We start from the raw sequence: 56,050 nt of genomic DNA, 5'->3' as shown, positions 1-56,050 counted from the left end.
CTGCGCGAGCGCAACGACGATCTGGCGAAACTGGAAACCCTCGACACCGGTAAAGCGTATTCCGAAACCTCAACCGTCGATATCGTCACCGGCGCGGATGTACTGGAGTACTACGCGGGGCTGATCCCGGCGCTGGAAGGCAGCCAGATCCCGCTGCGCGACACCTCGTTCGTCTACACCCGCCGCGAGCCGCTGGGCGTGGTGGCGGGCATCGGCGCGTGGAACTACCCGATCCAGATCGCCCTGTGGAAATCGGCCCCGGCGCTGGCGGCGGGCAACGCGATGATCTTCAAGCCAAGCGAAGTGACGCCGCTCACCGCCCTGAAGCTTGCGGAGATCTACACCGAAGCGGGCCTGCCGGACGGCGTGTTTAACGTCCTGCCGGGCGTGGGCGCGGAAACCGGCCAGTACCTGACCGAGCATCCGGGCATCGCGAAAGTCTCCTTCACCGGCGGCGTCGCCAGCGGCAAAAAGGTGATGGCCAACTCGGCGGCCTCGTCTCTGAAAGAGGTGACGATGGAGCTGGGCGGCAAATCCCCGCTGATTATTTTTGACGATGCGGATCTGGATCTCGCGGCAGACATCGCCATGATGGCGAACTTTTTCAGCTCCGGCCAGGTGTGCACCAACGGCACCCGCGTGTTCGTGCCCGCGAAGTTTAAAGCAACGTTTGAGCAGAAAATCGTTGAGCGGGTGGGCCGCATCCGCGCGGGCGATCTGTTCGATGAACGTACCAACTTCGGCCCGATGGTCAGCTTCCCGCACCGCGACAGCGTGATGCGCTACATCGCCAAAGGCAAAGAGGAAGGCGCCCGCGTGCTGTGCGGCGGCGACGTGCTGAAGGGCGACGGCTTTGACAACGGCGCGTGGGTCGCCCCGACCGTGTTCACCGACTGCACCGACGAGATGACCATCGTGCGCGAAGAGATCTTCGGCCCGGTGATGTCCATCCTTACCTACGCAAGTGATGAAGAAGCCATTCGCCGCGCCAATGACACCGACTACGGCCTGGCGGCAGGCATCGTCACTGCCGACCTGAACCGCGCCCACAGCGCCATTCATCAGCTCGAAGCGGGCATCTGCTGGATCAACACATGGGGTGAATCCGCCGCGGAGATGCCGGTCGGCGGCTACAAGCACTCCGGCATTGGCCGCGAGAACGGCGTGATGACGCTGCAGAGCTACACCCAGGTGAAGTCCATCCAGGTTGAGATGGGTAAATTCCAGTCCATATTTTAACCGGGAGGTTTATTTGCAATTTGACTACATCATTATCGGGGCCGGCTCTGCCGGCAACGTCCTGGCAACGCGACTGACTGAAGATCCGAACACCACCGTCCTGCTGCTTGAGGCGGGCGGGCCGGATTACCGCTTTGACTTCCGCACCCAGATGCCCGCCGCGCTGGCGTTCCCGCTGCAGGGCAAGCGCTACAACTGGGCGTACGAAACCGAGCCAGAGCCGTACATGAACAACCGCCGTATGGAGTGCGGACGCGGTAAAGGGCTGGGCGGCTCGTCGCTGATCAACGGCATGTGCTACATCCGCGGTAACGCGATGGATCTCGACCACTGGGCCAAAGAGCCGGGCCTGGAGCACTGGAGCTACCTCAACTGCCTGCCCTACTACCGCAAGGCAGAGACGCGCGACGTGGGCCCGAATGACTACCACGGCGGCGACGGTCCGGTGAGCGTTACCACCTCGAAGCCGGGCGTGAACCCGCTGTTTGAGGCGATGGTGGAGGCTGGCGTGCAGGCGGGCTATCCGCGCACCGAGGATCTCAACGGCTACCAGCAGGAAGGCTTCGGCCCGATGGACCGCACGGTCACGCCGCAGGGCCGACGCGCCAGCACCGCACGCGGCTATCTGGACCAGGCAAAACAGCGCCCGAACCTGACCATCCGCACCCACGCCACGACCGATCGCATTCTGTTCGACGGCAAGCGCGCCGTGGGCGTCGAGTGGCTGGAGGGTGAAAGCACTATTCCGTCCAACGCGACGGCGATCAAAGAGGTGCTGCTGTGCGCAGGGGCCATTGCTTCCCCGCAGATCCTCCAGCGCTCCGGCGTGGGCAGCGCGGACCTGCTGAAGCAGTTTGATATTCCGCTGGTGCACGACCTGCCCGGCGTGGGCGAAAATCTCCAGGATCACCTGGAGATGTACCTTCAGTACGAGTGCAAAGAGCCGGTCTCCCTCTACCCTGCCCTGCAGTGGTGGAACCAGCCGAAGATTGGCGCCGAATGGCTGTTTGGCGGCACCGGCGTAGGGGCGAGCAACCACTTCGAAGCGGGCGGGTTTATCCGCAGCCGCGAGGAGTTCGAATGGCCGAACATTCAGTACCACTTCCTGCCGGTAGCGATTAACTACAACGGCTCGAACGCGGTAAAAGAGCACGGCTTCCAGTGCCACGTCGGATCGATGCGCTCGCCGAGCCGCGGGCACGTGCGGATTAAATCCCGCGATCCGCACCAGCATCCTGCGATCCTGTTCAACTATATGTCCCACGAGCAGGACTGGCAGGAGTTCCGCGACGCGATCCGCATCACCCGCGAGATCATGCACCAGCCCGCGCTGGACAAGTACCGCGGCCGCGAAATCAGCCCGGGCGTCGAGTGCCAGACCGACGAGCAGCTGGACGAGTTCGTGCGTAACCACGCGGAAACCGCGTTCCACCCGTGCGGCACCTGCAAGATGGGCTACGACGAGATGGCGGTGGTCGACGGCGAAGGCCGCGTTCACGGGCTGGAAGGGCTACGCGTGGTGGATGCGTCGATTATGCCGCAGATTATTACCGGCAACCTGAACGCCACCACGATTATGATCGGCGAGAAAATTGCGGATGCCATTCGCGGGCGCGAGCCGCTGGCGAAGAGCACGGCGGCGTATTACGTGGCGAACGGCGCGCCGGTTCGTCAGGTATTACAGAACGTTTAATATTCTGCCCTCTCCGTAAAACGAGAGGGTTTTCAATACATCCCTTCATTACGATAATATTTTTCGATACCTATAAGAAATAAATATTACCCTGCAATTAATTTGTTTATTTAAAAGTCTGTTGACACTGCTCCCGCAATTCAACTAAGTTTAATCGAATGTCTTTCCATTCGAAATATACAATATATTTAAACCTGAAATTAAAGAAAACGTCATTATTCTTTAATTCTCCCCTGCCTTTATTTTTGCATCACTCAACCGCGAGATAAGATCATGAATAATAGTGCAAACCAAGTTGTTGTTATCACCGGCGCCAGCAGCGGTATCGGTCAGGCTATTGCCCTGTATTTAGCGAATAAGCCCTTTTCGCTGGTACTGGTGGCGCGTCGCCTGGACAGAGTTAACGCCCTGGTGGATCGCATCATCCAGCAGGGCGGCCGGGCGATTGCCGTGAAGGCGGACGTGACCCGTCAGGAGGAGGTTCAGCACGCGATTGACGCTGCCGTTGCCGCATACCAACGCGTCGATGTGCTGATCAACAACGCGGGCTTTATGGCTATCGCCCCCATCAGCGAGCGCAAGACCGACGAGTGGGATCGGATGATCGATACCAATCTTAAAGGCGTTTTATACGGCATTGCGGCGGCGTTACCGGTGTTCCAGCACCAGGGTGGCGGGCATTTTATTAACGTTGCGTCTGTGGCCGGTATTAAGGTGCTTGCGCCCGGCGGCGTGGTCTACAGCGCCACGAAATTCGCCGTCCGCGCGCTGAGCGAAGGCTTGCGTCAGGAGGTGGGTAAAACGGTCCGCACTACGCTTATTTCCCCCGGTGCGGTCGAGAGCGAACTGCAGTTCGGCAGTTCTGACGAAGAGAGTAAAAAATTCCTGCATGAATTTTATAAGCAGGCTATTCCGGCAGATGCCATTGCGCGGGCCGTATTATTTGCTATCGAGCAGCCTGATGATGTTGATGTAAATGAAATTGTCGTCCGGCCAACGCAGGAAGAATTTTAGCATGACTTAAATAACGCTGAATGAGGTGTCATTATGATTAAGTCATTAACGTCCTTATCAGATTTAAATATGCGAACAGGTGCCGATATTCTCCTTGAGGTTCTTGAGAGTGAAGGCGTGGAATATATATTTGGCAACCCCGGCACGACGGAACTCCCGCTGATTGACGCCCTGCTCCGGCATGAAAATATTCATTATATTCTGGCGCTCCAGGAGAGCAGCGTGGTCGCCATTGCTGACGGCTACGCGAAAGCCTCCGGCAAGACCGGTTTTATCAATTTGCACACCGCCAGCGGTCTCGGGCACGGAATGGGAAATTTAATCAACTCGCGGATCATGAAAACGCCGCTGGTTGTCACCGTCGGGCAGCAGGACACGCGGCACTACGTGCGCGACCCGCTCCTGTATGATGACATAGTCTCCATTGGAGCGCCGGTGGTGAAATGGGCGCAGGAGGTCACCAGCGCCGACCAGCTCCCGGTTCTTGTGCGTCGCGCGTTCCATGCTGCCAGCTATCCCCCCGCCGGTCCCGTATTGCTCTCTCTGCCAATGAACGTGATGGAAGAGCTGAGCGACGCCGGGATACAAACGGCCTCCAAAGTGAACTATCACACCGTCGCGGGCTCGCTGGACGAGCTGGCGGCGGACCTGAGCCAGGTTACGCCCGGCAGGATCATGATTGTGGCGGGGGATGAAGTTCACTCCAGCGGCTCGACGCCGGAGATTGTCCAGCTTGCAGAAGCGCTAGGTGCACACGTTTACGGCTCATCGTGGCCGTTGAATTTGCCCTTTCCCACGCAGCATGCCCTCTGGCGCGGCAATATGCCTACCACCGCCAGTGAAATTGCCAGCATCGTTAACGCCTACGACGCGGTGTTTATCATCGGGGGTAGAAGCCTGATCACCATATTATACAGCGAAGGAGACGCGATTCCGGGCTCATGCGCGGTCTACCAGCTCTCCGCCGACATGAACGAGCTGGGCCGCACCTACGCTACACGCCTGTCGGTTATGGGGGATATCAAACTCTCCCTGAAGGCGCTATTACCTCTGCTTGAGCAGCGCCTGGTGGCAGGCAAATTGACGCATCAGCGGCTGCTCAAAACGGCACGCGCTGAACGTGAAAAAGAGTGGCAACTGCAGGAAGAACGTCTGGCTGCCGAGCGGCTGCGCCCGGCTATTTCGCCGATGGTGGCGGCCTATGAAGTCATCAAAGCCGTTCCGCCGGGCGTCACCATTGTTGATGAAGCGATTGCCACAGCCAGACATGTCCGGCGTTTTATCTCCGACCCGCAGCACCAGCGCTACTATTTCATGCGCGGCGGCGGTCTGGGCTGGGGTATGCCTGCGGCGGTGGGCCACTCGCTGGGGCTGGGCCGCGAGCCGGTAGTGTGCCTGATGGGCGACGGCGCCTCGCTGTATTCACCGCAGGCGCTCTGGACGGCGGCACACGAAAACCTGCCGGTCACTTTTATCGTCATGAACAACCGGGAGTACAACGTTCTTAAAAACTTTATGAAGGGCCAGCCGGGCTACAGCTCGACGCAGCTGGGGCGCTTTATCGGGATGGATTTGGTTAACCCGCACATCGATTTTCAGTCGCTGGGCACCGCCATGGGCATTCGCTGTTGTCGGATAACCGATGCCGCAGACATCGCCGAAGCGGTAACCCGCGGACTGCAGTCAGGAAAAACCAACCTGATTGAAATCGCGATTTCCGCGGATTAACTGCATCTTTGCGCTGTACCCTACATAAAAAGCTTATAAACGAAACGCCTCCAGCCGCTTAATCTGCCGCCCCTGGGCGTCAAAATTCTCCGCCGCCAGCCAGGCGCGCAGCTCCGCATCCCTTTGCGGCCATTCGCCGTCAATAATCGAAAGCATATCGCTGTCGCGGTTGCGGCCCTTGCGCACCAGCTTCTGGCGCAGGCGTCCTTCCCAGACAAACCCCAGCCGCTCCGCCGCGCGGCGTGAGGCGGTGTTCATCGAATCACATTTCCACTCCAGCCGACGGTACTTGTGCTCGAAGGCATTTTTCAGCAGCAGCCAGACCACTTCGGTTCCGATGCGGGTGCCTTTCATCCTGCGCGACCAGGTGACGTGGCCGATTTCCACCGAGCCCTGAAACCGCTCAATCGCCATGTAGCTCACCAGCCCTACCGCTTTTTCAGTGCGTAAATCGATTACCGCAAACGGGACCAGATCGTCATCCATCACCTTGCCGAGCACCCAGTGCGCGGTGGCTTCCACGCTTTCTGGCTGGGTGCTTGCAAGCCACGTCCAGTCGCTGTCATCACCCAGCGCGTAAGCTTCGTATAAATCAGCCGAATGGCGATCGGCGTCCAGCGGCTCCAGGCGGCAATAATGACCGGTGAGCGGGGTGCGGGTTAAGACGCGGGCGCATTTCCAGTCCGGGACGATATCGTTAACGGTTTGACCATGTTGATTGATTTCGGGCACGGCGGTGACTCCCTGAAAGGTAAGGAGTTTGTTATAGCAGGTTAAAAAGCGGTCGGAAAGGGAGAACGTGCAGGCCGGGTAACGCGTCGTCGCTACCCGGCATAAGATCACTTCAGCAGCTTCACCGTAGCGTCGATGTCGATCTCATCTTCGGTAAAGATCATCGTTGTGTTCTGGAAGGTGGTGATCGCCAGCTTCTTCACCGTGCGCATTTCGCCCGGCTTCTTGTCGGATTTCGGCTTGATGCTGTTCATCAGCAGCCCCACCGACAGCACCGCATTCTCTTTGTCGATTTTAGTCTCAACCGGCTCTTCTTCGCTGAACACCACGAAGGATTTGATCGAGGTGAGCTTCACGCGCTCGCCCGCAATGTAGAGGTACTTGCTCTCAGGAATCACCTTCACCGCGTAGGCGGAGAGGCCTTTGTTGTTGGTGGTCGGCTCGAAGGTTACCGCGGCATCTTTCTTAATCAGATCGGGGTTGGCGACCTTAATCACATGAAAATAGCGGTTGTCGCCGTTTTCATCTTTGATAAATCCGAAGCCTTTATCTTTAAACCACGTTGTGATTGTACCGTTCATCGCTGTTACCGCCTGTCAGATCTCAAGACTAAAGTTTTGCAGCGCGCAGTGTAATGCACAATGGCTGAGGAGACAAAAAAAAGCCCCTGCACGGAGGCAGGGGAAAACTCATGTCAGAGCTTATTAGTATTACGTTTTTAGTTGAACACCATCCCACCATCAATCAACAGCGACTGGCCGGTCATGTAGTCGGAATCCGGCCCGGCCAGGTATGAGACGCAGGCGGCGACGTCTTCCGGCTCGGACAGACGGCCAAGCGTAATGCGTTTGGCAAAGGTTTCAGTCCCGTAGCCTAGCGGTTTACCCGCCGCCTCGGAGACCTGACGGTCGATTTCCGCCCACATCGGCGTTTTAACGATGCCCGGGCAGTAAGCGTTAACGGTGATGCCCAGCGGCGCAAGGTCTCGCGCTGCGGTCTGAGTCAGGCCGCGCACCGCGAACTTGCTTGAGCTGTACACCGCCAGTTCAGGGTTGCCGGTGTGGCCCGCCTGGGAGCAGGCGTTGATGATTTTGCCGCCGTGCCCCTCTTTGCGAAACGCGTCGATGGCAGCCTGAATGCCCCAGATCACCCCTTTCACGTTGATGTTGTAGACCTTGTCGACAATCTCCGGCGTGATGGATTCGATGGGGGTGGATGGCGCAATCCCGGCATTGTTGACGATGACGTGGAAGCCGCCCAGTGCGGTGCGGGCTTTCTCCACCGCCGCAAATACCTGCTCGCGGTCAGAGACATCGACCTTCACGGCGACGGCCTTGCCGCCGTTGCGGGTGATTTCATCGGCGACGGCTTTTGCCGTCTCAACGTTATAGTCGGCGATGGCGACGGCAAAGCCATCCTTCACCAGGCGAAGCGCGATCGCTTTACCAATCCCCTGGCCTGAGCCTGTTACGAGAGCAACTTTTTGCATTTCTCTGTCCTTATATTGAGTCACAAAATCTGGCTGAGATGGAGCTGGCCCATCAGCAGCGGGTTATCGCTGTAGTCGACGGGAATGGCCACCACGGCAGGGCCGTCCACATCCATTGCCGCACGCAGCGTGGGTTCCAGCGCCTCAGCGCTCTCCACGGCAAAGCCCTTCGCGCCGAAGGCGTCGGCATACGCTTTGAAATCGACAGGGCCGAACTCTACGCCGGAAAGGCGCTGGTATTTTTTTTCTTCCTGAATGGCCACCATGTTGTAGCCGTTATCCACCCAGATGATGTGCAGCACGTTGGCGTTGAGGCGCACTGCGGTTTCCAGCTCCATGCTCGACTGTAAAAAACCGCCGTCACCGGAGACCGACACAACCTTGCGGCCCGGGTTCACCAGCCATGCGCCAATGGCCCACGGCAGGGCGACGCCCATGGTCTGCTGACCGTTGGAGATCATCACCTGACGCGCCCGGAAGCTGTAGAGGTAGCGGGCGATCCAGATGTGGAAGCTGCCCATATCCACGGTAAGCGTCACGTCGTTATTCACGATGTCCTGCATGGCACGCACGATGCGCAGCGGGTGCAGGGCAAACTGGTTGAGCGAGGCGCCGCGGCGATCGAGCAGATCCCGCTGATGCTGGCGATCGACCAGAATTTCTGACGCACGCTGGCTCAGCTCCAGCTTATGGTCGATCCGGTTTGCGAGCAGGTTCAGCGTTTCGGCGATATCCCCCACCAGCTCCAGATCCGGCACGTAGTTACGCTCTTCATAGGCGGGCAGGACATCGATGTGCACCAGCGTCGCGTCGCCGCTGTTCCACATGGACGGCTCGTACTCCACCGGGCTGTAGCCTACGCAGATAATCAGATCCGCCAGATGGAGCAGCCGGTCGCCCGCCTGGTTATTGAACAGACCGACGCGTCCGGCAAAGCGGGTGAAGTGCTCCTGGTTTACCGCCCCGGCGGCCTGATAGGTGCTGGTGACAGGAATGCGGCTTTTCTCCAGCAGCTTGCGCAGTGCGGCGCTGTTGGCGGGCTGGCTGGCCATCAGGCCGAGTAAGATGACCGGGTTTTTGGCGTTTTCGATAAGCTTCGCCACGTCGTTAATGGCTGATTCCGGTGCCGGGCCCATCAGCGCCGGACCGCTGGCGGGTAAAATCGCGCCCGTCGCGGGCTGGTCGACAATATCCTGCGGCAGGCTGACGAACGCGCCCCCCGGCCTGCCGTGCTCGGCGGCGCGAAACGCGTTCGATACCACTTCGGCAATGGCGTCCGGTGAACTGACCTCCACGGCGTATTTGGTGACCGGGCTGAACATGGCGACGGTGTCCATGCTCTGGTGCACCAGCTTGGCTTTATCCGCCCGCTTCACCGCCCCGCCCAGCGCCACCACCGGGTCGCCCTCGCTGTTGGCGGTGGCGATGCCGGTGATCAGGTTAGAGCAGCCCGGCCCGGAGGTGACCAGTGCCACCCCGGCCTTGCCGGTCAGCCGCCCGACCGCCGCCGCCATAAACGCCGCGTTGGCCTCATGACGCACCGGGATGATCTCAATGGAGGAGTCCAGCAGGGAATCAAATACCTTGTCGATTTTCGCACCCGGGATCCCGAACACCTGCTTCACGCCCTGCGCTTCCAGCTGGCCGACAACCATATCGGCGCCGTGCGCCCACTGACGTGACTGTTTCTCACTGTTCACGGTAGTTCTCCTGTTAGTTTTCGACGGAACGGATCGCTGCATCAAGATTGCTGGGGTGAAGGTTGGCCTGTAAGAACGCGCTGTCGGCGGGCAGATCAATCATCAGCTTGTGTATTTCGCCGAAGGTGAGCACGCCGCTCTCCAGCTGGTAGTCCAGCAGATGGCCCCCGCCCTGACGGTCGTCGGTAATGAAGTGTTCGTGATACCCCGCCACGTTAATGCCCTGCATATGCTGCGGGGTGCGGAACCCGACCAGCACCCCTTCACGCTGGTTAAAGCGGAACACCGGCTGGTCATCCAGCACGTCGGTCATCGCCCGGTACGGCGGCTTCTGGCGCGGTACGGTGCGGGTGTGGGCGTGGCGGAAATTGCCGTCAATGCGCAGCGCGCAGAACAGGTTGTCGGAGGGGATCTGCTGGTCAATCACGTCGTGGATCTGCTGACGGCTGACCGGCGCATCGAAGGTTTTGCGGTACTGCGGCTGGAACCAGGTCATTACCGCAAACGGCGTTTTCTGCTCCGGCTTCGCGGCCCGGGCGCTGCCGTCGGCGCGCAGCTGGTAGACCTGGCTGCTGAAGGCAATCATTTCACCGTCCAGCTCGTTAAAGGTGCCGAGACCAAAATCACCGTGTGCCAGCAGGTCGGCGATCGTCGTCTCCCCTTCGTACACGCCGCTTAGCAGGGCGCTCATTAGCGATGTCTGGTAGATCACGCTGTCAGGATGCTGGGCTGAGAACCCGCGCAGGGTCTCGCACAGGCTAGCCTCACAGTCGCAGGCAGATGAATGCGTCATCGTGCTCGTCCTCTTCAACTTTATTTAGAAAGGTTAAATAAATGTTGACCCGATTCAGCAGAGAGTTCCAATATAGAAACCATGCTGGTTTGAGACGTTTTAGATATGGAACTTCGTTATCTGCGGTATTTTGTCGCGGTTGCACGCGAGCGACACTTCACCCGGGCGGCCGAAGCGCTGGGTATTTCACAGCCTCCTCTGAGTCAGCAGATCAAACGGCTTGAAGAGGAAGTCGGCACGCCGCTGTTCAGACGCCTGACGCGGGGCGTGGAGCTGACCGAGGCGGGAGAAGCGTTCTATGAGGATGCCTGCAAGATCCTGGCGCTGAGCGATGCCGCGCTGGAAAAGGCCCGCGGCATCGCGCGCGGGCTGAACGGCAATCTGTCGATTGGGATCACCAGTTCAGATGCCTTTCACCCAAAAATTTTCGCGCTGATTCGCCAGTTTCAGGTGCAGAACATGGCGGTGCAGGTTCACCAGGTGGAGGCCAATATGTCGTCGCTGACGACGATGCTGGCGGAGGGTGAACTGGATATTGCCTTCGTACGCCTGCCGTGCGAGAGCAGTAAGATGTTTGAAATTAAAATCCTCGACCGGGAGCCGATGGTGGTGGCGCTGCATCGCGACCATCCGCTGGCGGCTTGCGGTTCGCTGGCGTTAGAGCAGCTTCGGGGTACGCCGGTGGTGCTGTTCCCGCAGGAGGTCGCGCCGGGCCTGTATGACCGGGTGCACGGCTGCTGCGAGCGGGCCGGAATTGACGTGCAGCACGCGCTGCAATCGTCACAGCTTTCGTCGTCCCTGAGCATGGTCTCCGCCGGCGGCGGGTTTGCGCTGGTGCCGAAATCCATGGCGGCCATTTCACCGCCGAATGTGACCTATCATGCGCTAAGCTCACCGGCGCTTTATACCGATATCGCGCTGTGCTGGCGGCGTTTTGAACGCTCGCGGACGGTGAGGCGGTTTTTGACGATGATGAGCGAGGAATCATAGCGGCTTATAGGGGTTTTGAGGGTTTGTTGGCCGGGTAAGGCGCAGCCGCCACCCGGCAAGTCATCCTTCGTCCTCAAATCCAGACATCGTTCTCTGCGGTGCGATCCCCGCCTTCGTGTCCCGTATTCAGAACCCCGCAAGGTTCTATCATCATCATTTTTACCGTCGTTTCAGCAGACGTCTTATGTTCAACGCCTTTTGGCACAACGTACAATTCCCCCGGATTAACGAGCACATGCCCGTCACGAAAATCAATACGTAATACACCCTCAACCACGATAAATGCTTCGTCGGTTTCAGGATGCGCGTGCCATATAAAATCTCCCTCTATTTTCACAATCTTAAACTGGTAGTCATTCATCTGAGCGATGACCTTCGGCTGCCAGTGCGCGTCGAAGAGGGAAAATTTATTTTCCAGATTAATGGGTTGATACATGGTGACACTCCCTATGGTTGAGAAGTGTCCAGGATAGAGTAAGGCCGTTGCGCCGGTCTTGAATGATTGTGCAGCTCAGGTGCGGCTGTTTTGGATGATTTTCTGCCAGCGTCCCGGTGAGATCCCCAGCGTTTTGATAAACTGGCGAGTCATATGACTTTGGTCAGAAAACCCGGCCTCAACGGCCGCTTCAGCAAGAGACAGGCCTTTTTCAATCAAACGTCGGCAATATTCAAGACGCCGCATCGTCACATAGCGATACGGGCTTGTTCCGTAAAGTGCACGAAAATCCCGACTCAGGCTCCAGCGATCCCTGCCGCTGACCTCGGATAGCGTGTCGAGCGTAATGTCCTGGCTGAATTCTGTTTGAATATACTCGCGTGCACGCTCTGCGCGACGATAATCGAATGCGCATCGACGAAAGCGTTGTCCTCCCACCATGGCCAGCGTGTTGGCCAGATCGTAAAGCGCATCCTCTTCTTCCAGCGTATCGACAGGTTCTTCTGGTGCTTTTAGCAAGGATTCGGTCGCCGCAAAAAGCCGGGGATCGGATGAGATCCCGCCGGGAATAAACGGCAGCGGTTTTCCGCCCAGGATTTTCTGAACTAACGCCGGATCGATATACAGCATCCGATACTGAAATCCTTCAGTCGTCCCCGCTTCTCCGTCATGCACTTCGTCCGGGTGCAGAACCATCGTCCCGCCCGGAAGGCTGTGTTGTTGACTGCCCCGATAGTGAAAGCTCTGCACCCCGGACAAGGTCCGGCCTATCGCGTAGGTGTCATGCCGATGTGGCTCATAGCCATGTCCGCTGAAATACGCCTCTATGCGCTCTATTTTCCCTGGCGTTTGCGCAAATTTGACCCAGTCTTTGCTCTCGCTGGCGCTCGGCATATGTGCAACCTGATAAAAGTAGAAGGGGAAGTAACACCATAGACGCATGGAGTGGCATTTGGAAAGATATTGATGACAGGGTTTTCTGGAAGACTCCTCGCAAACCTGCAAGTAACCTTATGTAATTCATTGGTATACCTTTTCATCTCGTCTTCGCGGTCGTAAATTACCTGCGTTGCGGCACATCCGTAACCGGGCGTAGGAACCCGTTAGCATAACATGACATTTTTTGGACAAAGAGGATGCTAAATGGCGACTACCCCTGGATTTTCATACGCGCTTTCTGAGGAAAGCGCTGTTCATCATCTTGTTAACACTTCAATTCCCGATTCTGCGGATCTCTTCGAACTGGCTGACGCCTGCACCGCCTATGTGAGTGTACTACTGGAAACTGACGACGCGGTGACGTTTGCCACCCTCTGCGAGCGATTGCTGGCGGCGCTGAAGCGAATGCGGGAATGCTGCGATGCCGAACTTCCGCCGTATTTGGTTGAACAGCTGATTGCGGGGGAACATATTGCCTCCTGCGTACCAGACTGCTGGCAGGAGACGACGTTGCAGGTGGACTATGCCGTGGCGTTGACGCTGGCGGTGATGGGCGGGACGTTGCCTGCAAGCGTGGCGAAAGAACTCACCGGGCTGCTGCATGATATGGTCTGGCTGCTGGCGGAGTTTGTGAAGGAACCGTATATTTCGGCGCACTGAGGCGGGTGATGGGAGGCCGGGGTTCTGCCAGGTAGGAAGCTGAATTTCGGCCTTACGCAAAAAAATAATGTGGTTTTTGAATGTCTGTTAAGAGCGCACAGCGGATGTCTATTGGGCTAACAGAACATGAATGTGACGAAAAAATGAAAGGAAAATACTCAAAGCTCCCTGAGAAGCCTCGCTGGATTCCCCACATACACTCCTTTTACCTGTACCGGTTTTGTAACCACGCTACCTGCACCAATCACAGCACCACTGCAAATTTCCGTTGTTAAAATTGTTACTCCACTCCCCACTGTTACCCCATCACCCAACACGATATGTATCCAGCTGTCTGCAGAAGCATCAGGACTGCCGTTCTTAAAAAGGTCGTTAGCAAAGGTTACACCATGGCCTATAAAACAATCTTTGCCTAAGATAACGTTTTCACAGATGAAAGTGTGGGACTGCACTCTGGTTCTATCACCAATAACGCATCCCTTTTGTATCTCAACAAATGGCCCCACAAAAACATCATCGCCTAACTCACATTCATAAATGTTTGCCGGCATGACCACCTTCACATTTTCACCTTTTTTTACATCACGAATGCCACTTTCAATAATCTTCATACTTGCTGTTTCCTTACTTGATATAACACGGCATAGAATAGCTCAATAAGCATGGACCAATTTTATCTATAAAAAGTGACAACACTAATCTGCTCACGTTTACTGCACCTATGAGGATTATATTGTTCGCTTCTGGCTCAAAGCGGCCCCACCATTACCACATTTCCTTAGAACATTGGTTGCAACGCTTATTCTACGTCAGCAAACAATTCCTGAATACGCTACGAAAATCAAATAAATACCCAAAACGATTCATATAAGCCACTTTAATTTCTTGCCCTCGCCTCCTAATGTGTTCGCACTTAATAAACGAGTTAGATAGTCACAAGCATGTAGAAACTGTTCTTCCCTCGCAGTTTCCACATTGTCAACTCACCAACCACCATCTATAATGTTTTCATCCTGGAAACAAGGGGCAAGGATGCACGTAGTCTCAAGAGCGCTTTTCGACACAGCGGCCAGACAATTTCCCAACCAATCACTCACCCTGGACGATCTTTACCGGGTACTAAAGAAGGAACACTACCCTTAAGAGTGATGTTTTTTGCTGATTTTGAGCGAGGAAAAATTTTCATCAAACACATCAGCACTCACGTAGAGTATGACAACCTCACGGACCTCTACCGGAGAACGAAAGAATGAATTATGCAGCAGCCATCAAAGCGGCAAAGGATCTGACAAACGCGCTCCCTTTCATGGGCTCAACCCCGTCGCGCCAGGATTACGAGGATGCGCTAGCGCTGGTGGAGTATCTGATAGAACACGAACCCGATAACCCGCTGGTAGAGATGCTCACCGCCAGGATCGATAAATACGAAAACGAGTCTCCGGAGTTTGCAGAATTTAACGCGCGTGTTGCCAGCATTCCGTCAGGCGTTGCGTTATTGCGAACGCTGATGGATCAGTACCAACTCACTCAGAGCGACTTCGAGAACGAAATTGGTAAGAAGTCTCTGGTGAGTCGGATCCTCAACGGACAGCGTACGTTAACGCTGGATCATATGCGTAGACTGGCGAAGCGTTTTGATTTACCAGTGAGTGCATTTGTGGGGAAATGATCAAAAGAAGGTTTTGTACACGGCTGGATCCGTAAAAGGACGCAGAAGGCTGTTAAATCGACTATTGAAGACCGGGGATCTTAAAATGCTGGCTTATATCACTATAGGTACAAACGACTTTCAGCGCTCCGTGAACTTTTATGACGCTGTTTTTAACGTTCTGGGCTTCTCGCGTCTGCCTGCCTGGACTGAAAGCTGGGCAATGTGGGGGGATGAAAATAATCCAGGTGAGGGGTTCAGCTTCTGTATTTGTCCTCCTTTTAACGGGCATCGCGCAACGGCGGGAAACGGGACTATGTTCGCATTCAGTGCAGATAACGCGGACCTTGTCAGACGGTTCCATGCTGCGGGCCTTCTTGCAGGAGGGACGAATGAAGGCGAGCCAGGCACACGAAGCGCGTACGGCCCCGACTTTTATGTTGCCTATCTGCGCGATCCTGACGGACATAAGCTGGCATGCGTTTGTCAGCATTATTCTCCTGAAGCTGATAAGTTCGTAGACAAAGCATAGTCGCTTCACTCCTTATCTATCGCCACGCTCGCCGACAGCCCCGCCACCAACTCAACCCCCTCCGGCAACCTGTCGATATGAATACGCACCGGCACGCGCTGCGCCAGCCGGACCCAGCTAAAGGTGGGCTCGACGTCGGGCAGCCCCAGCCCGCCCGTCTCATCGTTGCTGTCCCCGATCCCATGTCCGATGCTCTCCACGTGACCCGTGATGACCGGCTCGTACCCCATCAGCACCACCTGCGCGGCATCCCCGACGCGGATATGGCGCAGCTTGGTCTCTTCAAAGTACCCCACCACCCAGAAGCTGTGGGCATCGACGATGGCGACCTTCGTCTCCCCCGCTGTCGCATAATCGCCAGGGCGAAGCCGCAGGTGCGTGACGTACCCCGAAACTGGCGCACGGACGGTGGCGTGCGCCAGATTAAGCTCTGCCAGATCCAGCGCGGCCAGCGCGCCGTGATAATTGGCCGCCGCGACGTTCGCCGCGCTGCCGGTTTGCTGTAAATCCTCGCTCGAAATAGCGTTTTTAATCAGCGTGCGGCGATGGGCCGCGTCCTGGCGCATCAGCATTTCATGGCGTTTCGACTCGACGTCAGCCTGCGCGCTGACCACCGCCAGCTTAAGCCAGCGCGGATCGATGGTGTAGAGCACATCGCCCCGGTTCACCCACTGATTGTCCCGCACGGCCACGCTGATGACCGGCCCGGAGACGTCCGGCGCAATCTGCACCACATCCGCCCGCACGCGGCCGTCGCGGGTCCACGGCGTTTGTGCATAGTGTTTCCACATCTGAAACGCCAGAAGCGTGGCCGCCGCGACGACGCTTAACGTCAGCGCATAGCGAGCCAGTAAAGAAAGCAGTGATTTCATGACAATAACCCCAACGCAGTCAGGCCCTGCATCAGCAGGAAAAAGGTGACAATCCAGGTGGAAACATCCATCAGCGGGCGAAACGGCAAGCGCCGGTAGAGCCTGCTGAGAGAGAAAAGCGCGACGAGGCCCAGCGTGCAGACCAGCGCCGCGAGGGCGACCATCAGCAGCCCCGGAATAAAAACCCCGCCGATATTGAGATCGTTAACCATGGTCCGGCTCCCGTAATGCACAGTGCAGATCCACCAGCCTGAAGACCAACTGGCGCGTATGTTCATCTGCCGCAGGCAGATGGCGTTCGATAAGGGTAACGATGCGTTCGCGTAAGGCGTGGCGGTCTGCGGCGTTTATCCGATGAAAAAGCGCGTCAACCTCCCTGCCGGGCGGTGCGTCACTGCGGCGTAAATGCATGACTGAAAGCCCCAGGCGCAGCGCGTGCAGCAGTCGACCGAGCGCCTGCTCTGGCGCACGCTCGCTGCGCTGCAGGCGCGGCAGCAACAGGGCGGTTCGGTCCATCATCAGGTTGATCCAGTGCGTTTCATCAACCCGCAGCGTGCCCTTCAGGCTGCGGCAAATGTCGCGCTGGCACAGGTTCAGCAGACGCGTGATGGCGCCATCCGCCTGCACGGTTTGCAGCAGGCTCATGCTGACGACGGCATAACCGGTGGCGGCAAAGAGCGCGATGGCGGTGTTAGCCGCAACGGCGAAATCTCCGCTGTAGTGCGCCCCCAGCTCGCACAGAATGGGCAGCGTCAGGGTAATACCCATCGCCATAAACGTGGTGGGCGGACGCGCCTGAAGCGACCCGGCCAGCAGATATGCCGGGGCAAGCACCGCCACCAGCACCGGGAAATCGCTCACCAGCGGCAGCAGCGCAAAGCTGTAGAACAGGCTAATGACCACGCCCCAGAACGAGCCAACGATGTATTTCACGATGTGGGGCGCCGGAGTGTCGAAGCTGCCAAACAGCGTGCAGCAGACCCCCAGGATAGACACCGCCGTGCCGCCATCCGGCCAGGCTGAGAAGATCCAGACCAGGCAGCCGCTCAGGATGATGGCGAAAGCCCCCAGCGCCGTGCGGGCTGCGGTCAGAGGATCCCGGTGAAAAACGTAGCCTTTCGCCGCGCGGGTTTGCCTCTCCCCAACGACGGGTTTGGCGTGGTGGATGGCCCCGGAAAGACGTTCGCACTGCTGCAGAAGAGCGATGGCCTCCGAGAGGTAGCGAATAAAACTGACCTGCAACGCGTCGTCAAAGGTCTGCGCCTGCGCGGCATACCGTTCGACGAGAAGCGCACAGCGGAGCCGCAGCGCCTCTGCCGTGCTGCTGGCGCCTTCAACGGCAAGCCAGGCCTGAACGTCCTCCAGCAACGCCTGCACGTCGGCGGGTAGGGTTCCGATCGCTGGCAGGCGATCGTGTAGTTCACAGTTGACGATAACCAGCCGAGCCAGCCGATCGTGGATCGCCTTTCTGGCCTGCCGCACCGGAGCTGAAAGGGCAAAATCATACGGAATATGGTGGCTTATGCCCTGCAGGAACTGCAGCGCCAGGGCCAGATGCAGAGGGGCGGAAGCCGCATCGGGTTTACCTGATAAGGTATCAGCCACCCGCCCGCGCGCGGCCTGTAGCGTCTGGGATAATTTCGCGTTGAACAGCCCCGAGACGCGCGCGGGCAGCACGTAGCGGTGAATCAGCGCCGCGCAGAAAATCCCGATAGCGATCTCCTGCACGCGGACAATGGCGACGTTAAAAATGCCGCCGGGATCGGACACCGCGGGAAAACCAATCAGGCTCGCGGTATAGCCGGCCAGCACAAAGGCGTACGCCCGGGGCGTGCGCTCCAGCAGGGAGAGCCACAGGCAGAATACGATCCAGCCCGTCAGCACCACGCTACACAGGACTGGCGTATTCGCGAAGGTGGGCACAATCAGCACGGTCGCGCTGGCCCCCGTCACGGTACCGGCCAGCCGGTAGAGGCTTCGGCTCAGCGATGCCCCAACTGACGTCTGTGACACGATGTAAACCGTAATAATGGCCCACGAGGGACGTTCGAGGCCTATCGAGAGCGCTATGTAATAAGCCAGCATCGCCGCGGCAAAGCTCTTCGCGGCGTAGATCAGCGCGCCCGCGTCGTTTCGCAACGTGTCAGGCAGGCGCACAGGATGAGAGAAGATGTTTTTCATGCCGGGATTATTACCGGCTTACAGACGCCCTTAAATACTCTATTCTGTCAAAAAATACCTAAATATTGCCAGAATCGTGAAGCCTCAACTCGCTCATACGCTGTATGACCCTGACGCCACCGCCTCCCCTGCCGTGGCGCGTCATCTGGACTTCGTGGATTACGCCGCGGAAGTGCCGGTACATACCCACCGCAAGGGCCAGCTGATTATTGCCCGATACGGTGCGGTCAGCTGTTACGCGGAGAATGACATCTGGATCGTGCCGCCGGACTGCGCCGTCTGGATCCCCGGCGGGATCCCGCACAGTGCCAGGGCGACCTGGAACGCGCATCTCAACTATTTGTTTATTGAGCCCGGCGCGGCGGTACTGCCGGAGAGATGCTGCACCCTGGCGATCTCGCCGTTGATTAAGGAGCTGGTCGATCGTCTGACGCGCGAAGGCGTGGATTATCCTCCCGACAGCCACGTCGCCAGGCTGACCAGAGTCACGCTTGACGAGCTCGCCAGCATGCCACAGCAGAAGCTGAGCCTGCCGGTCTCAACCGACCCGAAAATTCGCGCCATGGCCGACGCGCTGGTCAGCCGCCCGGAGGACAGAAGCACTCTGAAGGAGTGGGCAAAACGGCTTGCCCTCAGCGAGCGCTCGTTTGCCCGCCTGATTCAGCGCGAGACCGGGCTGAGCTTCGGGCGATGGCGCCAGCAGCTGCATTTGATTATTGCCCTGCGGGAGCTGGCCAGCGGCGTGCCCGTCCAGAACGTGGCGGCAACGCTCGGGTACGAATCCGTGAATGCGTTTATCACCATGTTCCGTAAAGCGATGGGCAGCACGCCCGCCCATTACTTTGCCGAACGGAAAAACAGCGTCCGTTAGGGCGGGGTACGATCTGAGACAGGATTCCTCCGCGCTTATTGCGGCCATTTAAACACCAGGAAAATATTTTCTGCTTTGCTGTTTTAATCGTTTCCAGGCCTGTTGCTACGGGCTGGCGGGTATTCTGACGAGCTAACAAGAGCTATTCATCACCTCATAAATCGTCAAATTAATGTACCCCTGAGAACAGATCAACTATTTATTAAATTTGCAATCATTATTCACTTAATCAAATTTTAAGTTAAACCACGATATTAATCATTAACACTTTATCCAGATCCAAACAGTAAGATCCCATTATTTCTTAATTTTCATCAACGAAAACGAAGATCGTTTTATATCCATACCATATAAAAATTGACGGACCATTTTGTAAGCACTAGCGTTACCCTGGTTACATAACCAATTAAACTAAAAGGTTTTTTCAGGTTTTCCTTAAATGGAGTTTTAAACAAATGGCTATTCCCGCTTATTTATGGCTCAAAGATGACGGCGGTGCCGACATCAAAGGCTCTGTCGATATACATGGTCGTGATGGAAGTATCGAGATAATCACGCTGAACCACGGCATAATGCAGCCCACGGACAAACATACCGGTAAGGCGACAAGTCTTCGCGTCCATTCCCCCTACTCTTTTGATAAAGAGATCGACGCCTCCAGCCCCTATTTGTACAAGGCTGTCAGCACAGGTCAGAAGCTAAAATCTGCAGAGGTGAAGTTTTACCATATCAACGATGCCGGTCAGGAAGTGGAATATTTCTCCACTCTTATGGAGGGAGTGACGATTGTCAGCGTCTGTCCAATGATGCTAGATATCAAAGATCCTGACTACGAGAAGCATAACCATCTTGAGCTGGTAGAACTGCTGTATGAAAAAATTACCTGGCGCTATGTCGACGGTAACACCATACATTCAGATAGCTGGAACGGCCGCAAGACGGCATAAGGAGAACGTTATGGGATGGAAGTATGAGCAGTCGACCGGCAAGATGTATAAAGACGGTAAATTAATTGAGATCGGGTATTCCGGTGCTCTTACGAATAAAAACAACCCGGACCGTCAGCATGTGAAAGGACTGGGGCCACTGCCTCGCGGGACGTATAAAATCGCGGGTCATTCGAATTCTAAAGGACCGATAACCATCATTCTTGAGCAAACCTCAGGCGAAAGTTTTGGTCGCTCAGAATTCCGCATTCATGGTGACCACAAGTATGGCCCCGCGGGGTTTGCATCCGAGGGGTGCATCATTCTCTCACCGTCAACGAGACGTAAGATTCTTCGCGACGGCGGCATGCTTGAGGTAGTGCGATGAAATACCCGATCGTACTGCTGATATGTGCTCTTACAGCCCCGGCAATAGCTGACGTTAGTGACTGGTCTTCAGCAGTGAAGGGAATTGCCTCAGGTGATGTACACCGGATTGAGCAAGCCCCAAAGCTTGCTGCCGTTGCTGACGAGAACCAGGCAAAGCAGTTAGAAGATGCCTTAGCCGCAGCGCTCACCACAAACACCAACGCCACGCTGAAAGCGCTCCGCATCCTTGATGCCGGAAAGTGGCCGCACATGGTAGGCAGCGATATCGTCTGCACGCCGCCTTTAGAGAAATCATCCGCCGAAATCGACGCGTTTTATCAGCGTACCCGCCAGGCGCTGCTGGAAACGTTTGAAGGTGCTCAGTGCCTCTGGATCCTGGAGGCAACCATGGAAGAGTTGAAAGCAGAGAAAGCCCGTCAGGCTAAGTAGAGACGCTACCCGGCGCACAACGGCCGGGTCTTTCCTTCACTCCAGACCCTGGCTCACCCCGGCCCCTCGCTCCCCGCCGCCAGCAGCGGCACCACCACGTCACTGATGGGCACCGCAATCCCGTGCTTACGGCCGTAGCGCTGGATCACGCCGTTGCGGATATCCCACTCCATCGGGCGATCCGCCTGACGGTCCGCAAGGATCGACGTGCCCAAATCCACTGGCGCACGCTGGAAGTTCGCCAGAATCTCCTGCGCCACCGCATCATCCAGCTTCGCCCCCTCGACGCGGGCGACGGCAAGCCCCTCGCGCAGATAGGCCAGCGCAAGCTCGCTGATATCCTCGCGCCTGAACATCCCTGCGCGGCGGTTGGCCAGCACCATCAGCCCGGCGACCGCGTTTTGTAGCAGCTTGCGCCAGGCGACGGTAGCGAAATCTGCCGAGAGTTCAACCGCGCAGCGCGTATCGCGAAGCGCCTCCACCACCCGCTGCGCCTGAGGCACGTCCGGCAGCGTCAGACGCGGCTTCGCCCGCAGCCAGACGGAGGCATCCGGCTCGCGCTGCGCCGGGAACCAGACTACCGACGGCAGCACCGCTGCGCCGTTAACCCACGGCTCAAGCTGGGCTTTTTGCTCCACGCCGTTTTGCAGCGCGCAGACCACGGTGTTTTCATCACACAGAGCCCGCAGCCATCCTGCGCTGTCGGCATTTTGCGTCGTTTTTACCGCCACGAAAACGAGATCGACGGGGCGCGTAATGTCGGCCGGATCGGTTAATACCGGGCCGGGCACCACGGTTTCACCCTCGTCGTGGCGCAGACGTAATTCCGGATGTGCGGTGCGTCCGCACAGCATCGGCGTACGGCCCGCGTCGTGCAGCACCGCGGCAATGGTGGTCCCAATTGCGCCAGGCCCAATCAGCGCAATCACTGGATTGTCAGACATGGTTAACTCCCCTTTTCGCTAAGCCTGCTAACAGTTATACCACCCTGAAAAGTGAGCGCCACGTCGTTGTCTATACTCAACACACAACAGACAACGGAGTGCGCCATGCCTTTACCTGATTTCAAATCCTCTGAACCGTTCACCCTCGGCATCGAACTCGAACTGCAGGTGGTTAACCCGCCGGGCTACGATCTGAGCCAGGACTCCTCCGCGCTTATCGCCGCCGTCAAAGACGACATCAAAGGCGGCGAAGTCAAACACGACATCACCGAAAGCATGCTCGAAATCGCCACCGGCGTGTGCCAGAACATCGACCAGGCGGCGGCGCAGTTCTCGGTGATGCAGCAGAGCATTCTGCGCGCCGCGGCGGAGCAGCATATTCAGATTTGCGGCGGCGGGACGCATCCGTTCCAGAAATGGCAGCGTCAGGAGGTGTGCGACGACGAGCGCTATAACGTCACGCTGGAGCGCTTTGGCTATCTGATTTTGCAGGCAACGGTGTTCGGCCAGCACGTGCACGTCGGCTGCCGGACCGGGGACGACGCGATTTACCTGCTGCACGGCCTGTCGCGCTTCGTGCCGCACTTTATCGCCCTGGCGGCCGCCTCGCCGTATATGCAGGGCACGGACACGAAGTTCTCCTCGTCGCGGCTCAACATCTTCTCCGGCTTCCCGGATAACGGCCAGATGCCGTGGGTCAACAGCTGGCAGGAGTTCGAGGGGCTGTTCCGCCGCCTGAGTTCGACCAGCATGATCGACAGCATTAAGGATCTGCACTGGGACATCCGCCCCAGCCCGCATTTTGGCACCGTGGAGGTGCGGGTGATGGATACGCCGCTGACGCTCGGCCACGCCATTAACATCGCCGGGCTTATTCAGGCGACGTCGCACTGGCTGTTAACCGCGCGACCCTATAAGCATCAGGAGAAGGATTTTCTGCTCTACCGCTTTAACCGTTTTCAGGCCTGTCGCTACGGGCTGGAGGGGATCCTGACGGACGTGCACACCGGTGAGCACAAAACCGTAGCGGAAGACATTGCGTGGCTGCTGGAGCAGGTTGCGCCGTCGGCCGAAAAGCTCGGCGCGACCAGCGCAATCAATGAAATTGCCCTGCTGTTAAAGCAGGGCAAGAGCGAGGCGCAGCGCATGCGGGACTTTATCGCCGACGGTGGCTCGCTTATTTCTCTGGTGCAGAAACACTGCGAGCTGTGGGCGACGAGTCCGTAAGGCCGTGGCCCCACTCGCGCAGGCGCTGGAACAGCACGAACAGCGCGGGGATGAACACAATCCCCACCACGGTCGCCACCAGCATGCCGCTGAACACCGTGGTGCCGATAATGCGGCGGCTCTGGGCACCCGCTCCGGTCGCCAGCATCATGGGCAGGACGCCGATAATGAACGACACGGCGGTCATCATCACCGCGCGGAAGCGGCGCGAGGCCCCTTCTCTTGCGGCATCGACAATCGCCATGCCGTCCATGCGCCGCTCGCGGGCAAACTCCACGATAAGAATGGCGTTTTTAGCCGCTAGCGCGATCAGCAAGACCAGGCCAATCTGCACGTACACGTCATTGGCGTAGCCCGCCAACCACAGCCAGACCAGCGCCCCGCCGATGGCGAACAGCACCGAGAGCATCACGCTCGCCGGGAGCGTCCAGCTCTCGTACTGGGCGACGAGGAACAGCCACGCCATCACCACCGCCGCCAGCACGATCCACACCGCCTGGTTGCCGGTCTGCTGCTCCTGATAAGACATGCCGCTCCAGGCGTAGTCGTATCCCGCTGGCAAATTCTCCGCCAGAAGCTCGCCCATCACCGCCATCGCGGTGCTGCTGCTTACCCCTTCAGCCGCCGAGCCGCTCACCGACACCGACGGGAACTGGTTGTACTGCTGCAGGAACGGCGCGCCAACGCTCGGCGTAACGGTGACCAGGTTGCTCAGGCGCACCCGCTCGCCACTGTTGCTGCGCACGAACAGCTCGCTGATTTGCTCTGCGCGCTCGCGCCACTGCATCTCGTTCTGCATGACGACGTGGTAAACGCGGTTATTCACGCTGAAATCCCCGGCGCGGGTGCCGCCAAAGGCGGTCTGCAGGCTGCTGAAGATGCGCGACACCGGCACGTCGAGGCGCGCGGCGCGCTCGCGGTCAACGGTCAGCGTCAGCTGCGGCACATTGCTGCTCCAGGTGGTGAACACGCGGCTCAGCTGCGGGTGCTGGTTAGCTTTCGCCAGCACCTCACGCGTCACGCGCTCCAGCTCCGCCGGGCTCTGCCCCGCCTGCGCCTGTATGCGCAGGTCAAAGCCGGAGGCGTTGCCCAGCCCCGGTAGCGTCGGCGGCGCGAAGGTCATAATGGTCGCTTCCGGCAGGGCCAGCAACTGGCGCTGCAGGCTTCCCATCACCTCGTCCAGCGGCGGGCGCTCGCTCCAGTCTTTGAGCATGATGGAGATAAACCCGCCGTTAGAGGCGCTGGTGCCGTTGAGGATGTTAAACCCGGACACCTGAATCACGTCCTCCACCGCCGGGTTTTTGGCGATGAGTTCGCGCGCCGTGGTCATCACCGCCTCGGTACGCTCCAGCGAGGCCGCTTCCGGCAGCTGGACGCTGGCGAAGAAGTAGCCCTGATCCTCCTGCGGCAGGAAGCCTTTTGGCATCGACATAAAACTGAACACCACTACCGCCGCCGCGCCTGCGGTGGCCAGCAGCGCCAGCCACGGGCGCAGGTTTAAGACGTGCACGATGCGGGTATAGAAACCGCGCGTGGCGTCCAGCCCACGGTTAAAGGCGTGATAAACCGCAGCAGGCTTCTCCGGGCGCGGGCGCAGCAGCAGCGCGCACAGGGCGGGCGTCAGGGTCAGCGCCACCAGGCTTGAGAGCGTGACGGCGGTGGAGAGTGTCACCGCGAACTGGCGGTACAGCTCGCCGACAATCCCCGGCAGGAGCGCCACCGGCACAAACACCGCCAGCAGCACCAGCGTCGTCGCGATGACCGGCCCGGCAATCTGGCGCAGGGCCAGCGCGGTCGCCGCCGTGCGGCTCTGCCCTTCCGCCATCAGCGTTTCGACGCTCTCCACCACCACGATGGCGTCATCCACCACCATGGTCAGCGCCAGAATGATGGCGAACAGGCTGAGGGTGTTGGCGGAGTAGCCGAGCGCGTAGAGCAGCGCGAAGGTGCCCACCAGCGACACCGGAATGGCGAGCGCGACAATCAGCGTCGCGCGCCAGCTTTGCAGGAACAGGGAAACGACCACCACAACTGCCAGCATGGTGAGCGCCAGCGAGACGCCGATCTCCTTAATGGTGGCGGCAACAAAGGAGGTGGTGTCGAACTTCACCTCGTAGACCAGGTCGTCCGGGAAGCGCGTTGAGAGGCGCTCCAGCTCCGCGCGCACCGCGTCGGCCACGCGCAGGGCGTTGGCGGACGGCGTCGGGTAGATGCCGAGGTAGGCGGAGTCGTGCCCGTTCAGCTGCGCGCCCGAACTGTAGCTGCGCGAGCCGAGCTCAATGGCGGCGACGTCCTTCAGGCGCACCAGCTGGCCCATCTCGCCCGCGCGGATGATGATGTCGGCAAAGTCTTCGGCCTGGCTTAAGCGCCCCAGCCCGTTGATGGTCAGGGTCTGCAGCTGGCCGTTAAATACCGGCGGCGTGCCAACCTGGCCTGCCGCCCCCTGCACGTTCTGCTCGCGCAGCGCCTGCGCCACGTCGTCGGTGGTGACGTTCAGGGCGTTCATGCGGTCCGGACGCAGCCAGATGCGCATGCTGTAGTCGCGCGCGCCAAACATCTGCACCTGCCCGACGCCCGGCAGGCGAGCCAGCGCCTCGCGCACCTGGGTGCTGGCGTAGTTGCTGACGAAAAGCGGCGTATGGGTGTTATTCGGTGAGTAAAGGCTTACCCCCATCATCAGGTTGGTGGCGCGCTTGCGCACCTGCACGCCGTTTTGCTGCGCCTCGGTCGGCAGCTGCGCCACGGCCTGCGCCACGCGGTTCTGCACGTCGATGGCGGCGAGGTCCGGATCGGTGCCCGCCGCAAAGGTAATGTTCAGACTGTAGGTGCCTTCGTCCGAACTGGTGGACTCCATGTAGAGCATGTGGTCCACGCCGTTCAGCTGGGTCTCCAGCGGCGTGGCAATGGCCTCCGCCACGTCGGCCGAGCTGGCGCCCGGCCAGCTGGCAGAAACGTTCACGACCGGCGGCGCGATCTGCGGGTACTGCTCCACCGGAATAATCTTCAGCGCGATGGCTCCCAGCAGGGTGATGACCAGCGCAATCACCATCGCGAAGCGCGGGCGTTTGATGAAAAACGTCAGCATGATGGCTCCTTAGTTGAGTATCTGGACGGTAGCGCCGGGCTGCACGCGCTGCGCGCCGTCAGTAATCGCTCGCTCACCGGGCTTCACGCCGGAGGTAATCTGAAACTGCTGGCCAATCTGTCCGGCAATTTTCAGCGGGCGCATTTCGGCCTTGCCGTCGGCGTTAACCACCCATGCGAAGAACCCGTCACCGTTCTGCTGCACCGCGGCAGCGGGCAGGGTCAGTACCGGCTGTTCGCTTGCCGGGCGCAAATACACGTTTACATTGCCGCCGGGCAGGAGCTGATGGCGCGGGTTGGCGAACTCGGCGCGCAGCATCACGCTGGCGGTGCGCGGGTCGATGCGGTTGTCCACGGAGGTGAGCTCGCCGCTGACGCGCTGGCCGTTGCTGTCAATTAACGCCTGCCAGGCCTGCTTCATGGCGCTGATGTCAGCATGCTGTCCGGCTTTGGTAGCAAATGCCCCCTCCTCCAGCGCAAAGGCGATGCGGATCGGGTCAAGCTGCACCACCTCCACCAGCACGCCGCTGGCAGGATTCACCAGGCTGCCGACGTGGAACTGGCTGTGCCCCACGCGGCCGTCAATCGGCGAGGTAATGCGTGTGTAGTTCAGGGTGACTCTGCGGGTGTCGAGCCGGGCTTTGGCCTGCTCCAGCGCGGCGCTGGCGACGTCCCGCTGCATGCGGGCGTTATCCACGTCGTGACGGCTGATGGCGTTGCTGCTGCCCAGGCTTTCAAATCGGGAAAGCTGCTGCTGCGCCTGACGCAGCGTGGCTTCGGCGCTTCTCACCTCGGCCTGCGCCAGGCGCAGGGCGGCGCGCGGCTCGGCGTCGTCCAGCTCGAACAGCACGTCGCCTTTTTTCACGTACTGCCCGTCGCGGAAGTGGATTTTGGTAATCACGCCTTCCGTGCGGGCGCGCAGCTCAACGGTGTGGATAGCTTCGATGCGGCCCGGGATCTGGCGCTCGGCGGCGTGGGCGGTCTTTTCCACGGCGGCGACGCGCACGGGGATGGCGGCGAATGCGGGTTGCAGGGTACTGACAAGGAGTGCTAACAGGACCGGGAATTTCATAGGAGTACCTCAGCGTTGTCTCCCCTCACCCTAACCCTCTCCCCAAAGGGGAGAGGGAACTTGAACACCCTCTCCCCTTTGGGGAGAGGGCAGGGTGAGGGGGTTCTTTGTTATGCAGCCTTACGGAACCTGCGGGTCAGTCGCTTCTCGATTTCGACGACGAAGAACATCACGCCCGCCACCGCCAGGGTCACGAACCAGTAGCGCAACGGCAGCGCTTCGGTGCCGAACAGCATCTGCATAAACGGCAGGTAGATAATCGCCGCCTGGAGCAGGAACAGTACGCCCGTCACCAGCCAGATCCCTTTGTTCGCCAGCAGGCCGCGGTTCAGGGAGAACCCTTCGGTGTTGCGGCAGTTAATCATGTACACCCACTGGGCGCAGACCAGCATCTGCAGCAGCACGGTGCGGATGAACTCCGCGCTGTGGCCGCGCGGGGCCAGCCAGGCTTCCAGCGCAAAGGCGGCGATGGCAATCATGGTGCCGACGAAGGCCACGCGCCACACGGCGTAGGCGTCCATCACGTGCTGCCCGGTCTGACGCGGCGGACGACGCATGATGTTGCGCTCGGCGGCCTCAAAGGCCAGGCCGAAGGAGAGCGTGGCGGAGGTAGCCATGTTCATCCACAAAATCAGCACCGGCGTCAGCGGAATGATGTTTCCCGCCAGCAGCGCAATCACAATCAGCAGCCCCTGCGCGAGGTTGGTCGGCATGATGAACAGAATGGTCTTCTTCAGGTTGTCGTAAACGCGACGCCCCTCTTTTACCGCGCTGGCGATGGTGGCGAAGTTATCGTCCGTCAGGACCATGTCCGCCGCCTCTTTGGTCACTTCCGTGCCCTTGATGCCCATCGCGATGCCCACGTCAGCCTGACGCAGCGCCGGAGCATCGTTCACGCCGTCACCGGTCATACCGACGATTTCGCCTTTATCCTGCAGCGCTTTCACCAGACGCAGCTTATGCTCCGGGCTGGTGCGGGCGAAGATGTCATACTTCACCGCCGCTTCCGCCAGCGCGGCGTCGTCCATCTTCTCCAGCTCGTAGCCGGTGACCGCCTGCTCGCTGTTGGTGATCCCCAGCATCTGGCCGATGCTCATCGCCGTCTGCGGGTGATCCCCGGTGATCATCTTCACGCGGATCCCCGCCTGCTGGCAGGCGTTAATCGCATCAATGGCTTCCGGACGCGGCGGATCCATCATCCCGGCGATGCCGAGGAAGATCAGACCGTGGCTCAGATCGTCGTGCGTCAGTTCCTGCTCGCCGTTCGCCGGCTTGAACGCCGCGGCGACCATGCGCAGCCCCTGACGGGCATAGCGCTCCATCTCGCTTTCCCAGTACGCGCGGTTGAAGGCTTCCGCACCGTTGCGGGTCTGCTGCTCGGCGCACAGGGCGAAAATGACGTCCGGCGCGCCGGTGATCAAAATCTGCTCCTCACCGCCAATCTGGTAGTGGGTGCTCATGTACTTGTACTGCGAGTCGAACGGGATCTTGTTAACCAGCGTGGTTACGACCGGCTCAAGGCTGGCCTTCGCCGCCAGCACCTTCAGCGCGCCCTCGGTCGGCCCACCGGTGATGCCCCACAGGCCGCGCTCGTCCTGTATCAGCTGGCTGTCGTTGCAGAGGTCGATGGTGCGCAGGTACTGCTCCAGCACGGTGCCCGGCTGGATCTGCACCGGCTCGTCGCTGCCTTCCAGGTAGATGTTGCCCACCGGCTCGTAGCTGTTGCCGTCCACGCGGTAGCAGGCGTCGGCGGTGATAATGGCTTTGACCGTCATCTCGTTCATGGTCAGGGTGCCGGTTTTATCCGAGCAGACCACGGTCATTGCGCCGAGCGTTTCAACCGTCGGCAGCTTGCGGATAATCGCCCGCTTGCGGGCCATCGCCTGCACGCCCAGCGAGAGGATGATGGAGATTATCGCCGGCAGACCTTCCGGCACGGAGGCCACCGCCAGGCTGATCAGGGAGAGCAGCAGCTCGCCCATCGGGATCTCGCGGAACACCAGGCTGAAGACGAACAGCGCAGCCATCATTGCGAGGATAATGGCGAAGATCGCTTTACCCAGCTTGTCCATCTGCACCAGCAGCGGCGTGCGGTGTTTTTCGATACCCGCCATCATCTGGTTGATGTGGCCGAGCTCCGTCTCCTTACCGGTCGCGGTGACCACGCCGATGCCGCCGCCCGCGCTGACGGTCGTTCCAGAGAAGACCATATTGGTGCGGTCGCCCAGCGGCAGTTCACCGCTCAGCGGATTAATATGTTTATCCACCACGGTGGATTCGCCGGTCAGAATCGCCTCTTCCACGCGTAAATTATGCGCTTCGATTAAACGCATATCTGCCGGAATACGATCCCCCGCACGTAATACAATAATGTCGCCCGGGACTATTTCAGTCGTTGGGATGGTTTCATGGTTGCCGTTGCGAATAACGCGCGCCTCGCTGGAGAGCATATTACGAATGCTCTTCAGGGATTTTTCCGCGTTGCTTTCCTGAATATGGCCAATCAAGGCGTTGATAACCGCCACGCCCAAAATAACCAGCGTATCGACCCAGTGGCCCATTACCGCCGTTAATACCGCAGCGGCCAGCAGAACGTAAATCAGCACATCGTTAAAGTGCGCGAGAAAACGCAGCCAGCCCGGCTTGCCCTTTTTCTCCGGAAGCGCGTTCGGGCCCTGTTTTTGCAGACGCGCCTGCGCCTCTGCGCGGTCCAGACCGCTCGCCTGGCTCTGCGCGTAGGCAAGCACCTGCTCTGCGGTCTGCTGGTATGCCAGCCCGCCGGAAGGCGGCATGTTTGGGGAGAATTTTTTTTCAGTCATCGTATTTTTCCTTCAATATCCGGTGAACAGAAGCCTGAATTCCTTTCTGGCTTAAATAAATTGATTTTAAAGTCTTGCGGGTAAAATTGATCTACCGCAATATATTTACCACTGGGTTATTCAGAATTGATTAAAATTATTTCGACGAGCTGATTTTTACAAAATATTTCTAAACCATTCCTAAACGAGGGGGTACCATGTTTGGTATTTATCGCGGACGGCGCCTGGCGTTATACATTGTCGCAGCCATTGTTATTGCGACGTTAATTGGATACAGCACCTATACGTTTGTAAAATTATTTTCGTGATGCAGACATTTATTTACATAGCGCGAAATTAATTTAATCATCATGGTTAAATTAATTTCCTTTCGCGCATTATTTGTTGGTGTCGAGAATTATTTAATTAAAAAAGGCCTGGCGGGTTGATATTGCTTTACGTTAAAGGATGCCGGACAATGACATTTTTAACTGACGATTAACATTACGATGAAACACCCGTTGGAATCGCTGCTGACTGCAGGGGGCATTTTATTGCTGGCCCTGCTCTCTTGCTTACTGCTGCCCGCACCGTCGCTGGGTCTGGTGCTGGCGCAGAAGCTGGTTCAGACCTTTCATATGGTCGATCTGAACCAGCTCTACACCATACTGTTCTGCGTGTGGTTTTTACTGCTCGGGGCCATTGAATTCTTCATCCTGCGTTTCGTCTGGCGCCGCTGGTTTTCACTGGCGTCGTAGGCCAATAAAAAAGCCGGGTGGCAGCAATGCCTTTCCCGGCCTACGTTTCGTCAATTTCAATGCGCCCGACTATGGTTCTCTTTGCGATATGCCCCAGGCGGTTGATGGAAGGTGCGGGTAAAGATGCGCGTAAACGTCTGCTGCGATTCAAAACCGTAGCGCAGGCAGATTTCGTACACGCGCTCGTCAGATTCACGCAGATCCCGCGCCGCCAGCAGCAGCTTGCGTTCGCGGATGTAGCGCCCCAGGCTTTCGCCTTTGTACTGCATAAACAGCCGCTGTAAATGCCACTTGGAGTAACCCGCGTGGCGGGCGATCTCTTCGATGCGTAGCGGCTGGTGTAGGTTGTCATCGATCCATTCGACTATGGTATCAATGACCTGAGCGGAAATCGTCATGCTGCTCTCCCCCTCTGTTTCTTGGTTCAACATTATTCCCACCACTCACGAAACTGTTGCGTGCTATCGCTCACCCGAACCGGCTCACCCAGTTCCGGCGTCAGCAACCGATAATTTTTATCCTTACTGGCCCGCGCCAGCTGGATCAGCGGATCGTTCCAGGTGTGTTTCGCCAGCACGAAGCGCCCGTTATGCCCCGGCACCACCGCTTTCGCGTTGAGGTCCGCCGAAGCCTGCGCCGTTTCATCCGGCAGCATGTGGATGTACTTCCAGTCCTGGTCGTACTGGCCGTTTTCCATGATGGCCAGATCCACCTCACCAAACTGCTCGCCAATGGCCTTAAAGTGCGGGCCGTAACCGGAGTCGCCGCTGTAGTAGACCTTCTGCTCTGGCGTGACGAACATAAAACTGCCCCACAGGGTCTGGTCACGCTTGATGCCGCGCCCGGAGAAGTGGCGCGCGGGCAGCACGTGAACCGTCAGCGCATCGCTGATGTGCACCGACTGGTTCCAGTCGCGCTCGTCGATAATCTCAGGCTTCATTCCCCAGTAGCGCAGGTGGGATCCCACGCCGAGCGGCGTCACGACGCGCTTCACCTTCGGCAATAGCGACCGGATGGTGGCGTAGTCCAGATGGTCGTAGTGATCGTGCGAGATAATCAGCAGGTCGATTTCCGGCATGCTCTCCGCACGCCACGGGTACTCTCCCGCAAACGCCTTATTAAGGAACGAGAACGGCGCGGCATAGTTGCCGAGGACCGGGTCGATCAGGATGCGTTTTCCCGCCAGCTGCATATACCACGAGGAGTGGCCGAGCCACACCAGCGTATCCTGCTCCAGAGGCAAGCTCGCCAGATCGGTTTTCACCAGTGGCAACGGCTGCGCCGGACGGGCGTTTTCGGTTTTACGGGTCAGGAACTGCCACCACGCCACCAGCATGTTTTGCTGCCCGGTAAAGCCAGGCGTCGGAAGCGCGTTATGGAACTTCCCGTCGCGATAGTGCGGAGAAGCCTCCACTTCCGTAAGCTGCGCACCCTGCGGCGGCTGGCCAAATCCGGCATTCAGAACAAACGGTAAACTCGCAGCTGAAGCAATAATCATGACGAACACCACGCAGATGAAGAGAGGCTTTTTCATATCCTGACCCGAAAACGCGCGCCATCCGATGGTTTACGCGGGGGAAACTTGATTATGAGTGAGTAAGCACTCATTATAGATATGATGATAAAGTCGTCAAGACGTTTTCGATCTTTGACATTCCGCGTTGCAGCGTGTCAAAGCACGTGTTTCAATCAGGGTTTTTAGCATTGAGAGGGGGAAAATTTAGTGGCACGTCCGAAGAGTGAAGATAAAAAACAGGCCTTACTGGAAGCCGCAACGGTGGCATTTGCACAGTCAGGTATTGCCGCCTCAACGGCGTTAATTGCCCGTAACGCGGGCGTCGCTGAAGGCACGCTGTTTCGCTACTTTGCTACTAAAGACGACCTGCTGAATGCCCTTTACCTGCACCTCAAGCAGGATCTCTGCCAGACCATGCTGGCGAACCTCGATCGCACCCTCACCCTTCCTAAAGAGCATACCCGCAATATCTGGAACAGCTACGTGGACTGGGGTATTCGTAACCCCGTTTCTCATGCGGCAATCCGCCAGATTGGCGTCAGTGAAAAGCTGAGCGCCGAAACGGAACAGGCGGTGAAGGAGATGTTCCCGGAACTTCACGAGCTGTGCCGCCGCTCGGTGCGCCCGGTGTTTATGTCCGATGAATTTAAAACGTTTGGCGATGCGCTTTTCTTATCGCTGGCGGAAACCACCATGGAGTTTGCCACCCGCGATCCGTCCCGTGCCGTCGATTTTAAAGCGCTGGGTTTTGAAGCCATGTGGCGCGGGCTGGCTCAGGAGGATAGCGATGGACAGTAACTCTCTGCAGGCGCACGCGAAACGCGTCGCGCTGGAGATGCCTTTCACCGAACACTGCTGGCCGTTTGGCCCCGAGTACGACGTGTTTAAGGTTGGCGGGAAAATTTTTATGCTGATGGCCACCGCGCACGGCAGGCCCCACGTTAGCCTGAAATCCGACCCGGAAAAATCCCTGTTAAACCAGCAGATTTATCGCGGCGTTGAGCCGGGCTACCACCTCAATAAAAAACACTGGATTTCGCTCTACGGCACGGAGGACATCACGCCAGAACTGGTCGCCGACCTGATCGCGGACTCGTGGAATCTGGTTGTCGATAAGCTGCCGAAAAAAGACCAGAAGTGGATACGGCCAGCCTGACTGTTCGTCTGTGCCGAACAGTATAACCGCTCGAATCGCACTTATCTTTTGCGGCCTCGCGCGGTAATCTGCTCTCCTTTCGCGCCCGCGCACGGGCGAATTTCATTACCAGGAGTAGTTATGGATATCATTTCTGTCGCCCTGAAACGCCACTCTACCAAGGCGTTCGACCCAACCAAAAAACTGACCGCTGAAGAAGCGGAAAAAATCAAAACCCTGCTGCAGTACAGCCCATCCAGCACCAACTCCCAGCCGTGGCACTTCATTGTGGCCAGCACCGAGGAAGGTAAAGCGCGCGTGGCGAAATCCGCCGCGGGCACCTATGTGTTCAACGAACGCAAAATGCTGGATGCTTCTCACGTGGTGGTATTTTGCGCGAAAACCGCGATGGACGACGCCTGGCTGGAGCGCGTTGTCGATCAGGAAGAGGCGGATGGTCGTTTCAACACGCCGGAAGCGAAAGCGGCCAATAACAAAGGACGCCACTATTTTGCCGATATGCACCGCGTGGATCTGAAAGATGACGACCAGTGGATGGCGAAACAGGTTTACCTGAACGTCGGTAACTTCCTGCTGGGCGTGGGTGCGCTGGGTCTGGACGCCGTGCCAATCGAAGGCTTCGACGCCGCTATTCTCGACGAAGAGTTTGGCCTGAAAGAGAAAGGCTTCACCAGCCTGGTGGTGGTGCCGGTTGGGCACCACAGCGTGGAAGATTTCAACGCCACGCTGCCGAAGTCTCGCCTGCCGCTGAGCACGATTGTGACCGAGTGCTGATCAAAACGGGCCGCTCTGTGCGGCCCGTTACGCTTTACTGATGACTAACCTGCGATGTGGATGAACATCACGATCGTATCCCCAGGCAAACGCAATCCAGCGCTCTTCCAGCTCGGCGTAAGAACTCACCGGTGTTAAGTGCCACTCCTCACCTACCGTACCGTCCGCCACGCTTATCTGATAATTCATGCTGAACGCCCAGTCAATCATGCGTAACCAAAACCGCTGTCCGTCTCCGGTTTGTTCGCTGTCAGAAACCACAATGTCGTATTCGCTAAGCACCCATTGAAAGAAGGATTGTGGTAACCCACTTATTACTCGCTGATGCACGGCGCGTGGCGTACGCCAGACCATAACCTGTGTCGCAGCCCCGTGAGGAAATGTAATTTCTTTATGAAACGTCAACTTCACGGCATACGCCGTATAGGGTTTACCATCGTCAGTGGTCACGAGACGGTATTCATCGCCGTAGCGCGATTTTAACAGGCGATATCCCGCTGGCAGCATAAATCCAGGCAGATGAAAATCCACCGTGCCTCGTGCAAGAAACGCTTCAGTATGTTCAACGTTTCGGGAGATAAGGCCTAATTTTTGGCTGAAGTCTGCGGAATCAATCATCAGTGGCGACATGGTGGTTTCTCATGGCGTGAGTATAGACGACTTAACACCTCATCGAAATGATGTCGATTCAGTCGATTGGTTTAAGATAACCCCACCTTACACCTGTCTCATCCACTTAGCAGAACCAGCCATTATTCCCTGAAAGCGCCTCGCAAAAAACTTATTTCCCCTGCTCCGCCAGCCATTCCATCGCCCGCTCCCCCGCCTCATCCACCGGTAAATAGACCAGCAGCCGCGAGCCGTTTCGCGGTGCGGAGTACCAGTACATCTGCTGCAGCGTAAAATCACCCAGTTCTGGATGGGTAAACAGCTTGAGCTGGTTCTCCACGCCGCGCACGTCGTTGCGCTGGTGCCACAGGGTTTTGAACTCCTCCGACACCGCGAAGAAGCGCGCCAGCTTGGCTTCCCACAGCGGGTCGCCCCGGTGCTCGGCCATCGCCGCGCGGAAATAGGAAACGAAAATCGGCAGCACGTCGTCGCGTCTGCCGAGACGCGCGCGCCACGCCGGATGGGTGAGGAACAGGTAAATACAGTTGCGGTCTTCCGGCGGGATGTCATTGAAATCAACGCCCATCAGGTGCCCGAAGCTGTCGTTCCACGCCACGATGTCGAAGTTGGGCTTCTGGATGCTGGCGGGTTTTGGCATCAGGGTATCGAGCAGGCGGCGGGTGCCTTCGCTGATGCCCTCGCAGCAGACCGCCTGCGGCGCTTCACCCGGCGGTAACCCCGCTAACACAAACAGATGTCGGGTTTCGGTTGGGGTGCACTGCAGGGCTTTCGCCACGGCGGCCATCACCGTGCTGGACGGTTTGACGTCCCTGCCCTGCTCAAGCCAGGTGTACCAGGTCACGCCCACATCCGCGAGCATCGCCACCTCTTCCCGGCGCAGGCCCGGCGTGCGGCGCCGACCGCTGCGCGGCAGGCCGAGACGCTGCGGATCGAGGCTTTCCCGCCGGGCGCGTAAAAATGCCCCCAGCTGTTTTCGGGTGTCATCCTGATGTGAGGCGACGGGTTCAGACATCAAGGCCATAAATCCCCCTGCATGGTAGTGCCAGTACCAGTATAAGCAAGAACTGGTACCCGTTTATCAGATGGTTGATGCTACGACCATCTGATGAATGACGCAATGGAGTTACCATGAATACGTCAGTTGTTTCACCGGGCCGCGCAGGCCTGATACTGCTGTTGACCGGCCAGATGCTGCCCATGATTGATACCTCAATCACCAATGTGGCGCTGGACGCTATCACCCATTCACTGCAGGCTACCGCCACCGAGCTGGAGCTGATTGTCGCGCTCTACGGCGTGGCCTTTGCCGTCTGCCTCGCGCTCGGCAGCAAGCTGGGAGATAACCTTGGCCGCCGTCGCCTGTTTATGTGGGGCGTGGCAGTTTTTGGCCTGGCCTCGCTGCTGTGCGGGATGGCGGGAAACATTGAACAGCTGCTGGCCGCGCGCATCGTTCAGGGCGCGGGGGCAGCGCTGATTATGCCGCAGATCCTCGCGACGCTGCACGTCACGCTAAAAGGCAGCGCCCACGCGAAAGCCATAAGCCTGTTTGGCGGCATCGGCGGGATTGCGTTTATCGTGGGCCAGATGGGCGGCGGCTGGCTGGTGTCGGCGGATATCGCCGGGCTGGGCTGGCGTAACGCCTTCTTTATCAACGTGCCGATTTGTCTGCTGGTGCTGGCGTTAAGCCGCCGCTACGTGCCGGAAACCCGCCGTGAGACGCCGTCACGCATCGACTGGCCGGGCACCGTGCTGCTGGCGATCATTCTTTGCTGTCTGCTGTTCCCGATGGCGCTCGGCCCACAACAGCACTGGCCGTGGTCGCTGAAGGTTATGCTTCTTGTCATTATTCCGCTGGCCTGGCTGATGGCGCAGAATGCGCGCAAAAAGGAGCGTGAGAATGCCCATCCACTGATCCCGCCGCGTCTGCTTCAGCTTCGCAGCGTTCGCTTTGGCATCGTGATTGCGCTGCTCTTTTTCAGCGTCTGGTCCGGGTTTATGTTCTGCATGGCGCTGACCATGCAGACCGGGCTGGGGATGGCGCCGTGGCAGTCCGGGAACAGTTTTATCGCCCTTGGCGTGACCTATTTTATCTCCGCATGGTTCGCGCCGAGGCTGATTGCCCGCTACAGCACCAGCACGATTCTGCTGACGGGTCTGGCAATTCAGATAATCGGCCTGCTGGCGCTGATCGTCACGTTCCGCTACTGGGGATTGCAAAATACTGCGCTGACGCTGGCGCCTGCCACCGGGCTGGTAGGCTACGGCCAGGCGCTGATTGTAAACAGCTTTTACCGCATCGGGATGCGCGATATTCAGCCCGATGACGCGGGGGCCGCGAGCGCCATTCTCAGCACGTTGCAGCAGGCCGCGCTGGGGCTGGGCCCGGCCATTTTCGGCGCGATTTTGCTACACGGCCTGCAGAATTATCACGGAAATTACGCGCAGGCGATTAACCTTTTCCTGGCAGTAGAAACCGGCCTGATGGTTATCCTGGCGCTGGCGACAATCCGTATGCGTCACAGGCTGTGCCTGCCGGTGGCGAAGGTCTGCCAGGCCGCCAAATAAGCCCGCAAATTTGCATAATAGATCCGCAGCCGCCATTATGGGGCTGCAACAATACAGGAGATGTTATGCAGGAATTAATTGCTCAGGTTGAAGAGTTAGGCATTGAAATTAATCACACCACCTCTTTAGTGATTATCTTTGGTATTATTTTTCTTACCGCCATCATCGTTCATTTTATTCTTCACAAAGTGGTGCTGCGCGCATTTGAGAAACGCGCGCAGGCCAGCAGCCATTTATGGTTGCAGATCATTACCCAGAATAAACTATTTCACCGTCTGGCCTTTACCCTTCAGGGGATAATCGTCAACGTTCAGGCGGTGCTGTGGCTGCAAAAAGGCAGCGAAGCGGCGGAAATGCTCACCACCTGCGCGAAGCTGTGGGTGATGGTGTATGCCCTGCTCTCCTTCTTCTCGCTGCTGGACGTGATTTTTAACCTGTCGCAGAAAATGGCCACCGCGTCGCAGCTGCCGCTAAAAGGGATTTTCCAGGGCATCAAGCTGGTGAGCGCCATTCTGGTGGGGATATTGATTATCTCCCTGCTGATCGGCCAGTCCCCGGCGATTCTTATCAGCGGTCTGGGCGCCATGGCCGCCGTTCTGATGCTGGTGTTTAAAGACCCGATACTCGGACTGGTGGCGGGGATTCAGCTTTCCGCCAACGACATGCTCAAGCTCGGCGACTGGCTGGAGATGCCGAAGTACGGCGCCAACGGCACGGTGACGGATATCGGCCTGACCACCGTTAAGGTGCGCAACTTTGATAACACCATCACCACCATCCCGACGTGGGCGCTGGTCTCTGACGCCTTTATTAACTGGAGCGGCATGTCTGCCTCCGGCGGGCGACGCATTAAGCGCAGCCTGAATATTGATACCACCAGCATTCATTTCCTCGACGAGCAGGAGCAGCAGAAGCTGATTCAGGCGAAGCTGCTGAAGCCCTATCTGGCCGCGCGTCATGAGGAAATTAGCCTGTGGAATCAGAAGAACGGTGAAGGGGAATCAGTATTAAATCTGCGCAAGATGACCAATATCGGCACCTTCCGCGCCTACCTGAATGAATATCTGCGCAACCACCCGCGCATCCGCAAAGATATGACGCTGATGGTGCGCCAGCTCGCGCCGGACGCCAACGGCCTGCCGATTGAAATATATGCCTTCACCAACACAGTGGTCTGGGCGGAATATGAGGAAATTCAGGCCGACATCTTCGATCATATTTTTGCGGTGGTGGATGAATTTGGTCTGCGCATTCACCAGTCGCCAACCGGGAACGATATTCGCTCCCTGGCTGGCGTCATCGCGCAATAATCAGGCACTGGCGCGGGAAATAAAGCGCCAGTCCATCATCACTCTCTCAGTGGGCGCATCCGGGTTGTCGATCTTATTTAAGAGCAGATCGACCGCCTTGCGCCCGATATCCCGCGACGGCTGTTCGATGGTGGTGAGCGAAATCATCTCCGCGAGCTCGGTGCCGTCAAAGCCCACGACCGCGATATCCTCCGGCACCCGCAGCCCGGCCTGCTGAATAGCACGCAGCGCGCCCGCCGCCAGCGTGTCGGAAACGGCAAATACCGCATCCGGCGGGTTTTCTTTTAGCAAATTTTGCATCGCGGCCATGCCCGCGCCGGAGCTGAGATCGCTGGCATACTCTACCGCCTGATAGTCCAGATCCCGCAGGTGGATCACGCTTTTGTAGCCCCGCTCGCGCAGGCGGGCATATTTGTAGCTGAGATCGTGGTTGATCATCGCGATACGCTTGCGGCCGCCGTCGGCCAGCTGGCTGACGGCATGCTGTGAAGCGTCCACATCATTGATGCCGACGCAGGAGACCGCGCCCGCATCGGCGTATTCGGCGCACTGCACCCACGGTGCAGAACCAATCAGCGCGGCCAGTTCCGGCAGCTTCGAGAAGGCGTCCATGGTGATAATGCCGTCGACGATTTTGCCGGAGAGCAGGCTTAAGCCCGAGCGGGAGCGCTCGATGTCCGAGCCAGAGTTGCACAGCAGAATGCGGTAGCCGTTTTTCTCGGCCTCGGCCTCGATGCCCTTCACCACTTCGGCGCAGAACGGGTTGGCAATGTTGGACACCATCACCAGGATCATATAGCTGCGGGCGGTGCGCAGCTGACGGGCGAGCAGGTTTGGCTGGTAGTTACTCTCCTGAATCGCCCGCAGAACGCGCTCGCGGTTTTTCGCCTTCACGGTGTCGCTGTTATTCAGCACGCGGGAGACCGTCGCCACGGAGACCCCGGCCAGCTGAGCGATTTTCTGAATTGACATAGCGACGACACATCCTGCGGTTAGCGTTTTGTGCAGGCTACCATAAATTTATTGCCCGGCGAACCGGGCAACGCGTTATTGTTCCACGCGCACCCAGCGCTGCTGTTGATGGCTTTTCACAATAGCATCAATGATATACATCACATTTGCGCCATCGTGAAACGTCGCAAACTGCGGCGTATCCGGCATCGCGCCCGCCTGCACGGCGCGGTAGAACTGCGCCATCATATTTTTGAAGGCGTCCGGCCAGCCTTCGATATGTCCGCCGGGGAAGTGGGCGCTGTCGGCCACGTCAGGGTTCATCAGCCCCGGATCGTCGGTGAGCGTCTGGTTGGCCTGCGCGCGATGGCCGATCCACAGCTGCTGCGGCACCTCCTGATCCCACGCCAGCGACCGCTCGCTGCCGTTGACCTCAAACGTCAGGCGGTTTTTACGCCCGGCGCTCACCTGCGAGACGCTAAAGCTGCCCTTGCTGCCGTCGTCGAAGCGGAACAGCACCGAGCCGAAATCTTCGGTGGTGACCGGTTTGTCTTCATACTCCGCCCGCTCGTCGTGGGAGAAAGTTTGATTCCAGCCTTTGCTGGCCCTGCGCGTCGGCCAGACGATGGAGAGATCCGCCATCACCTCGGTAATGCGCCGCCCGGTGACGAACTGCACCGTGTCGCACCAGTGGGAGCCGATGTCCGCCACCGCGCGTGATGCGCCGCCCAGCGCGGCATCTACCCGCCAGTTATAGTCGGTTTCCAGCAGCATCCAGTCCTGCAGATAGCTGCCGTGCGAGGCAAACAGCCGCCCGACGCTGCCCGCACGCATCATGCTCTCCGCCTGGCGCACCATCGCAAACTGGCGATAGACAAAGCTCACGCCGTGCACCGCGCCCGTCTGATCCGCCAGCGCCACCAGCTCGCGCGCCTCGTCCGGGGTCATGCACAGCGGCTTTTCGGAAAACACGTGCTTGCCCGCGCGCAGGATCTGGCGGTTAATCTCCGCGTGCAGGTGGTTAGGCGTGCAGTTGTGCACCACGTGCAGATCGGGGTGTGCGAGCAGTTCCTCAACGCTGCCGTACGCGTGCGGCACGTTAAGCTGACGCGCTTTTTCCTGCGCTTTGGCAAGCGTGCCGTCGCAGAGGGCCACAACCTGCACGTATCCGAGACGCCGCAGCGCCTCGATATGCGCCGGGCCGATAAACCCGCTGCCGATAATTCCGACGTTAATCATGCTTGCCTCCAGCGGCGAAATCATCAAACGCGCGCCCGGAAACCGGAATGATGTGGCGGCGGATAAACTCGCTGCCTTCGCGCGCGCCGGTCTCGCCGTCCTTCAGACAGCACTCCCACTCCAGCACCGCCCAGCCGTCATAGTCGTACTGGGTCAGCTTGCTGAAAATGCCCTTAAAGTCGATCTGCCCGTCGCCGAGCGACCGGAAGCGTCCGGCGCGGTTGATCCACGGCTGGTAGCCGCCGTACGCGCCGCTGCGCCCGTTCGGGCGAAACTCCGCATCCTTCACGTGGAACGCCCTGATGCGCGCGTGGTAGATGTCGATGAAGGTCAGGTAGTCCATCTGCTGCAACAGCATGTGGCTCGGATCAAAGAGAATGTTGCAGCGTGGGTGGTTATCCACCAGCGCCAGAAAACGCTCGAAGGTCACGCCGTCGTGCAGATCTTCCCCCGGATGCAACTCAAAGCAGACGTCCACCCCCTGCTCGTCGAAGGTATCCAGAATCGGCCGCCAGCGGTTTGCCAGCTCCCCGAACGCTTCCTGAAAACGCTGTTCGTTATGCGGCGGCCACGGGTAGAAAAACGGCCAGGCCAGTGAGCCGGAGAAGGTGGCGTGCGCTTTTAGGCCTAATCTGGCCGAGGCGACCGCCGCCTGTTTCAGCTTCTCCGTGGCCCACGCCCGGCGCGCCGCATCGTTACCGCGCACGGACGTGGGCGCGAAGTGATCAAACGCGTCGCTGTAAATCGGGTTTACCGCGACAAGCTGCCCTTCCAGATGGGTCGACAGTTCGCTGATAACCAGCCCGTGCGCGGCCAGCTTAGCGGTGACGTCATCGCAGTAGGCCTGGCTCTCAGCCGCTTTCTCGACGTCAAAAATATGCGGATGGTTGCAGGGGATCTGCACCGCTTTATAACCTTTACCTGCCGCCCATTCAGCCAGCCCGTCGAGCGAATTAAACGGCGCTTCTGCGCCAATAAACTGAGACAGAAAAATGCCGGGTCCTTTTATCGTCCTCATACCACCTCCTGAACATTACGCCTTGTCATCGTCATACTTAAACGTGAGAAGGAAAATCAGCGCGATCGCCGCGGCAGCCACCGCCGGGATCCACCAGAATGTCACCCACGCCTGCGGCACGGTCTGCCCGGCCACCAGGCGGTTATAGAGCGCGCCGGAAATCTGCGAGCCGAGCAGCATGCCGATGCCGTAGGTGAACATGACGATCATGCTCTGGGCCTGGCCTTTCACCTTCTCGCCCGCCACGCGGTCGGTGTAGATAAAGCCGACGACAAAGAAGAAATCGTAGCAGACGCCGTGAAGCAGAATGCCGAGGTACAGCAGGATGCGTCCTTCTTCGCTGACGCCCAGCGCGAACATGGCGTAACGCACGAACCACGCCAGCATGCCGATCAGCAGCATCACCTTCACGCCCAGGCGGCGGAACAACAGCGGAATGACCAGCATGAAGACGATCTCGGACATCTGCCCGAACGACATGGCGGTGCTGACGTCGGCAATTCCGGCATCCGCCAGATACGAGGCGGTGTAGGCGTAGTAGGTGCCCAGCGGAACGGAGATCAGCATCGCGCAGACGGAGAAGACGAAGAAGTGGCGGGTTTTGAGCAGCGCAAAGGCATCCGCGCAGAAGAGATCGCGCACCTTGACCGGCAGGCCTTTCGCCGGGGCTGGCGTGTGCGGCAGCGTCAGGCTGTAAAGCGCCAGCAGCACGGAGCTGGCCGCCGCCACCTGGAAGATGGTGACGCTTGCCGCCACGCCGGTAACGCCGATGAAAATACCCGCCACGATCCAGCCGATGGTGCCGAACACGCGCACCACCGGGAAGGTTTTATCCACGTTCGCCAGGCTGTGAAACGCGATGTTGTTGGTCAGCGCCAGCGTCGGCATGTAGCAGAGCGTGTAGCCAAACAGCAGGCCAATCAGCAGCGCGCCGTTTTCGGCAATCAGCGCGCCCGGAACAAACCACAGGATCGCCGCCCCGGCGAGATGCATCACCGCCATTACCTTTTGCGAGGCAAAGAAGCGATCCACCAGCATGCCAAGCACGAACGGCGAGAGAATAGAGGCGATTGGCCCGGCGGAGAACGCATCGCCAATCAGCAAAGACATGTTGTGCTGAGTCATCACCAGGCCGAGCGTGACCGACCAGCTACCCCAGATAAAAAACTGCAAAAACATCATCAGCGACAGCCGCGGAACCAGCAGCCGGTGCTGTGCTATCGCCTTCCCACTACTTTCAGTTGTTGACACCATGATGAGCCCCACCCTCAAAAGTAATCGATTACAAAACAGTTCAAGTAAAAAGTAATCGATTACAATTTAAAGATCCTGTGGATCGAAACAGATTTGGGAGGGGGGTCACGATAAAGCTCGTTGTATGACAAAACGAGACGTTCTGATTGTAGCTATAGCCAATAGGCTATAAAATAATACAGCGAGGAAGCTACAGGAGAAACGATGTGGAATGTCGAGACAACGGAAAGATTTGATGAATGGTTCTTTGAACAAACAACAGCATTAAAAGAAGATGTGCTGGCAACAATGCATATTCTTGCTGAATTTGGCCCGACGCTTGGGCGGCCATACGTAGACACCGTGAAGGCTTCAGCCTATGCGAACATGAAAGAGTTACGGATTCAACATGCGAGAAATCCCATCAGAGCTTTTTTGCTTTTGATCCCGACCGTAAGGCAATTGTGCTCTGTGCTGGAGACAAAACCGGTTGCAATCAAAAACGGTTTTATGACGAAATGATTACGCTGGCTGACGTTGAGTACAGCAGACATCTGGCGGATAAGGAGGCCATATGGCAACGCTAAAAGAACTCATGGCACAACAGAGCGCGGAAAGTCAGGAGCGTATTGCGGCTAAAGTTGAAGTGATGCGCAGAATTGTTGCCCTGAACCAACTGCGGGAAGAGCTCAATGTTTCGCAGACAGAGCTGGCCGAGGCAATGGGGGTAAAACAACCCACTGTGGCAAAAATCGAACAGCCGGGAAACGATCCCCGGCTTTCAACGCTCAAACGTTATGTCAGTGCGCTAGGCGGTGAAATGAGCATCGATGTGACGTTACCGAATGGGAAACGGATCGCGTTTCAGATTTGATACTGCAGGTGGCTGCTTCGCCTGACCGGGCGTGAAGGCAGGTGCGGTCTGGTGCCCTCACCCCGGCCCTCTCCCACAGGGAGAGGGAGAAAACCGCGCTACTTTTTGCGCGAGAGCTTAAATGCGATAAACAGGAACACCACCCACACCGGCAGCAGCATTGCCGAAAGACGCATCTCATCCATGGTGCACATCAGCGCCAGGATCAGCCCCAGGAAGGCGATACAGATGTAGTTCCCTGCCGGGTAGAGCAACGCCTTAAACTGCGTCTCGCGTCCCTTGCGGCGCATCGCGGCGCGAAAGCGCAGGTGCGCCAGGCAGATCATGATCCAGTTCAGCAGCAGCGTCGCGACCACCAGCGCCATCAGCAGGCCAAAGGCCTGTTTCGGCAGCAGGTAGTTGATCAGCACGACCAGAGAGGTAATCGCGCCGGAAAGGAATAGCGAATTGACCGGCACACCGCGACGGCTGACGCGGGTGAGAAACTTCGGCGCGTTGCCCTGCACGGAGAGGCCAAACAGCATGCGACTGTTGGAGTAAACCCCGCTGTTATAGACCGACAGCGACGCCACCAGAATGACGAAGTTCAGCGCTGAAGCCACCATATTGCTGTTGAGATCGTGGAAAATCATCACGAACGGGCTGCTGTCGGACTTCACTTCCACCCACGGGTAGAGCGCCAGCAGCACCACCAGCGAGCCGATGTAGAACAGCAGAATACGGTACACCACCTGGTTGACCGCTTTCGGAATGCTTTTGTGCGGATCGCGCGCTTCGGCCGCGGTGATGCCAATCAACTCCAGCCCGCCGAAGGAGAACATAATCACCGCCAGGGAGAGAATCAGCCCTTTCCAGCCGGTCGCGAGGAAGCCCCCGTGCTGCCACAGGTTGTCGATAGTGGCCCGCTCGCCGCCGTGGCCGGAGAACAGCAGCCACAGGCCGAAACCGATCATGCCGATAATCGCCAGCACCTTGATCAGCGCAAACCAGAACTCGGTTTCGCCATACAGGCGCACGTTCACGAGGTTAACGGCGTTAATGATGATGAAGAAGGCCGCCGCCCAGATCCACGTTGGCACGTCCGGGAGCCAGTACTGCATGTAGATGCCTGCGGCGGTCAACTCCGCCATCCCCACCAGCACGAACATCACCCAGTAGTTCCAGCCGGAGAGGAAGCCTGCGAACGGGCCCCAGTATTTATAGGCAAAGTGTGCGAAGGAGCCTGACACCGGCTCTTCAACGACCATCTCGCCGAGCTGGCGCATGATCAGGAAGGCGATAATCCCGGCGATAGCGTAACCCAGCAGAACCGCCGGGCCGGCCATCTGAATGGCAGGGCCGATGCCGAGAAACAGCCCGGTACCGATAGCGCCGCCAAGGGCAATTAACTGAATATGTCGATTTTGCAAACCACGTTGCAGCGTCGGATTCTGATCCGACGAAGCTTCAGCGCTACCATGGCCTGAAGCGGATGACGCGTCTTTCACGCCCTACCCCTGTCTCTTTTTTAGAAGGGGCACGTTTTAACACTTCATGCTGGTGGTAGCAAGTTTAACGCCGGGCCAGCGCGTGCGCCCGGCGGATAAACGTCACGACCCGATGATCCCGCCGTCCGCTTTGGTAATCACCACCGTTGACGAACGCGGGCGTCCGTTCGGGCTGGCGTCCGGCCAGTTAGAGACGGCGCGCGGATTGGCCGGGTCGGTAATATCATCCCCGCCCTCCCCCGGATGCTGAATGTTGATAAACAGCGTCCGGTTGTCCGGCGTAAACGCAATGCCGGTAATTTCACACCCGCGCGGCCCGGTCAGGAAACGGCGATACTCGTTGGTGCCCGGAATGGTGGCCACCATCTGGTTATTGCCCATCCCCTCGTAGGCTTTCTTATTAATGGTGCTGGAGGAGACGTCGGTCTGGATCCACAGGACGCCCTGATGATCGAAAGAGAGTCCATCAGGGCTGCCGAATGCCGCGCCCTGCATGGAGCCTTTGGCCTTCGGATCGTCGCTGTCGGTCCGCCCACCCATCACCAGAATATCCCACTTAAAGCGCGTGGCGGCAGGATCGGTCCCCTCTTCGCGCCAGTGCATAATATGACCAAACACGTTGTTGGCGCGCGGGTTGGCGGCATCCACCGGCGCCTTGCCCTCTTTCCCGCGATCGCTGTTGTTGGTGAGCGTACAGTAGACGCTGCCACTGGCGTGCGGATCGACGGCTATCCACTCCGGGCGATCCATTTTGGTTGCCCCCACCGCGTCGGCCGCCAGGCGGGTTTTAATCAGCAGATCGCCCTGGCTTTCAAACCCTTTGCTTTTATCCAGACCGTTTTGCCCGAAGATCAGCGGCAGCCAGTCGCCGCTCCCGTCCTCGTTGAACCTGGCGACGTACAGCGTGCCGGACGTCAGCAGCTGCATATTGGCTTCACGGTTCGCGGGATCGTATTTTTTATCCGAGACAAACTTATAGATGTACTCGAACTTCTGATCGTCACCCATATAGACCACCACGCGGCTGTCGGCGGCGAGCGTGACGGCCGCCCCTTCATGCTTGAAGCGGCCCAGCGCGGTGTGCTTGCGCGGGGTGGAGGTTGGGTTGTAGGGATCGATCTCCACGACCCAGCCGAAACGGTTCGGTTCGTTAGGGGTTTTATCGACGCTGAATCGCTCATCCACCTCGTTCCAGCGGTAGGATTCGTCGCTGTCGCTGATGCCGTAGCGTTTTTCCAGCGGGTTACGATCGGCTTTTTTAACAAAAATATCCGACCAGTTCTCCTCGCAGGTGAGATAGGTGCCCCACGGCGTGTGGCCGTTGGCGCAGTTTTGCATGGTGCCCAGCACGCGTTCCCCCTGCGGGTCGGCGGCGGTTTTCATTAAGTCCTGATGCCGGGCCGGGCCGGTAAGCTGCATCGGCGTATTGACGGTGATGCGGCGGGCATATGAAGACGGGCGTACCACCTGCCAGTCGCTGCCCGCTTTTTTCACTTCCACCACCGAGACGCCCATCGCGTTCTGCCCCTTGCGGGCTTTGTCGAGGCTCCAGTTCGCCGTACCGTCGGTAAACAGCATCCCGTTGTCGATGTATTCATGGTTCATCGCCAGCAGGCCATGCTCCGGGTTTTGCTCCCCCTGCGGCAGGCTAAACCACGCCATGCCGTCGTGGTGCATGCCCGCCTGTACGGCCTGTTCGTCCGTGGTGTTGCTGGCGTCCGGCTTAAAGGCCGGCATGTTGTTCTTGATCCCCGTCGGGTCACCCCAGCGATAGAACGGGCGGGCAATATAGCCTTCCGGCACCCTGACCGTATCTTCCGTGGAGACGTCGATACTGGTAAAGCCCAGGGAAACCGCTTTTGCCAGCGCGGAAGGCTTCGATACCGCGGCAACGGCATTTTCGGGTTTGATCAAAAAGGGGAATGAAACGGCAGCGCCCGCGACGGCGCCCATCTGGAGAAAACGGCGGCGGGAGAGGAACACTTCTGCCACCTCGGAGAATACCGGGTTAGCGCTGCGATTAGCGATATCGTCGCGATGTTCTTTTTTAAAAACGGATTTGAGGGGTCTGCCCATAGCGGCTTCCTGTCATTGGCCAAGAGGTAAAGAGTTGGCGACCAGTGTAAGAAGCTTTTATTACAATTTTATAACACTGTGACGGAAGGATGGGGGCATCCGTGCCCCGGATAACGAGGTGGAACGCTTAGAACTCGTAGCCAACCGAGACCTTAAAGGTCCGCGGTTCGCCCTGAGTGATGTAGGTACCGGAGTCGTCCACACTGGCCCAGTAGTTTTCGTTGGTCACGTTGTCGATACCCGCGCGAACGGTCATCTGGTTTGCGCTGTGGTTCACCGCGAAGCGATAGCGCATGCCCAGATCCAGCGTGGTGTAGCTGTCGAGTTTTTTGCTGTTCGCGAGGTCAGCATACTGCGTGCCGGAGTGGTTCACCCGCGCGGTCGCCGTCAGGCCGTCAACCGGCTTGATGTCGTACTCCGCGCCCAGCACGGCGTAGAAGTTCGGAATACCGATCGCATCGTTGCCCTGGTTCACGCCGTTTTTAGTTTTGGTCAGCTCCGCCTGCAGCCAGGTGGCGCTGGCGTTCAGGCGCATCCCGAGCATCGGCTCGCCGAAGACGTTCAGCTCCACGCCACGGTTACGCTGCTCCGCATCCAGGCCGTAGTGATTGTTAGCATCGAGGATCGCCGACGGCATTTTGATCTCAAACAGCGCCAGCGAGCCGCCCACGCGCCCGAAGTCCGCCTTCACGCCCACTTCGTTCTGCTTAGAGTGAACGATGCCGGTGCTCTGACCGTAGTTGGTGGCGGTGTTAGGTGCGGTTTTGCCCGGCTGCAGCGCTTCGGTGTGGTTGGCGTAGAGGGAAATTTCCTCCCACGGTTTGTAGACCACGCCGTAGGTTGGCATCCAGCGGCTGCCGTCGAAACCGTCCGCGTCGTTCTCTGTGCCGGTGATTTTGTTATACCCGCGAACAACCACTTTCTGATGGCGCGCGCCTGCGGTGAACAGCAGCTTGTCGTCAAGCACGCCCAGGGTATCGCTCAGCAGCCAGCCCTGGGTGCGGGTGCGCCCGCTGGTCAGCGGATCGCTGTATTTGCCGCCGGAGCCGTTGAAGTTAGTGCTGTCCGGCATATCGACGCCGGTGTTGTGATAGATGTTGGTGGTCGGGTTATCCTTCGCCGCCGACATTTTCCACGCGATTTTTTCGTTTTTAGTCATCGCGGAATACCCGACGTTCACCTTGTGCGAGACGAAACCGGTAGTGAAGTTACCGCGAATGCCCGCCATGCCGCTGACGGAATCGCTGATGCGGTTGGTATCCAGACGGCTGACCGTCGCCTTGCCGCTCTTGTCCACCAGCTTCGGCGCGCTGTAGATCCCTTCTTCATGCGCGTGCTGCGCGCCCAGGCCGGTATAGGCCGTCCAGTTATCGGTAATGTCGTACTCGCTGCGCCACATCCCGAACTCGTTTTCGATATCGCTGTAGGCCCACTTCTGCGAGAAGTTCCGATCGTTTTTCGGCGGTTCAGGCACGAAATCCACCGCCGAGATGTTGACGCTGGTCGGGCTGCCGTGGAAGGTTTTTTTCTGATAGCCCAGGTCCAGCGAGGAGCGGAAGCGGTCGCCTTTGTAGTCCAGGCCGGTGGAGAGCAGCGTGGTGCGGCGGCGATCGTTCGGTACGCCGGTTTCCCCTTCACGATGGACGAGGTTGACACGTGCGCCGAACTGGTCGTTATCGCCAAAGCGACGGCCCGCATCCAGCGTGGTGCCAATCTGGGAGTCCGAGGTGTAGTCCACGCCCACTTTCGCCTGCGGGGTGTCGCCCGCGTGTTTTGGCTCAAGGTTGATCATCCCGCCCACGCCGGAGCTTGCCGCGCCGTTCATCAGGGAGTTTGCCCCTTTGAAGATCTCGATGCGGTCGACCATCTGGGCATCCACCACCTGACGCGGCAGCACGCCGGACAGGCCGCCAAAGGTCATGTCGTCGCCGTCAAACTTCAGGCCGCGAATGCGGAAGGTTTCAGCGCTGTTGCCGTACCCCTGAACGAACTGCACGCCCGCGTCGTTGGCGACCACGTCAGCAATGGTTTTCGCCTGCTGATCTTCCACCAGCTTCGAGGTGTAGCTGATGATGTTGAACGGCACGTCCATGGCGTTCTGCTGTCCGAGCATCCCCATGCGTCCGCCATTCGCCACCTGCCCGTCAAGGAAGGCCGGCACCAGCTGGTCGCCGCCGGGTTTGAAGTCGCCGGCAGGTGCAGACTGCACAACTATGGTGTCTTCTTTTTTATCCTCCGCCGCCCAGGCGGAATGTGTAACCGCGCCAATGGCGAGTGCCAGCAGCGTTTTGTGCATTTTGGTGTTGTTCATCGTTAACTCGTTTGAAAGTGCGCGCAAAAATGACCCGTTGGCGGGCCTTAGAATGTATTAGTTGCAATGCAAATGAGAACTATACGCATTATCTATACTTTGGCAAGCGCAAATATGTGCAAGATCCAGCTCAAAAAAATTCGTGATAAAGGGGCCCCCTCATCCTTTAGCACAGTAAAACGCGGGAGTATTTCCGAAGATGAAGAGGTAGGAAGCAGCGTTCACCGGAACGAGCTGTATACTAATGCCATGGTCGCGTTGGCGGAAAAAATCGGGAATAGAGTGACGAAAAGGTTCGTCTTTTTTCGGGCGCTCGTTTGTATCACTGGAAATCATAATAATTCGCCCTTCTTCGCGCCAGTAACGGAAGGCAATTTTATTGCTGATGGCAACCGTTTCCTGACCCGCCTGACTGTATTCTCCGGTGGAATCGTAACTGCCAGCACCATTATTAAATGTAAACGTCATGAGGGCATCTACCCGCGAATTTTCATCAACAATAATGAGATGACTCTCACAGGTAAAATGATTCCGCTGATAATGCGTATACCAGGCATAAAAAAGTGGCGCGATAATCATCAACAGGATGAACAACCAGCGCACACTCCGGCTAGTCATTTTCATGATATTGCTCCCTGTACAAAATGGAATCACATTGTGCACCAGCAACCTCAGGCAATTTATCGCACACAATCACCGACGTTCCATTTTGATAACGGTTGAGCGTGATATAGGCCACCCCACCGGCGTTGCACTGAATGGGATAACGTTTGGTCAGGCCAATATATATCCGCTGACTTTTTATTTTGTCATACCAGGAGGAATAAACGTCGCACCCTGCAATATTGCCTATCGGTTGATAGGTTTCAAATCCGGCGCGTTTTTCATGAAACTGTTGATAGAGAACCATACACGAAAGGATAAATAACACCGTAGCGACGCCATACGCTATTTTCCCTGAGAGAAAGCGGAAACGGTTATCTGCTACGCGCGGTGTCGGCACGGAAGCTTCAGTTTGCAGGTCGGCTGGCGAAGCCGCGTCCGTCGCGATAAAGGTGTCGAGTGTACCCGTCTGAATTTGAGCAACCGACTTAAACCCCGCTTTGGGTACGGTTTGCACAACATTATCTGCCAGACCCGCCATCTTAAGGGCCTTACGGATAGAGGCGATAGTCTGGTAGAGGGCGTTGGTCGAGACAACTGCCCCCTGTTTTTCCCATACCGCTGAGAAAAGATAACGTTGCGTAAGCACCTCACCGTTGTGTTCAAGCAGCTGTAGCAGGCACTCGCTAACCGGAGCATGCAGGAGCACAGCGCGCTCAGGGTAGCCCGAAAGTGAGCACAGTCGACGCAGCTCAGGCTCAAAAAGCACGGTGCCGTTTATCAGAAAGACGGGCTTCATGACGCACCGGCCGTTAACGCGCAGGGATTTTGTACATTCATCATTATTATACTTTCACATCCGTATCCGTTTTCTGATTCAGGATTTAGTTATTTATTATCAACGAATTATTGGTTTTCACTCCCCATTCCCTCTCACCTTCCGCCCAGCTTAAGGATCAACTTAATCAGTATAAATCATTTATCTTCACTCCTCTTTGCTGCAGAGGAATCGTAACCTATGCGGTATCGAAAGGGCACTATCAGGCTTCTCATTACCTGGTAGTGTCCACAGAAAGAAATGCTGAATCTTTTTCAAAATTTGCATTTTTATGTTGAGCGGTCGATTGCACATCGATTCTCAGAACAAACAAAAGAAAAATGAAAAGCATCTGGCGTTTTATTCCAAAAATACAACTTATATCGACAAAAACTCCATGCCAGGGTGAGGTACAACCGGTTTCTCATAGCGCACAGGGATGTGTATTGGAAAGCATTTATTGCAGCCATATAATCCACCCTATAAACGGTATGGATTATCTCAGCGCTTATATGTAGTGATGCAAGTTCGTCTTCATTTAATATGGGTATTAGATATGGGTTATCGTCTATATGGGTTTATGATCGGTGATGACATTCATTTTGATATTTCTAACCGCAGACTCTACCGCCTTACTGGCATCCAGAGTGATAAAAGTATTGCATTTGCCTCTATTTATTTTAATGAAACGATGCTCAGGCTTTTCCTTTATTTGTTGATGAATGGCAGAACCCAGCCCATCCCTAAAGAAGAGCTCTTTGAAGAAATTTGGGAGGCGCATAATCTGAGCCCCTCCACACAACGACTGTGGCAGGTTCTGCGCAATCTCAACAACAAACTGAGTATGCTAGGGTTACCAGAAAATTTTATTCGCAATATTAAAGGGTGTGGTTACATCATTAATTATTCGGATGTAATCCCCGTTTATTACAGAATGAGCGAACTCCCGGCTCATTCTGTTAAAAAAGAGGAGAAGACAGATAGCCTGAGTGAGTGATGTCAACTCAGGTTCTTGCCCTGAGCACTCACGTGTGAGGGGCTTTTTTTTATCATCTCTCTGCCTCAGCATTTTTTTCGTTAATGATTTATTAGCACTGTTGTTTGGTTTATACCAACACTGGAATTTTATATATGAGCATAATCAACCATTTTGCCAACTTGAAAGTTCGTAAGAAGTTATTCTTTGGTTTTTCTCTCGTGCTGCTCGTGACGATTGTTATTCTGATTTCAGGTTTGCTGGGTCTCAGCAACATTCAGGATAAAGTCGAAAAGAACGGCCATACCACCGACCTGTTTAACGCCCTGACGCAGGTTCGCTTAGGGCGGACGAATTTTCAGTACACGCTCGACCAGAAGTACCTTGATCAGACCAACGCCGCCACCCAGCGCATGCAGAGCATTGTCGCCAGTATGGAAAAACTGTCCTGGTCCCCGGAAGGAAAAAAAACGCTGGACGATACGGCAAATGCGGTGAACAGCTACGTCGCCACCCTGCTGCCTTTCACAAAATCCCTTTCTGAGAAGAAAATCAGCGAACAGAAACTGAGCACTCAGGGACTGTGCGATAACTCCGGCCTGGCTTCCACGCTCAGCCGCAATGGCTCGCTGGACGCTTCGCACGCCCTTGTGGCCGCTCAGATTGCGTTTGTCATGAGCGACATTGATTCTCAGGTTACCCTCTATAAACAGCATCCTACGGATGCGTTAATGAAAGGGATCCGCGCGCGTCTGGACATCGCAAAATCGGACACCGAACAACTGCTTTCGGTTGCTACCGAGGAACAAAAGGTCTGGCTGCAGTCAGGCCTGGAAGACATGCAAAACGTCGCGGCAGAGTTAATAAATTACCAAAACGTCTGGAATCAACAGTCGACGCTCTCCGATACCTTAACCGGTAAAGCGATAACGCTGACGCAGGCCATCCAGACATTATTTAGCCTGCAGCAGAAAAAAGTGTCTGATACGGTTGATAGCGTTCAGATACAGATGGGCATCGTTGCTGCCATCGGTCTTGCGCTTGGCGTCCTCTTAGCGATGGGCATCACCCTGTCCATCACCCGTCCGCTTAATGAGACCCTGCGTGTTGCAGAGCAAATCGCCCAGGGCGACCTCACCAGCACACTGACCAGCACACGTCGTGATGAGCCGGGTCTGCTGATGCAGGCCGTTGCGACCATGAATGCAAACCTGAAAAACATCATTAATGACGTACGCAATGGGGTGGATAGCGTCGCCCGTTCGTCTTCAGAAATTGCCGCAGGCAATATGGATCTGTCGTCGCGCACCGAACAGCAGTCAGCCGCCGTCGTCGAAACCGCCGCCAGCATGGAAGAGTTGACTTCTACCGTCGCGCTCAACGCCGAGAATGCTAATCATGCGCGCCAGCTGGCTGATGAAGCCGCGCAAAATGCGACGGAAGGAAGTCAGATCTCACTGAAGGTGATCGATACGATGAAAAACGTGCGCAGCAGTTCGCACCGCATTTCAGAGATCACCACCGTGATTAACAGTATCGCCTTCCAGACCAATATTCTGGCGCTAAATGCCGCCGTTGAGGCCGCCAGAGCGGGCGACCAGGGTAAAGGCTTTGCCGTGGTTGCCGCAGAAGTGAGAACCCTCGCTCAGCGCAGCGCGCAGTCAGCAAAAGAGATTGAAAACCTGATTAACGAATCGGTCGTGCAGGTGGATACCGGCTTTAGTCTGGTTGAAAGCGCAGGGGATGCGATGACGAAAATAGAGACATCCGTGGCGCAGGTGCGTGACATTATGAACGAAATTGCCGCCGCCACTGATGAGCAAAGCCGCGGAATTTCGCAGATTGCCCAGGCGATGGCAGAAATGGACACCACCACTCAGCAAAATGCCGCCCTGGTGGAGGAGTCTTCCGCTGCGGCAAGTTCGCTGGAGGATCAGGCCGTGCAGCTTGAAAAAGTGGTGTCGATTTTCCGTGTGTCAAACGGGCACAAACCCCGCCAACGAGAAAGCCAGCTAACCGCCAGCGTGACCCCTATTAAACGATCTTCTTCCCATGACCAGGATGACTGGGTCAAATTCTGATAACCACCGCGCGGCTGTCCGGAGAGGGCGCCGCGCGCTTAAGGCTCATGATGATAACCACGACAAAATTAACCTCAGGATGGTTCACCCGCTTCAATACACTGTTGGCCCGCCTGCTTACCCTCTCCCCGGAAAGCACCCTGAGCGCGGCCATCGAGAAGCGCGAGATTGTGCCGGTTTACCAGCCCTTCTTTAACAGCCAGACGGGCACTATCGCGGGTATCGAGGTACTCGCTCGCTGGAATCATCCTCTGTACGGCCCCGTGTCTCCAGATACATTTATCCCGCTGGCAGAGAAACACCGGCTTATCGCCCCGCTAACGCATCATCTGATTCAGCAGGTCATTGCCGATCTTCAGCATCGAATTCACCTTTTCCCTGACCGGCTTTATATCAACCTTAATCTGAGCGTCCGTAACTGCCTCGATCCGCGTTTCGAGACGGATACGCTTGAGCTTTTGCAAAAACTCGCGTCGAGCCAGGTCCAGCTGGTTATCGAAATTACGGAACGCGATCCGCTGCATTTCACTCCTCAGTTAAGCGAATGGTTTGCAACGCTCCGACAAGCCAATATCTCCCTGGCGCTGGATGACTTTGGGACCGGCTGTTCCAACATCTCTTACATTCACGCGCTAGACCCCGAATTCATCAAGATAGACAAACTGTTTGTCAGCCAGATTAGTGAAAATGGCGATACCAGACTGGTGGACAGTCTTATCGAATTGGCGAAAAAAATGCACCTGAGGATTATTGCCGAGGGCGTAGAAACAAAGGCTCAGGCTGACTATCTGCGCTTAAAGGACAGCGATTTTTTGCAGGGTTACTATTTCGGTAAGCCTATGAAGATCGATGAACTCGTCGGAAAAGTTAATGCTTGCTGAAGGACAGCCACTCTGCGTTGGGAGCGGCTGCAATGACATTATTTCTAGTTCTCGGTGTCGTGAATATTATTGTGAATCACGAGGGAATAGGATCCTCATCCTGTCATTACCCTCATTATCGCTTAGATAATTTTAACAGGCAGCGTCTCCAGCGTACGGAGAATCAGGCTTCGATTCGACCATTTCGCGTCTCCCACAAGAGAGATCGTCCCGCGTTCGCTTAAGGCCATCGCCAGCGTTTCAGCCTGACACTGCGCCAGCAGTTGCCCAATACACTGGTGTACACCGGCGCCAAATCCCAGCTGTCGCTGCGCGTTCTTGCGGCCGGGAATAAAGCGCCACGCCTCTTCAAAGACGCTTTCATCCCGATTCGCAGAGCCGAGGCATAATAAGATGTTATCCCCGGC

At 57.4% G+C, this 56,050-nt stretch carries 52 protein-coding genes and 2 pseudogenes (2 of these 54 only partly in view); 25 read left to right on the top strand and 29 right to left on the bottom strand.

The features are described from left to right. From betB to AC4ICF_RS06190, 4 genes are all read left to right on the top strand, one after another. Positions 1–1,239, top strand: the 3' portion of a protein-coding gene (betB, locus tag AC4ICF_RS06205) for a betaine-aldehyde dehydrogenase (protein WP_316380740.1). It extends 234 nt beyond the left edge of the window; only the last 1,239 of its 1,473 coding nucleotides appear in the window; its start codon lies beyond the left edge, outside the window; the stop codon is at positions 1,237–1,239. A 13-nt stretch (positions 1,240–1,252) separates the two neighbouring features. Continuing rightward, the gene (betA, locus tag AC4ICF_RS06200; RefSeq protein ID WP_316380741.1) at positions 1,253–2,932 is read left to right on the top strand and encodes a choline dehydrogenase; all 1,680 of its coding nucleotides are present in this window, start codon (positions 1,253–1,255) and stop codon (positions 2,930–2,932) included. 273 nt (positions 2,933–3,205) lie between these two features. Continuing rightward, positions 3,206–3,946, top strand: a complete 741-nt coding sequence (locus AC4ICF_RS06195) for an SDR family oxidoreductase (protein ID WP_316380742.1) — start codon at positions 3,206–3,208, stop codon at positions 3,944–3,946. A gap of 33 nt (positions 3,947–3,979) precedes the next feature. Beyond that, on the top strand, positions 3,980–5,674 hold the full coding sequence (locus tag AC4ICF_RS06190; RefSeq protein ID WP_316380743.1) for a thiamine pyrophosphate-binding protein: 1,695 nt from the start codon (positions 3,980–3,982) through the stop codon (positions 5,672–5,674). Positions 5,675–5,707: 33 nt separating this feature from the next. Here AC4ICF_RS06190 and AC4ICF_RS06185 read toward each other — a convergent pair whose 3' ends face one another. From AC4ICF_RS06185 to budA, 5 genes are all read right to left on the bottom strand, one after another. Next, complete coding sequence (locus tag AC4ICF_RS06185) at positions 5,708–6,406, bottom strand: GNAT family N-acetyltransferase (protein ID WP_316380744.1); 699 nt, start codon at positions 6,404–6,406, stop codon at positions 5,708–5,710. Positions 6,407–6,513: 107 nt separating this feature from the next. Continuing rightward, positions 6,514–6,987 carry a cold-shock protein gene (locus AC4ICF_RS06180; protein ID WP_316380745.1) on the bottom strand — a complete coding sequence of 158 codons (474 nt, stop codon included), beginning with the start codon at positions 6,985–6,987 and terminating at the stop codon, positions 6,514–6,516. A 137-nt stretch (positions 6,988–7,124) separates the two neighbouring features. Continuing rightward, entirely contained in the window at positions 7,125–7,895 is a 771-nt protein-coding gene (locus AC4ICF_RS06175) for a (S)-acetoin forming diacetyl reductase (RefSeq protein WP_316380746.1), read from the bottom strand. A gap of 20 nt (positions 7,896–7,915) precedes the next feature. Beyond that, on the bottom strand, positions 7,916–9,550 hold the full coding sequence (alsS, locus tag AC4ICF_RS06170) for an acetolactate synthase AlsS (protein WP_226857645.1): 1,635 nt from the start codon (positions 9,548–9,550) through the stop codon (positions 7,916–7,918). Positions 9,551–9,608: 58 nt separating this feature from the next. Then, positions 9,609–10,388 (bottom strand): acetolactate decarboxylase, encoded by a 780-nt coding sequence (gene budA, locus AC4ICF_RS06165; protein WP_116341312.1) that lies wholly within the window; start codon positions 10,386–10,388, stop codon positions 9,609–9,611. Positions 10,389–10,493: 105 nt separating this feature from the next. Between budA and AC4ICF_RS06160 the strand changes: the two genes are divergently transcribed. Then, positions 10,494–11,378, top strand: coding sequence for a LysR family transcriptional regulator (locus AC4ICF_RS06160; protein WP_116341314.1), 885 nt, complete (start codon positions 10,494–10,496; stop codon positions 11,376–11,378). A 73-nt stretch (positions 11,379–11,451) separates the two neighbouring features. Here AC4ICF_RS06160 and AC4ICF_RS06155 read toward each other — a convergent pair whose 3' ends face one another. Together AC4ICF_RS06155 and AC4ICF_RS06150 are read right to left on the bottom strand one after the other, a co-directional pair. Beyond that, positions 11,452–11,814: a cupin domain-containing protein gene (locus AC4ICF_RS06155; protein ID WP_116341315.1), complete on the bottom strand. Its 363-nt coding sequence runs from the start codon at positions 11,812–11,814 to the stop codon at positions 11,452–11,454. Between the two features lie 75 nt (positions 11,815–11,889). Further along, positions 11,890–12,708 (bottom strand): AraC family transcriptional regulator, encoded by an 819-nt coding sequence (locus AC4ICF_RS06150; RefSeq protein ID WP_232935904.1) that lies wholly within the window; start codon positions 12,706–12,708, stop codon positions 11,890–11,892. 249 nt (positions 12,709–12,957) lie between these two features. Between AC4ICF_RS06150 and AC4ICF_RS06145 the strand changes: the two genes are divergently transcribed. Next, on the top strand, positions 12,958–13,413 hold the full coding sequence (locus AC4ICF_RS06145) for a hypothetical protein (protein WP_316380747.1): 456 nt from the start codon (positions 12,958–12,960) through the stop codon (positions 13,411–13,413). A gap of 158 nt (positions 13,414–13,571) precedes the next feature. Here AC4ICF_RS06145 and AC4ICF_RS06140 read toward each other — a convergent pair whose 3' ends face one another. Then, positions 13,572–14,024 carry an acyltransferase gene (locus AC4ICF_RS06140; protein WP_316380748.1) on the bottom strand — a complete coding sequence of 151 codons (453 nt, stop codon included), beginning with the start codon at positions 14,022–14,024 and terminating at the stop codon, positions 13,572–13,574. Positions 14,025–14,445: 421 nt separating this feature from the next. Here AC4ICF_RS06140 and AC4ICF_RS06135 point away from each other — a divergent pair. The 3 genes and pseudogenes from AC4ICF_RS06135 to AC4ICF_RS06125 all read left to right on the top strand — a co-directional run bounded on the left by AC4ICF_RS06135 (position 14,446) and on the right by AC4ICF_RS06125 (position 15,593). After that, positions 14,446–14,666 (top strand): annotated as a pseudogene (locus AC4ICF_RS06135) (type II toxin-antitoxin system HigB family toxin). Beyond that, the gene (locus AC4ICF_RS06130) at positions 14,663–15,082 is read left to right on the top strand and encodes a helix-turn-helix domain-containing protein (RefSeq protein ID WP_316380749.1); all 420 of its coding nucleotides are present in this window, start codon (positions 14,663–14,665) and stop codon (positions 15,080–15,082) included. The pseudogene AC4ICF_RS06135 and the gene AC4ICF_RS06130 overlap by 4 nt, the downstream one beginning before the upstream one ends. An 85-nt stretch (positions 15,083–15,167) precedes the next feature. Beyond that, the gene (locus tag AC4ICF_RS06125; protein ID WP_316380750.1) at positions 15,168–15,593 is read left to right on the top strand and encodes a VOC family protein; all 426 of its coding nucleotides are present in this window, start codon (positions 15,168–15,170) and stop codon (positions 15,591–15,593) included. Between the two features lie 5 nt (positions 15,594–15,598). Here the strand turns inward: AC4ICF_RS06125 and AC4ICF_RS06120 are convergent, their stop codons facing one another. From AC4ICF_RS06120 to AC4ICF_RS06110, 3 genes are read right to left on the bottom strand one after another with little or no spacing between them, the layout of a single operon-like run. Further along, complete coding sequence (locus AC4ICF_RS06120) at positions 15,599–16,465, bottom strand: efflux RND transporter periplasmic adaptor subunit (RefSeq protein ID WP_316380751.1); 867 nt, start codon at positions 16,463–16,465, stop codon at positions 15,599–15,601. Then, positions 16,462–16,677: a DUF1656 domain-containing protein gene (locus AC4ICF_RS06115; protein ID WP_033144858.1), complete on the bottom strand. Its 216-nt coding sequence runs from the start codon at positions 16,675–16,677 to the stop codon at positions 16,462–16,464. The genes AC4ICF_RS06120 and AC4ICF_RS06115 overlap by 4 nt, the downstream gene beginning before the upstream one ends. Further along, a complete protein-coding gene (locus AC4ICF_RS06110; RefSeq protein ID WP_316380752.1) occupies positions 16,670–18,646 on the bottom strand; it encodes an FUSC family protein in 1,977 nt (658 codons plus the stop codon). The genes AC4ICF_RS06115 and AC4ICF_RS06110 overlap by 8 nt, the downstream gene beginning before the upstream one ends. Before the next feature lie 76 nt (positions 18,647–18,722). Here AC4ICF_RS06110 and AC4ICF_RS06105 point away from each other — a divergent pair, with 76 nt between their 5' ends. The 4 genes from AC4ICF_RS06105 (at position 18,723) to AC4ICF_RS06090 (ending at position 21,262) form a co-directional block, all read left to right on the top strand. Next, positions 18,723–19,517, top strand: coding sequence for an AraC family transcriptional regulator (locus AC4ICF_RS06105; protein ID WP_316380753.1), 795 nt, complete (start codon positions 18,723–18,725; stop codon positions 19,515–19,517). Positions 19,518–19,972: 455 nt separating this feature from the next. Then, positions 19,973–20,464, top strand: coding sequence for an Hcp family type VI secretion system effector (locus AC4ICF_RS06100; protein WP_316380754.1), 492 nt, complete (start codon positions 19,973–19,975; stop codon positions 20,462–20,464). Positions 20,465–20,474: 10 nt separating this feature from the next. Then, positions 20,475–20,831, top strand: a complete 357-nt coding sequence (locus tag AC4ICF_RS06095) for a tlde1 domain-containing protein (protein ID WP_316380755.1) — start codon at positions 20,475–20,477, stop codon at positions 20,829–20,831. Continuing rightward, positions 20,828–21,262, top strand: a complete 435-nt coding sequence (locus AC4ICF_RS06090) for a hypothetical protein (protein ID WP_316380756.1) — start codon at positions 20,828–20,830, stop codon at positions 21,260–21,262. The genes AC4ICF_RS06095 and AC4ICF_RS06090 overlap by 4 nt, the downstream gene beginning before the upstream one ends. 53 nt (positions 21,263–21,315) lie before the next feature. Here the strand turns inward: AC4ICF_RS06090 and AC4ICF_RS06085 are convergent, their stop codons facing one another. Next, positions 21,316–22,206, bottom strand: a complete 891-nt coding sequence (locus AC4ICF_RS06085) for an oxidoreductase (protein WP_316380757.1) — start codon at positions 22,204–22,206, stop codon at positions 21,316–21,318. A gap of 105 nt (positions 22,207–22,311) precedes the next feature. On the opposite strand from AC4ICF_RS06085, the gene AC4ICF_RS06080 reads away from it, so the two are divergent. Beyond that, positions 22,312–23,433, top strand: coding sequence for a YbdK family carboxylate-amine ligase (locus tag AC4ICF_RS06080; RefSeq protein ID WP_101744450.1), 1,122 nt, complete (start codon positions 22,312–22,314; stop codon positions 23,431–23,433). On the opposite strand, the gene AC4ICF_RS06075 is transcribed toward AC4ICF_RS06080, so the two are convergent. The 3 genes from AC4ICF_RS06075 to AC4ICF_RS06065 all read right to left on the bottom strand — a co-directional run bounded on the left by AC4ICF_RS06075 (position 23,384) and on the right by AC4ICF_RS06065 (position 30,408). Next, positions 23,384–26,518 carry an efflux RND transporter permease subunit gene (locus AC4ICF_RS06075; RefSeq protein ID WP_491466197.1) on the bottom strand — a complete coding sequence of 1,045 codons (3,135 nt, stop codon included), beginning with the start codon at positions 26,516–26,518 and terminating at the stop codon, positions 23,384–23,386. The genes AC4ICF_RS06080 and AC4ICF_RS06075 overlap by 50 nt on opposite strands. Positions 26,519–26,527: 9 nt before the next feature. Beyond that, the gene (locus AC4ICF_RS06070; RefSeq protein WP_316380759.1) at positions 26,528–27,589 is read right to left on the bottom strand and encodes an efflux RND transporter periplasmic adaptor subunit; all 1,062 of its coding nucleotides are present in this window, start codon (positions 27,587–27,589) and stop codon (positions 26,528–26,530) included. A gap of 110 nt (positions 27,590–27,699) precedes the next feature. Further along, complete coding sequence (locus AC4ICF_RS06065; protein WP_316380761.1) at positions 27,700–30,408, bottom strand: cation-transporting P-type ATPase; 2,709 nt, start codon at positions 30,406–30,408, stop codon at positions 27,700–27,702. A gap of 488 nt (positions 30,409–30,896) precedes the next feature. On the opposite strand from AC4ICF_RS06065, the gene AC4ICF_RS06060 reads away from it, so the two are divergent. Then, on the top strand, positions 30,897–31,145 hold the full coding sequence (locus AC4ICF_RS06060) for a DUF1158 domain-containing protein (RefSeq protein ID WP_116341357.1): 249 nt from the start codon (positions 30,897–30,899) through the stop codon (positions 31,143–31,145). A 56-nt stretch (positions 31,146–31,201) separates the two neighbouring features. Here the strand turns inward: AC4ICF_RS06060 and AC4ICF_RS06055 are convergent, their stop codons facing one another. After that, positions 31,202–31,543, bottom strand: coding sequence for a RamA family antibiotic efflux transcriptional regulator (locus AC4ICF_RS06055; protein WP_028012253.1), 342 nt, complete (start codon positions 31,541–31,543; stop codon positions 31,202–31,204). Positions 31,544–31,575: 32 nt separating this feature from the next. Continuing rightward, positions 31,576–32,679 carry a RomA family MBL fold metallo-hydrolase gene (locus tag AC4ICF_RS06050; RefSeq protein WP_316380763.1) on the bottom strand — a complete coding sequence of 368 codons (1,104 nt, stop codon included), beginning with the start codon at positions 32,677–32,679 and terminating at the stop codon, positions 31,576–31,578. Positions 32,680–32,868: 189 nt separating this feature from the next. Between AC4ICF_RS06050 and AC4ICF_RS06045 the strand changes: the two genes are divergently transcribed. From AC4ICF_RS06045 to nfsB, 3 genes are all read left to right on the top strand, one after another. Further along, positions 32,869–33,459, top strand: a complete 591-nt coding sequence (locus AC4ICF_RS06045) for a TetR/AcrR family transcriptional regulator (RefSeq protein WP_116341361.1) — start codon at positions 32,869–32,871, stop codon at positions 33,457–33,459. Further along, positions 33,449–33,817: an MmcQ/YjbR family DNA-binding protein gene (locus AC4ICF_RS06040; protein WP_151413900.1), complete on the top strand. Its 369-nt coding sequence runs from the start codon at positions 33,449–33,451 to the stop codon at positions 33,815–33,817. Before AC4ICF_RS06045 ends, AC4ICF_RS06040 begins: the two co-directional genes overlap by 11 nt. Positions 33,818–33,937: 120 nt before the next feature. Then, on the top strand, positions 33,938–34,591 hold the full coding sequence (nfsB, locus tag AC4ICF_RS06035) for an oxygen-insensitive NAD(P)H nitroreductase (RefSeq protein WP_116341365.1): 654 nt from the start codon (positions 33,938–33,940) through the stop codon (positions 34,589–34,591). 27 nt (positions 34,592–34,618) lie between these two features. Here nfsB and AC4ICF_RS06030 read toward each other — a convergent pair whose 3' ends face one another. Together AC4ICF_RS06030 and AC4ICF_RS06025 are read right to left on the bottom strand one after the other, a co-directional pair. Then, positions 34,619–35,221 carry a hypothetical protein gene (locus tag AC4ICF_RS06030; RefSeq protein ID WP_219323478.1) on the bottom strand — a complete coding sequence of 201 codons (603 nt, stop codon included), beginning with the start codon at positions 35,219–35,221 and terminating at the stop codon, positions 34,619–34,621. A gap of 151 nt (positions 35,222–35,372) precedes the next feature. Beyond that, entirely contained in the window at positions 35,373–36,242 is an 870-nt protein-coding gene (locus tag AC4ICF_RS06025) for a helix-turn-helix transcriptional regulator (protein ID WP_192983332.1), read from the bottom strand. A 107-nt stretch (positions 36,243–36,349) separates the two neighbouring features. On the opposite strand from AC4ICF_RS06025, the gene AC4ICF_RS06020 reads away from it, so the two are divergent. After that, entirely contained in the window at positions 36,350–37,786 is a 1,437-nt protein-coding gene (locus tag AC4ICF_RS06020; protein ID WP_116341371.1) for an MFS transporter, read from the top strand. A 65-nt stretch (positions 37,787–37,851) separates the two neighbouring features. After that, positions 37,852–39,096, top strand: a complete 1,245-nt coding sequence (locus AC4ICF_RS06015; RefSeq protein ID WP_116341373.1) for a mechanosensitive ion channel family protein — start codon at positions 37,852–37,854, stop codon at positions 39,094–39,096. Here AC4ICF_RS06015 and AC4ICF_RS06010 read toward each other — a convergent pair whose 3' ends face one another. The 4 genes from AC4ICF_RS06010 to AC4ICF_RS05995 all read right to left on the bottom strand — a co-directional run bounded on the left by AC4ICF_RS06010 (position 39,097) and on the right by AC4ICF_RS05995 (position 43,558). Further along, a complete protein-coding gene (locus AC4ICF_RS06010) occupies positions 39,097–40,068 on the bottom strand; it encodes a LacI family DNA-binding transcriptional regulator (RefSeq protein WP_316380768.1) in 972 nt (323 codons plus the stop codon). 75 nt (positions 40,069–40,143) lie between these two features. Then, positions 40,144–41,286, bottom strand: a complete 1,143-nt coding sequence (locus AC4ICF_RS06005) for a Gfo/Idh/MocA family protein (protein WP_116341377.1) — start codon at positions 41,284–41,286, stop codon at positions 40,144–40,146. After that, positions 41,279–42,304: a sugar phosphate isomerase/epimerase family protein gene (locus AC4ICF_RS06000; protein ID WP_116341379.1), complete on the bottom strand. Its 1,026-nt coding sequence runs from the start codon at positions 42,302–42,304 to the stop codon at positions 41,279–41,281. The genes AC4ICF_RS06005 and AC4ICF_RS06000 overlap by 8 nt, the downstream gene beginning before the upstream one ends. A 15-nt stretch (positions 42,305–42,319) precedes the next feature. Continuing rightward, positions 42,320–43,558, bottom strand: a complete 1,239-nt coding sequence (locus AC4ICF_RS05995; protein WP_116341381.1) for an MFS transporter — start codon at positions 43,556–43,558, stop codon at positions 42,320–42,322. Between the two features lie 204 nt (positions 43,559–43,762). Between AC4ICF_RS05995 and AC4ICF_RS05990 the strand changes: the two are divergent. Together AC4ICF_RS05990 and AC4ICF_RS05985 are read left to right on the top strand one after the other, a co-directional pair. Further along, a pseudogene (locus AC4ICF_RS05990) lies at positions 43,763–44,124 on the top strand (type II toxin-antitoxin system RelE/ParE family toxin). Continuing rightward, positions 44,112–44,411: a helix-turn-helix domain-containing protein gene (locus tag AC4ICF_RS05985; protein ID WP_116341386.1), complete on the top strand. Its 300-nt coding sequence runs from the start codon at positions 44,112–44,114 to the stop codon at positions 44,409–44,411. Before AC4ICF_RS05990 ends, AC4ICF_RS05985 begins: the two are co-directional and overlap by 13 nt. 98 nt (positions 44,412–44,509) lie before the next feature. On the opposite strand, the gene pheP is transcribed toward AC4ICF_RS05985, so the two are convergent. From pheP to AC4ICF_RS05960, 5 genes are all read right to left on the bottom strand, one after another. Then, positions 44,510–45,898: a phenylalanine transporter gene (gene pheP, locus AC4ICF_RS05980; RefSeq protein WP_116341388.1), complete on the bottom strand. Its 1,389-nt coding sequence runs from the start codon at positions 45,896–45,898 to the stop codon at positions 44,510–44,512. 102 nt (positions 45,899–46,000) lie between these two features. After that, positions 46,001–47,974 (bottom strand): alkaline phosphatase PhoX, encoded by a 1,974-nt coding sequence (locus AC4ICF_RS05975; RefSeq protein ID WP_316380770.1) that lies wholly within the window; start codon positions 47,972–47,974, stop codon positions 46,001–46,003. Between the two features lie 127 nt (positions 47,975–48,101). Next, positions 48,102–50,285 (bottom strand): TonB-dependent receptor, encoded by a 2,184-nt coding sequence (locus AC4ICF_RS05970; RefSeq protein WP_316380772.1) that lies wholly within the window; start codon positions 50,283–50,285, stop codon positions 48,102–48,104. 159 nt (positions 50,286–50,444) lie between these two features. Further along, positions 50,445–50,909 (bottom strand): YqeJ family protein, encoded by a 465-nt coding sequence (locus AC4ICF_RS05965; protein ID WP_316380773.1) that lies wholly within the window; start codon positions 50,907–50,909, stop codon positions 50,445–50,447. After that, the gene (locus tag AC4ICF_RS05960) at positions 50,896–51,687 is read right to left on the bottom strand and encodes a winged helix-turn-helix domain-containing protein (protein ID WP_491466196.1); all 792 of its coding nucleotides are present in this window, start codon (positions 51,685–51,687) and stop codon (positions 50,896–50,898) included. Before AC4ICF_RS05960 ends, AC4ICF_RS05965 begins: the two co-directional genes overlap by 14 nt. Before the next feature lie 574 nt (positions 51,688–52,261). On the opposite strand from AC4ICF_RS05960, the gene AC4ICF_RS05955 reads away from it, so the two are divergent. From AC4ICF_RS05955 to AC4ICF_RS05945, 3 genes are all read left to right on the top strand, one after another. Beyond that, complete coding sequence (locus AC4ICF_RS05955; protein ID WP_316380776.1) at positions 52,262–52,702, top strand: winged helix-turn-helix domain-containing protein; 441 nt, start codon at positions 52,262–52,264, stop codon at positions 52,700–52,702. A gap of 134 nt (positions 52,703–52,836) precedes the next feature. Further along, complete coding sequence (locus AC4ICF_RS05950; protein WP_316380777.1) at positions 52,837–54,762, top strand: methyl-accepting chemotaxis protein; 1,926 nt, start codon at positions 52,837–52,839, stop codon at positions 54,760–54,762. 47 nt (positions 54,763–54,809) lie between these two features. Continuing rightward, on the top strand, positions 54,810–55,643 hold the full coding sequence (locus tag AC4ICF_RS05945) for an EAL domain-containing protein (protein WP_316380779.1): 834 nt from the start codon (positions 54,810–54,812) through the stop codon (positions 55,641–55,643). A 122-nt stretch (positions 55,644–55,765) separates the two neighbouring features. Here the strand turns inward: AC4ICF_RS05945 and AC4ICF_RS05940 are convergent, their stop codons facing one another. Continuing rightward, on the bottom strand, positions 55,766–56,050 hold the final stretch of the coding sequence (locus AC4ICF_RS05940) for a cytochrome P450 (RefSeq protein ID WP_316380780.1). It continues 936 nt past the right edge of the window; only the last 285 of its 1,221 coding nucleotides appear in the window; its start codon lies off the right edge, out of view; the stop codon is at positions 55,766–55,768.

Source organism: Enterobacter sp. ECC_219_Taxon_10, assembly GCF_058354905.1.
The sequence above is the reverse complement of the archived record's forward strand: the minus strand, read 5'-3'. Positions and strand labels throughout refer to the sequence as shown.

What these genes read in the sequence shown, in the direction of transcription:
- AC4ICF_RS06195 (WP_316380742.1), top strand. Translation starts at nt 3,206, where the DNA reads ATGAATAATAGTGCAAACCAAGTTGTTGTTATCACCGGCGCCAGCAGC.
- AC4ICF_RS06190 (WP_316380743.1), top strand. Translation starts at nt 3,980, where the DNA reads ATGATTAAGTCATTAACGTCCTTATCAGATTTAAATATGCGAACAGGT.
- AC4ICF_RS06180 (WP_316380745.1), bottom strand. Translation starts at nt 6,987, where the DNA reads ATGAACGGTACAATCACAACGTGGTTTAAAGATAAAGGCTTCGGATTT.
- AC4ICF_RS06175 (WP_316380746.1), bottom strand. Translation starts at nt 7,895, where the DNA reads ATGCAAAAAGTTGCTCTCGTAACAGGCTCAGGCCAGGGGATTGGTAAA.
- alsS (WP_226857645.1), bottom strand. Translation starts at nt 9,550, where the DNA reads ATGGTTGTCGGCCAGCTGGAAGCGCAGGGCGTGAAGCAGGTGTTCGGG.
- budA (WP_116341312.1), bottom strand. Translation starts at nt 10,388, where the DNA reads ATGACGCATTCATCTGCCTGCGACTGTGAGGCTAGCCTGTGCGAGACC.
- AC4ICF_RS06160 (WP_116341314.1), top strand. Translation starts at nt 10,494, where the DNA reads ATGGAACTTCGTTATCTGCGGTATTTTGTCGCGGTTGCACGCGAGCGA.
- AC4ICF_RS06155 (WP_116341315.1), bottom strand. Translation starts at nt 11,814, where the DNA reads ATGTATCAACCCATTAATCTGGAAAATAAATTTTCCCTCTTCGACGCG.
- AC4ICF_RS06150 (WP_232935904.1), bottom strand. Translation starts at nt 12,708, where the DNA reads ATGCCGAGCGCCAGCGAGAGCAAAGACTGGGTCAAATTTGCGCAAACG.
- AC4ICF_RS06145 (WP_316380747.1), top strand. Translation starts at nt 12,958, where the DNA reads ATGGCGACTACCCCTGGATTTTCATACGCGCTTTCTGAGGAAAGCGCT.
- AC4ICF_RS06140 (WP_316380748.1), bottom strand. Translation starts at nt 14,024, where the DNA reads ATGAAGATTATTGAAAGTGGCATTCGTGATGTAAAAAAAGGTGAAAAT.
- AC4ICF_RS06130 (WP_316380749.1), top strand. Translation starts at nt 14,663, where the DNA reads ATGAATTATGCAGCAGCCATCAAAGCGGCAAAGGATCTGACAAACGCG.
- AC4ICF_RS06125 (WP_316380750.1), top strand. Translation starts at nt 15,168, where the DNA reads ATGCTGGCTTATATCACTATAGGTACAAACGACTTTCAGCGCTCCGTG.
- AC4ICF_RS06120 (WP_316380751.1), bottom strand. Translation starts at nt 16,465, where the DNA reads ATGAAATCACTGCTTTCTTTACTGGCTCGCTATGCGCTGACGTTAAGC.
- AC4ICF_RS06115 (WP_033144858.1), bottom strand. Translation starts at nt 16,677, where the DNA reads ATGGTTAACGATCTCAATATCGGCGGGGTTTTTATTCCGGGGCTGCTG.
- AC4ICF_RS06110 (WP_316380752.1), bottom strand. Translation starts at nt 18,646, where the DNA reads ATGAAAAACATCTTCTCTCATCCTGTGCGCCTGCCTGACACGTTGCGA.
- AC4ICF_RS06100 (WP_316380754.1), top strand. Translation starts at nt 19,973, where the DNA reads ATGGCTATTCCCGCTTATTTATGGCTCAAAGATGACGGCGGTGCCGAC.
- AC4ICF_RS06095 (WP_316380755.1), top strand. Translation starts at nt 20,475, where the DNA reads ATGGGATGGAAGTATGAGCAGTCGACCGGCAAGATGTATAAAGACGGT.
- AC4ICF_RS06090 (WP_316380756.1), top strand. Translation starts at nt 20,828, where the DNA reads ATGAAATACCCGATCGTACTGCTGATATGTGCTCTTACAGCCCCGGCA.
- AC4ICF_RS06085 (WP_316380757.1), bottom strand. Translation starts at nt 22,206, where the DNA reads ATGTCTGACAATCCAGTGATTGCGCTGATTGGGCCTGGCGCAATTGGG.
- AC4ICF_RS06080 (WP_101744450.1), top strand. Translation starts at nt 22,312, where the DNA reads ATGCCTTTACCTGATTTCAAATCCTCTGAACCGTTCACCCTCGGCATC.
- AC4ICF_RS06075 (WP_491466197.1), bottom strand. Translation starts at nt 26,518, where the DNA reads ATGCTGACGTTTTTCATCAAACGCCCGCGCTTCGCGATGGTGATTGCG.
- AC4ICF_RS06070 (WP_316380759.1), bottom strand. Translation starts at nt 27,589, where the DNA reads ATGAAATTCCCGGTCCTGTTAGCACTCCTTGTCAGTACCCTGCAACCC.
- AC4ICF_RS06065 (WP_316380761.1), bottom strand. Translation starts at nt 30,408, where the DNA reads ATGACTGAAAAAAAATTCTCCCCAAACATGCCGCCTTCCGGCGGGCTG.
- AC4ICF_RS06060 (WP_116341357.1), top strand. Translation starts at nt 30,897, where the DNA reads ATGAAACACCCGTTGGAATCGCTGCTGACTGCAGGGGGCATTTTATTG.
- AC4ICF_RS06055 (WP_028012253.1), bottom strand. Translation starts at nt 31,543, where the DNA reads ATGACGATTTCCGCTCAGGTCATTGATACCATAGTCGAATGGATCGAT.
- AC4ICF_RS06050 (WP_316380763.1), bottom strand. Translation starts at nt 32,679, where the DNA reads ATGAAAAAGCCTCTCTTCATCTGCGTGGTGTTCGTCATGATTATTGCT.
- AC4ICF_RS06040 (WP_151413900.1), top strand. Translation starts at nt 33,449, where the DNA reads ATGGACAGTAACTCTCTGCAGGCGCACGCGAAACGCGTCGCGCTGGAG.
- nfsB (WP_116341365.1), top strand. Translation starts at nt 33,938, where the DNA reads ATGGATATCATTTCTGTCGCCCTGAAACGCCACTCTACCAAGGCGTTC.
- AC4ICF_RS06030 (WP_219323478.1), bottom strand. Translation starts at nt 35,221, where the DNA reads ATGTCGCCACTGATGATTGATTCCGCAGACTTCAGCCAAAAATTAGGC.
- AC4ICF_RS06025 (WP_192983332.1), bottom strand. Translation starts at nt 36,242, where the DNA reads ATGGCCTTGATGTCTGAACCCGTCGCCTCACATCAGGATGACACCCGA.
- AC4ICF_RS06020 (WP_116341371.1), top strand. Translation starts at nt 36,350, where the DNA reads ATGAATACGTCAGTTGTTTCACCGGGCCGCGCAGGCCTGATACTGCTG.
- AC4ICF_RS06015 (WP_116341373.1), top strand. Translation starts at nt 37,852, where the DNA reads ATGCAGGAATTAATTGCTCAGGTTGAAGAGTTAGGCATTGAAATTAAT.
- AC4ICF_RS06010 (WP_316380768.1), bottom strand. Translation starts at nt 40,068, where the DNA reads ATGTCAATTCAGAAAATCGCTCAGCTGGCCGGGGTCTCCGTGGCGACG.
- AC4ICF_RS06005 (WP_116341377.1), bottom strand. Translation starts at nt 41,286, where the DNA reads ATGATTAACGTCGGAATTATCGGCAGCGGGTTTATCGGCCCGGCGCAT.
- AC4ICF_RS06000 (WP_116341379.1), bottom strand. Translation starts at nt 42,304, where the DNA reads ATGAGGACGATAAAAGGACCCGGCATTTTTCTGTCTCAGTTTATTGGC.
- AC4ICF_RS05995 (WP_116341381.1), bottom strand. Translation starts at nt 43,558, where the DNA reads ATGGTGTCAACAACTGAAAGTAGTGGGAAGGCGATAGCACAGCACCGG.
- AC4ICF_RS05985 (WP_116341386.1), top strand. Translation starts at nt 44,112, where the DNA reads ATGGCAACGCTAAAAGAACTCATGGCACAACAGAGCGCGGAAAGTCAG.
- AC4ICF_RS05975 (WP_316380770.1), bottom strand. Translation starts at nt 47,974, where the DNA reads ATGGGCAGACCCCTCAAATCCGTTTTTAAAAAAGAACATCGCGACGAT.
- AC4ICF_RS05970 (WP_316380772.1), bottom strand. Translation starts at nt 50,285, where the DNA reads ATGAACAACACCAAAATGCACAAAACGCTGCTGGCACTCGCCATTGGC.
- AC4ICF_RS05965 (WP_316380773.1), bottom strand. Translation starts at nt 50,909, where the DNA reads ATGAAAATGACTAGCCGGAGTGTGCGCTGGTTGTTCATCCTGTTGATG.
- AC4ICF_RS05960 (WP_491466196.1), bottom strand. Translation starts at nt 51,687, where the DNA reads ATGAAGCCCGTCTTTCTGATAAACGGCACCGTGCTTTTTGAGCCTGAG.
- AC4ICF_RS05955 (WP_316380776.1), top strand. Translation starts at nt 52,262, where the DNA reads ATGGGTTATCGTCTATATGGGTTTATGATCGGTGATGACATTCATTTT.
- AC4ICF_RS05950 (WP_316380777.1), top strand. Translation starts at nt 52,837, where the DNA reads ATGAGCATAATCAACCATTTTGCCAACTTGAAAGTTCGTAAGAAGTTA.
- AC4ICF_RS05945 (WP_316380779.1), top strand. Translation starts at nt 54,810, where the DNA reads ATGATGATAACCACGACAAAATTAACCTCAGGATGGTTCACCCGCTTC.